This window comes from bacterium (assembly GCA_030648955.1).
Classification (GTDB): Bacteria; Patescibacteriota; Minisyncoccia; order Phycocordibacterales; family JAUSHB01; genus JAUSHB01.
In genome coordinates this window covers 1-57,435 of the sequence record JAUSHB010000011.1, presented here as the reverse complement: position 1 = coordinate 57,435, position 57,435 = coordinate 1, and the positions used below count along the sequence as shown (strand labels likewise).

The window sequence follows — 57,435 nt, the reverse complement described above, 5'->3', positions numbered from 1 at the left end:
GACGAATGGGTACTGCTTCGCGCCCGTGCGAAGGACGCGGGCGTGAAGTTTGTTCCCGCAGTGATGTGGGCGAATGCAGATGCCATGGATGAAATTTTCCGCGACTCGGAAAAACGCAAGGCGCACATTAGTTCTATTATTAAAGAAGTTTTTGGGAACGGTGCAGACGGTATTGATATTGATTACGAAGGCAAATATGCGCGCACGCGACCCTACTTCTCACTGTTTCTCAAAGACCTTAAGGAGGCGATCGGATACAACAAATGGATCACCTGCACCATCGAAGCGCGCACGCCGCTTGACTCGCGTTACTCGTCCCCAGAATCAATTCCTAAAGATATTGAGTACGCAAACGACTTTACCGCAATCAATCAATATTGCGATAGTGTGCGTCTTATGACCTACGACCAAGGAAGGTACGATCTTAAATTGAATGATGCAAAAGGAGATCCCTATGTTCCGGTTGCAGACGCGGATTGGGTGGATAAAGTGGTGAAGCTGGCGCTCCAAGATATTAAAAAAGAAAAACTTGTGATTGGAGTCGCGACCTATGGGTACGAGCACGACATGTTTCCCGCGCAGAACGGAAGCGGGAAAATGCAATACTCACAACTCTGGTCGTTCAATCCGGGGTACGCAACGGGCATTGCGACAAAGCTTGGAATGCAACCCGTGCGAAACAACGCAGGTGAGCTCTTCTTGACCTTCCCGGCATCCCAATCGCCCGAGCCGCCTATTCCGCTTCCTAACGCAACTCGCGTGCTTTCATGGAGCGATGCGGAGTCTATTAAGCAGAAGGCAGAGCTTGCGGTGAAATATGGTTTGCGGGGAATTGCGATATTTAAAATTGACGGGGGTCAGGATCCGCTCCTCTGGGATGTGCTCACCAATTACAAATACAACGCAACGCGTGTGGCGAATAAAGCAGCAAGTGATGTAAACGCCCAAACTGCCCCATTGCCTCCGGCTTCTCAAATATGGAAGATGCCGACGCGTGACCTCAAGTTGGGCACGACAGGGGAAGACGTGCGCACGCTTCAGAAATTCTTGAATAGTATTGGATTTATTGTTTCAAAAACTGGTGCGGGTTCTTCGGGAAAAGAGACGACAAAATTTGGCGGAGCAACACAAGCAGCGCTTGTGAGTTTTCAAAAAGCAAAGAAGATTACTCCTACCGCAGGATACTACGGCGCAAAAACTCGTGCACTCATAAAATCACTCGGGTTATAAAAATAAATTAGAAAATGAAACCCCTCGAGACAATTTTTGTCTCGAGGGGTTACTGGTTGCGGAAAGAACTTATGGATAGTCGCGGCCCATCACATACCGGAACCAAACACGAATTTTAACGCCCTCCCAACTTGTTTTCCCAGCCGGCCAAAGTGCTTTCGGATTTGCAACAACATTCTCCATAATCTCTTGGAGAATTGGAGTGCTTGCAGGATGGTTGAACGTTGAGCACTTATCCCAGTCCGGTTTTGCTTTTGCCATTTCCATACAGCAAGGACTATGCGCTCTCGTAAGCGCGCAGGCGTTGCCGTAATTCTCCACAAAAACACCATTACCACCAATGAAACCGTAAAAGGGGCATGGTGGACCCGCATGGTGCGCTACCGGTTTTTCTTGGGCGGAAGAGTACTCATCTCTTATTATCCGCTTGCCAAGTAATAAGAACATACAATTCTCCTATTTATAATCTAGTATGAATACTATCCTAATGAGGTATATCGTCAATAGTTTTTTGGAAAATGAATCCCCCCGAGACAATTTTTGTCTCGGGGGGATGGAAGAACTTCAATCTTTCATAAACGATATAGTAAGTCCCGCATCTTGTAATCCACGGGCAATCGCGACGACCGCTTTTTGTTGATCTTCAGTGTACACAATGAGTTCTTGGTGTGACGCATTGTCTCGCACCGAGAGAAGAATATAAGAATTCTTTCTTCTTATTTTTACACGCTGATGACCACCTGCAGATCGAAGTCCTGCTTTAATGAACCCTGGTGTTACCTTAGTCACTTCCGATTGCTTTGCGGAGATATCGGCTACAGTACTCGCGAAGGGTATCACCGTAGTATGGCTTCCGCTAAATTTACCGCCTGACCGCGAATGTTTTGTGGACATGCAGTGTATCCTTTTAAGGTAATTATATCTTTTGCAATATTTTGGCAACGGTTTCAACATTCCAACATTCTGCAGAATGTTGGAATGTTGAAACATGTGGGCTATAATGAATCTGCCATGAAAACACCCAGACAACTTGAACGTTATTTTAAAGGGGTCGCTAACCATTGGCGCATCGCAATTTTGATTGCTGTCGAGAAAAACGAGGGGATTAGCGTTGAGGGAATTTCCGGCGAACTTGAAGCTAATTTTAAAACTATTTCCCAACATACGCGATCATTGGTTCACGCCGGTCTTTTGAATAAGACGTATCAAGGTCGTCAGGTAACCCATGCGCTTTCACCACACGGTAAATTGTTTCTCAAATTTATTAAAACATTCTAACATTCTGCAGAATGTTAGAATGTTACAACCGCTAAGCTAATAAGTATATGAAATACACCATGCGGGAAAAAGTGTGGGTCTATCCCGGGGTAGTAGGATGGCATTTTGTCAGCGTGAGTAAAAAAGAATCGCAAGAGATCAAAGAAAAATATGGGAAATATCATCGAGGATTTGGTTCACTGCCGGTCATGGTTACCATCGGCAAGACAAGCTGGAAAACATCTATCTTTCCCGATAGAATAAGCGGGACATATCTTTTACCGCTTAAAGTAAAAATACGGGAGAAAGAAGAAATACTCGCCGACGATATCATTACATTTTCTATCAAGGTGATGCCTAGCACGGTAAAATTATCCAAAAGTAGAAAATCTATGACAAAAAGAAAAAAGAAACTATAATGAACTGATGATTGGTATCATTATCCTAATAATCATTGTCGTCTCGCTGGTTTTGTATCTCACCGGTCTTCCATTTGAATTGGGGACCGGTTTTACTGAAATAAAAACAGTGGCGCGCAAAGGGGAGTATACTGTAAACGACAACCTTGAGACGAAAGAGATTAAAAACAATGACGATGAAGTTAGGCTACTAGAATAATATTTTGAAATATAGTTTTAAAAAATAATGCCGTGCGGTGGAGCCGCACGGCATAAAATAAAACAAGAACTCAACTACTTTAGATTTTTCAGATAAACAGACAAACGTCGGATTTTGCCGCTACTGGCAAGAAATACGTGGCACCGACATAATCCTTCACCTCGGGGATGAAGTCGTCCTTGCTGAAGCCAAATACATCGACAGTCATCTGGCAGGCGATCATTTTAACGCCGGCTTCAAGGCAAAGGTTACGGAGCTCGGGGATCGTAGCAACTCCCTTATTCTTGAAGGTTTTCTTCATCAGCACCGTGGCCACTTTTTCAAATCCAGGGACACTGGCCATCAGTAAGTTCGGCATCGGCCAGACAAAGCTCTGGAACCATTTTGGCCCAAACGGCATCTTCATGGGCATGGCGGGATTTCCCAGCGGGCTGACTTCGGCGTCGAGATCCTTTTTCAGAAGCAACAGACCGTAGAACGTGAAGAATATTGAAACATCCCAGTCGAGGGCGGCACCAGTAGAAGCGAGGATAAACGGCGGGTAAGCCCAGTCGAGCGTACCTTTGGTGGCGATGATCGCCATACTGGGTGTTTTGTTGGCTTCAATTTCTTCGAGTTTTTTGGGCAGGATTGTGTCGAGATGCTGACTTATCATCATCGCGAGATTCCCGTCCGGTTTGGGCATCGTAGTTGTTGACATATCTACCTCCAATAAAGTGAGTTGTAAAGAACTACTACACATCCTGCCCAATGTGAAACGTGAGGGCAGCTATGGATAACGATAGTATACCCAAAGAAGATTGTCAAATATTTTTATTACGACAAACCGTATTCTCATAAAATTGAGTTTTCTGCATACCCATGGTTCTATGTGGTATAATATAATATATATGTACAGGAACTGTTTTGTATAATCAACCATTACTATTACAACCATGTTTAATGAGTTTAAACAATTTTTACTACGAGGTAATGTTGTTGACTTGGCTGTTGGTGTCGTAGTTGGTGCTGCGTTTGGCACAATTGTGACAGCACTTGTGTCTGATCTCCTGACTCCACTTATAGCGGCAATCGTAAAGGTGCCAGACTTTAGCGGGCTTATCTTCACACTCAATGGAAGTAAGTTTATGTACGGGCATTTCATTAACGCGCTTATTTCTTTCATATTGGTTGCAGTTGCAATTTTTTTCTTTGTAATTAAGCCGATGAATTTGCTCATCACTCGGTCACACAAAGAACCTTCTCCCGATTCAACGACAAAGAAATGTAAAGAATGTTTAAGCAAGATTCCTGTGGCTGCCAAGCGTTGTTCGCACTGTACACACATAGCTGCTTGAGGGATGTGTTTGTCAATTCGGGGCTTTACGTGAGGACAGTATATGTGATTTCAACAAATAGTACCTTGCATGATGTCGAAGTTTTATTTGACAATATCATTCAGTGCGATATTGTAACTCTAGATTAAAATAGTATTTAAACAGACCACATTGCAAAGAATTTATTATTTGGAGGTTGTGTATGAGTTTAAAGGACAAAAATGCACAAGTACTACTTTTTAAAAAAGGTATTAATGCTCGAATAAAAAAACTTGTTAGTGAACGTCCCAGAGATTTAAAAAGGCTTGTTGATTGGGGTGTAACGATTCGAGCAAGATTATCCGAAATAAACAAATATAGAAAAGTACTCTCGGGGGAAGATTGCGGGGAAAATCATGTAAATTCGCTTGTTGACTACATTCAGGATGGAATTCAGTACCAATGTAAGGCATGCAATATTCCTAGCTCCGTATCCCTCAAATGCTCTTTTTATATTGCTAAATCGTTTTCCCTGTTTTTGATCAAAGGCAAAAACTATCTTGCTATAGGTGATTTTATCGCAAGCGATCTGGAACAAGGTTCAACCGAGCTCATGAGAAAAAATGCAAATGTTTGCTTTTTCATGCACGCCGTATTTAAAGGTGGCGAATCATTTCCAAACGTCAAATCGGATATCTATGAAGAAGTAGGAAAATCTTGGTATAAACTCCTTGCGAAAGAAAAAAATGATTCTGTTGATGGTCTTATGGATATATATTTCGGCAAACTATCTATAGCAGTAAGAAAGTTTATAGATAACGTGGAGCCCAAATAGGTATTTTAAATTTTTGTTAACAAACCGGTCAATATTTATTTGACCGGTTTCTTTTTTTGGACATGGGGTGTTCATGGTATAGTATGTTTTTGCATTCAAGCTACATGAAAAAAAATAAGAGAACAATTGGAGAACAATCGCTCGCACATCATCTCAAGATGGGTGGTAAATTGTCCGTGGTAAGTAAATCATCACTTCGGAGTTTGAAAGATTTAAGCATCGTATACACTCCGGGTGTTGCTGCTGTAAGTTTATTTTTGGCTAAAAATAAAGAGAAGGTGCGCGACTATACCATGAAGGGAAATAGTGTTGCAGTCATATCCGATGGTTCTGCAGTTCTGGGACTGGGCAATATTGGTCCAGAGGGGGCGCTCCCGGTAATGGAAGGAAAGTGCGTTCTCTTTAAAACATTTGCTGATATTGATGCGGTGCCAATTGTTCTCGCAACACAGAATACCGAAGAAATTATTGCTATAGTAAAAGCAATCGCGCCGGGATTTGGCGGCGTCAACCTTGAAGACATTTCTGCTCCGCGATGCTTTGAGATCGAAGAGCGTTTAAAACAAGAACTTACAATTCCTGTTATGCACGACGATCAGCACGGTACAGCGATCATTATTCTTGCCGGACTTTTAAATGCGCTTAAGGTGGTGAAGAAGAATATTAGTCACGTAAAGATTGTGGTGAGTGGGGCGGGTGCTGCGGGTATGGCAATTACAAAAATACTTATTGGTGAAGGAGTTAAACATATTCTTGTTGTCGATCGATCGGGTATTATTCACAAGGGACAAGCGGAGTTGGTCAAAGAAAAACGAATAATCGCGGAAATGACAAATTCACACGATAAACGAGGAAGCTTGGCGGATGCATTGGAAGGGAGCGATGTGTTTATTGGTGTCTCTGCGCCCGATCTGGTGACCAAGGAAATGGTGCAGACGATGGCAAGTAAGGCGATCGTCTTTGCGCTTGCAAACCCAACGCCGGAAATCATGCCTGATGTGGCGCTTTCGGGAGGGGCGTTTGTGGTCGCGACAGGGAGGAGTGATTTTCCCAATCAACTCAACAATGCTCAAGTGTTTCCGGGGGTTTTTCGCGGAGCGCTTGATAATCATGTAACTCTTATTACCGATGAAATGAAACGTAATGTAGCTCATGTCATTGCGGGGTTAGTATCGCGACCCAATGCTCATAACATAGTACCGAATATATTTGATAAAAGATTAGTTAAATCAATCGCGCGAGTTATTCGAGGATAATGTTCATTTATGCTGTATAATAGAAATGAAGCAAGTAATGGGTCGATTGCAAAAAAATATTCGATAAAAATTTTATATTAAAAAACATGGCAAAGGGAAGAGATAAACAGCGCAGAGAAAAGAAAAAGCCAAAAGGTTCCGGAAAAAAGAAATAGTTTAAAAAAACAGTCCCTTATAGGGACTGTTTTTTTAAAGAATGCGCATAGTGGGCATTAGTGTTAGTCATTACTTAGATGATTGAAGCGCATTGCGTGACCTGTCCATTCGCGAAGAAAATGAGGGGTGTCGTCATCGATATTCAATAAAAAATATTCCTTTCCTGTTTCATCGGTTCGAATGTCTGCAGAAAATTTTTCTTTGATCTTTTCTTCAGATAAGTTGGGAACAACTTTTCCCGAAAAGCCATTAAATTTTTGAGCGTCACCCAATATTTCCGAACCTATTTTAATGATCTGCACCGTAAATTTATTGCGTGTCAGTATTTTATAGAACTCAACGAACGTCATCGGGTAACCCCATGAATCAACAAGAAGGTTGGAGGACTTCGCAGCCACCTTTGGAGAGGCAACAAAAGTTTCTTTCCGTACAGCTATTTTTGGTTGAGCCATTTTTTTATTTGAATTTTCACTTGAACTCGCAGTATAGCAGATTTTTTATAGAATACCTAACTACGCTATGCTTGCGACCCCGGGTTTTTATGGTAGGGTAAGACTGGTATATAGCCACATAAAATAGGAGTTTGCTATGCGTATTGAAAGACGAAAAACTCTGTGGTACATAGAGGTTAATGGAGATACAAATGAAATAACGATGGAATATTTAGCAAGGACGTGTGATGCTACTTTGGATAAATTCGAACGCCACAAAGATTGCGCAGGAGTTCCACATAGTCTACTTAATGTGGAGCGTTCAGTCATCAACACTTTGGAGAAAAATAAGCGTAAATTTAAACTCCTCTATGTAATTTACAAAAAACAAAAAGGTAACACGTGTGTAAGGATATGGGGGTTTGAGGGAAAGAAAAAACTGCATTGTACAAAAAACTTCAAAAATGCAAAGGAGCGGGTAAGAAAAATACAATCAGAAAGAAAAAAGTAACGGAGGAATTAAAGCAACAGGGAGATTTATCTCCCTGTTTTTTCTAGCGATGTATTGAAAAAATATCTTAATCCTTATTGTCAGTGAGTATACTTTTAAGATCGTCGATCCTGATTGGTTTTGTCATGTGATAGTTAAAGCCTGATTTTTTTGCCTCAAATCTATCTCTGTCTTGCCCGTATCCCGTCAGGGCAATCAATGTAAGCGAATCACCAAACTCTTTTCGTAAAAGCTCCGCAACAACATAGCCGCTCATGTCTGGCAGACCGATATCGAGGATAATAATCTTGGGGTGAACGTTTCGAACAACCTCAAACGTTTCCTCGCCACTATAGGCGACCACTGCTTTGTACCCCGCATATTCAAGGAGCATTTTGAGTCCATCAGCTGCGTCTTTATTATCGTCAACAATAAGAATAGGAGACCGTACTTCTATTTTTTTTGATGGTATAAACGTAAAGTAAGGTTTTCTTCGCACACCTCGACGTTCTTTTGTGGGGGTTCCCATTTGCAATTGGATATTTTGAGAACCAGGCAAGGTCACAGTGAACTCACTTCCTTTCCCCAATCCCTCGCTCATTGCTTGTATGGTTCCGCCATGGAGCTCTACTAATCGTTTGGTAAGGACGAGACCGATACCAAGCCCAGTGCTTACCCGCGAATCCCTGGTGTAGTTTTTTTGAACAAAGGGTTCAAAAATTTTTTGTATCATATCGGGAGCAATCCCAACCCCATTATCTCGTATACGAATTATCACTTCTTCTTTTTCATCATTATGTGTAACCAAAAGTTCAATATGTCCTCCCATGGGGGTGTATTTTGCCGAATTATGAAGGATGTTGTTCAATATTTGCTCGATGCGAACCGGATCCACGGATATCCAAATGAGTTTCTTGGGCATAGAAATAGACAAGTGATGATTTCGGGAAACAAAAAAAGCATCAACGGTTTCTTGCGCGTGATTAATAATGGACAGCAACTCAACGGTCTCTTTTTCCAATTTAAATTTCCTACGAGAGATGCGAGAAATATCTAAGAGGTCATCAAGGAGGTGAACCATGGTACGAACATGGGTTTCAGATGTTTTAATGATTTGTAAAATATCAGGACGGTTGATTTCCGCAACTTTTATATTCATAAGTTCAAGAGAGGTGATCACTGGCGAGAGGGGATTTCGAAGCTCATGTGCAAGGATTGCCAAAAACTCGTTTTTAGCATTATCTTCGGAGCTGATTTTCTGTAATGCCTCACGAAGACGCTTAACATTTTCTCTCAACATGGCTGCTGTGTTTTTTTCTTCAGCTACAATCGAAGTGAAGGGTAGAAAAATTAACGCGATGAATGCTAAAAATATTTCTGTTGTAAAAAGCCTTGCAAGCATATCTGCTTGAGAAAATGTCCCGTAGTTTAATAAAACAGCCAATGATCCTATGCATGAGGTTATAAATATTGAAAGTGTAATACCCAATGGTCCCATACGTATTGCTGCCCACATAAGTGGCACAATAACGAGGTAAATTGTCGAGAAAGAGTCCAATTGTGTGAAAGGGGTCAAAAAGACCATAACATCAATGCCAACAAGAAGCGCAAAAAGCGAAGTTGTCTCCACGATCACTTCGATAGACGCAGTTCTCCAGGGGAGTGGTTTAGAGAGCCAGCATATGAGAAATGGGGTGATCGTGAGAGTTCCCAGCACTCCACTAAGCCACCAAGTAATCCATACCGATATGATTGTTGGCTGAGTAACTATCTCGGTAACCCACAAAGTACTTACTCCTATTGTTGCACCAATAATCGGTACAACAAGCGCAACCAAAAGAAAACCGATACTGTCACGCAAGCGCTCAAGTGAGTAATCAAGTTTAATATAACGACGTAGGATGTATACTCCCGCCAATGCCTCAAGGGTGTTTCCCAGCGAAATGGAAAGTACTATCGGCAATGTTCCGCCAATAAGAATATTTGCCATGAAAGCACCAATCATGATGCCGGGCCATAATTCGAATCCATAGAGAAGAAGCGCGGCAAGTGCAATTCCGCTTGGTAACCAAACAAGTGTGGAAAAACTGGAAATAGGATGGAAATTCAATCCTATTTTTGCAGTAACAAAATAAATGAGCGCTAGCGCCAATACTTTTACTATATAGAGAATACGATTGGTCATATGTGATACATGAATTGTATGGTAATTAAACGAGGGCTAAACTTCGTTTAATTTTGAATTAATTTCATCCGTTTCCGTCATAATTTGCTTGAGTGTTTTACGCAACTCCTCTCCGGACGTCTCACCCATGAGGGCAATTTCTACATCCGCTTGAATAATCGCGAGGATATTTCGTATATCATGCGCCAACGTTGAGCGTTCTTGCTTTCCTCGTGCTTCAGCAAGGAACAGCAACTCGTTAATTACTCGTCTTGCTTGATGTGACCATGCTATTATTGCGACACTACCGATCAATCCGAGCAACGTAAGCAAAAACAAAAAGGGTAGCGTCTCATATTTTACCGACAAGAAAAATAGTATCCCTCCTTCTGTTAAAAAAACAACAATTAGGGCAGAGCCAGCATATACGCATGCTCTTATTTGTTTCTGTGTCCGGAGAATGATGCTAGGAAACGTCTTTATTGAGTCGATAGCCGAATCCCCAGACGGTTTCGATGACAGGTTTATTTTTTCCATAGGTTAGTTTTTTCCGTAGATTTTTCACATGAACATCAACCACGTTGCTAAATGAATTGAAATCAAATCCCCAAATATGGTCCATGATTTGTTCCCGATTAAGGACCTGGTCGGGGTGTCGCATCATATATTCAAGGATGCTGAACTCTTTAAGGGTAAGAGAAATCTCCTTATTGTTACAATACACCTTTTTGGTATTAACATGAAGTACGATCGGACCAACCTGAAGCACTACCGGAAGTTGATTTTCGGGACGTCTTGTGAGTGCGCGAATTCTCGCGCTAAGTTCTTCTATTGAAAACGGCTTTACGAGATAATCATCAGCGCCGCTATCAAGCGCTCGTACTTTGTCTTCGGTATCCTGACGAGCGGTAAGCACCAGAATAGGTATTTTAATTCCAAGCCTTCGTACTTCAATACACACGTCAAAACCATCTTTTTCAGGAAGCATGAGGTCTAATACGATCACTTCATATATCGTACGGTATAAACTAATTCGTGTTACTGCCTTAAGGCCATCGGTCACAAGGTCAACCGCGAACCCTTTATTTTCAAGACCTTTCTTGAGACGGGCTGCTAATTTTTCGTCATCCTCAACAATTAAAATTCTCATAGGTGTGGTACTTATTGACTGTTGTTAATAGAGAACGTTCTTCGATCAAAAATTACGCATCTAAGTTTTAAAGAATTTTTGAGGTGCGATTGAGACCACATTCGCAAAAGATTTTTTTTAAAATTTAAATGCATTTTTAGTGCTGCACTTTTTACTTCCTTTATTGCTTATTTTTACTAGCACACAGTATCTCAAATAGGTGATGAGAAAAAGATGAAGAAACTTCATCTTTTTAATGATACCATGGTTATCTTTTTTTCATACGCACTTCATTATTTAGAGAATTATTTTAAATATAGCCTAGAAACAAAGGATATTATTCTGTTTATATGAATCCCATGGTATTCAAGATGTAGGCGTATTTATGAAGGGTCGTCATGTTTTCTCATGTTTTATTTTCTTCTTCCTCATGGATAGTAGCGCGTATATTTTCCCTTGATCGCGTTTTCTACAAAAACGTACTTCAACACTTCTTCATGGTCATTAGTATAACATCATGAATTGAAGATGATTTTTGTCTCTATCACTCTTTAATATATTTATTTTTTAATACAGATACATTTACGAATGTAATACCCATATGAAAAAGAAGAGCCATTCACAAGCAAAAAGAACCCCCAAAAAAGTTTCCAAAGAAACAGTCGCTGTTGTAGGTCTTGGATATGTTGGATTACCCCTTGCGCTTTTATGCGCACGAAAGGGATATCGTGTTATCGGCATTGATCATGATGCTCATAAAATCGAATTGCTTCATAAAAAAACATCACCGTTTATTGACGAAGGAATCACCAGGGAGCTTAAAAAGACTACTATGAAGTTTGACACCGAATCCGCACGAGTAGCAGAAGCAACGATCATTGTGATATGTGTTCCAACGCCGGTGTATGAAGATTACATGCCGAATCTTGAACCGCTCACGAGTGCTGGAAGAAGCATCGCCCCACACATGAAACGCGGGACGTTGGTCATCATTGAATCAACGGTCAATCCTGGTGTTTCCGAAGATATTATCATGCCTATTCTTGAAGAAGGGTCTGGATTTGCTTGTGGGGTTGAGTTTGAAATTTCACATTGTCCGGAGCGGATTAACCCCGGAGATACTGTGTGGAATGTGGAGTCAATTCCCCGTGTTGTTGGTAGTTCCACTGAACGTGGGCTTGCGCAGACCGTAAGATTTTATGAATCAATTTTGAGTGCTCGCGTCAAACCAATGGGTTCACTTAAAGAAGCGGAGGCGGTAAAAGTAGTAGAAAATTCTTTTCGTGACGTAAATATTGCATTTGTAAACGAACTTGCGATGTCATTTAGAAAAATGGGCATCGATGTCATGAACGTCATTAATGGTGCTGCAACAAAACCGTTTTCATTTATGCCACATTTTCCGGGATGCGGGGTTGGTGGCCACTGTATTCCCGTTGATCCGTACTATCTTATCAATTGTGGAAAAGAAAACGGCTTCAATCATCAGTTTTTATCAATGGCGCGCCGTATCAATAACCATATGCCGATGTTTACCGTAGAAATCACCGAAGAAGCTCTTCGTGCCAAAGGATTTGTGATCCGCGGTTCAAAGGTCGCAGTACTGGGTATGTCGTACAAACCAGGTGTTGATGATGTCCGAGAAAGTCCCTCACACAAAATTATTGAAGCGCTTAAGGCAAAAGGTGCTCATCCCGTGTCGTATGATCCGTATGCCATTAGATCTTCCGATGTAAAAAATTTGAATGAAGCACTTTCGGGGGCAACGGCGGTTATCGTGGCAACTGCTCACAAAGAGTTTGTGCAAGAACTTAGTCCGCGCCGTCTCGAGGAGCACGGTGTTTCGGTTATTGTCGATGGCAGAAATTGTCTCAGTAAAGAAAAATTTCTCATGTCAAACGTTCTCTATGCCGGTATTGGAAGGTGAGTGTATTTCTTTTGCAATTACACGGTTCACGTTTTGCATATACCACATAGGGTATAAAAATAACAACGGATCATTGACTGGATTATTTGAGATTTAAAGACAAAATAAAAAACTAATTATTAATATAAATTTTGATCATTATGAAAGTAGCATCAATCACGCAAGAAAACATAGAATCGCAGAGCATTCCTCCCAACGAGGCTATCTTTCAAAAGATTCACACGCCCGGCAAGATAACAAAGAAACGCGACATACATATATGGGCAATATTCTTTTTCCTGATTTATGTGGTTATTTTGATCAAATTTGTCACCATTAAACAGTTGGATAACAACATCTTATTTGCCGGCTATAGTATTGCAGTGTCGCTCTATATCATATCGCGTTTTGCTCTGGCGTATTTTTACAACCCCAAACCGCTTGATTTTGAAGGTGTTGACGAATATGAGCCGACTATCTCATTTGGTGTGCCCGCTAAAAACGAAGGAGAGAATATCAAAGAAACAATCCTTCGTATTGCCGCTTCGGATTATCCCAAAAATAAATTCGATATCATCGCGGTCAATGACGGTTCAACCGACAATACACTCCTAGAAATGTATGCGGCAAAAGAAGAGGCTCGGACAATGGGGATTCATGTAGAGGTTATTGATTGGCAAGACAATCGTGGAAAACGTGAAGGAATGGCCGAGTGTGTCAAACGTTCATCAAAAGAACTTATTTTCTTTATCGATTCTGATAGTTTTGTTGAGCCCGATGCGGCCAGAAAAGTAGTTAAGTATTTCAGTCATCCTAAGATTGGCGCTGTTGCTGGACATGCGTATGTTGCTAATGCAGAAACAAATATACTCACCAAGATGCAGGCAGTTCGCTACTATGTTGCATTTAAGGCGTACAAAGCAGCAGAAGCACTTTTTGGTGCGGTAACATGCTGTTCTGGATGCTGTTCGGCATATCGTCGGTCATATCTTTTACCCTTTCTCAATGCATGGGAAAACCAACGTTTTCTTGGTGTGAAATGCACCTATGGCGATGATCGGAGTCTCACCAACTATATGCTTTATTACGGGTATGATGCAATTTTTGCTCCTGATGTTATCGCACACACATTTGTTCCTGATACATTTGGGGTCTTTATGCGACAGCAGTTACGCTGGAAAAAATCATGGACTCGCGAAAGCCTTGTCGCGGGGACTTTTATGTGGCGTAAAAATATTATTATGAGTATTTCATTTTATCTCGGTGTTATTTTGCCACTTCTCGCTCCTATTATTGTTGCGCGGGCTTTTATTTGGTATCCGATCATGAGAGATCGATTACCTATATATTATGTGCTCGGGCTTGTTCTCATGGCCGTTATTTACGGGCTTTATTACTACGTTTATACCAAAGATCGAAAGTGGATTTATGGTGTTGCATTTGCGACATTCTATACGCTCGTGATGATTTGGCAGTTACCATACGCCATTTTAAAAATTCGCGATGCAAAATGGGGAACACGGTAAGATCCCAAAGCGCTTCGCATGAGTATTTTTACTTACTAAATCATCATTGCCAACACCATGTATTTCACACACAAAAAGATATTTAATAAAAAGCTTACTATATTTGCCATGGTCTGCTTGGTGTATGGCATTGCTGTTTTTGGTTTTCAGGCTTATACATATTCAGCGCCATACTACAAAGCGTATTATTTTAAATCACATATGTTTGTGTTTGCGCAAACTCTTGAAAACACGGCTTCCGTGGTCGGTTCTGTTTTTGAGACACACGGAGCATCCTCTATGTCTGAATCGGGAACACGTTCAAGTGATTTTGCCGAATCAGTACCCGTACTTATGTATCACGGAATTTTAAACACGACGGATGGTTCCAACATTGATCTCGACACATTTATTGACCAGATGACTACACTTAAGAATGCTGGTTATCAAACAGTCACAATCGATGATTTTTATTCATTTTTAAAAGGAGAGAAAAAACTTCCCAATAAGTCATTTCTTCTTACGTTTGACGATGGACGAAAGGACACATACTATCCCGTTGACCCGATTCTCCGAGCGCTTCATTTCAATGCCGTCATGTTTGCTATCGAAAAATTCTCATTACTCGACGCCAATAATTATTATTTGACAAAAAGTGAGCTCCAAGCAATGGAGAAAAGCGGAAGGTGGGAAATAGAATCACATACGCGTACCCATCGTAACCTTGAAACAGTTCCACAAAGTGAACTTGGAAACGAGATTGTCGGATCCAAGGAAGGTCTTGAGGGACTCTTAGGAAAGTCAATCATCGCCTTTGCTTTTCCCTTTGGGGAACTAGGACAAGAATCAACTAATATATCACAGCGATCAGTCATGAGTATTGCTGAAAAAGCATACGCCATGTCGTTCTTTCAGTTTTTTACCACTAAACGTTTTACGCAAAACTATCCGGTTCCGTCTCAAAACGGACATTATCTCGTAAAGCGTATTAGTGTCTTACCAGAATGGTCTGGTAAAAATCTTCTTTCCACAATACATCAAGGTGAAGCAAAGCCTATCCCGTTTAATCCAAAATTAACCAATGATGACGGGTGGATTAACACTCTGTGGGGTGAAATGGCATTTGAGAACAGTCATCTCATGGTGCGGGCGAATCCGGGGGGTACGGGAAGTGTAATTATTCTTGACGGTTCACACGAGTGGAAGGATTATCAATTTAGTACCAATCTTCTTTGGCATGGCGGTAGCAATCTGTATCTTTGGGCGCGATATCAAGACGATGAAAATTATGCTGCATGCAATTTTGGAAATGACCTTGTCCACGTTGAAGAGACGGTGGGGGGAGTAACGAATGTTATAAAAGGGAATGAGGTCACTAATGAAAATCTTCTGAAGCAAAATAGTTTTATTGCATCAATTCGTGTGTATGGGAGAACCGTGGAATGTCTTATTAATGGACATGTTCTTGCAAAAACCGAATTCCTAGATGAGCACCTTTCTCGTGGTGGAATTGGGATTAAAGTATGGGATCACGTGAATGGAACAAGCGCATTAGAGGTTACCCGTGTGCTCGTTGAGTCCATTGCTTTTTCTAGCACAAGTACAGTCAAAACAACATCGAGAGCGATCGAGAAGTAATAAGCATATTTTTTATAAACGTTATGAATAGCCTTAGACATAGAACATCAATCATTACAGGAAGTTTTTTGATCCTTAGTGTGTTTATTACATATGTGGTTGTACAAACTATCACTAATAATAAAAATATAACCCTTGCCGATAGTACATCATCAACATGCCAATCATTCCCCTTAGAACTTTCTCTTGAAGAAGCGGAGAGTATGAATGCGAGCAGTGATGTATGCTGGTGGGTTGATTCAGGCGCGTCGTTTTCGGTACATAACGGAATTGGGCAAACGCACATGGGTCCGATCTATCACGGTTCTCGGTGGAGACAGTTATATGCCTTGTCTGATCCTATTGATACCGAAAATGGGTCATATCCGCAAAACATTTTCAGGCTCATCAATAAGGTTCCACGCCAAGACTTTTATGGAGAATTTTATTTCAACATCAAATCATATCAGACAAGTAAATCCCCTGAGCGAAATGGATCAAATGGAGTCTTATTTCTCGGGCGTTATGTAAATGCAGATAATTTGTATTATGCGGGCGTGCGTGTTGATGGAACGGCGGTCATAAAACGAAAACTTAATGGACTATATGAAACGCTCGGGACGGTAACGCTTGATAATGGGACGGATTACGATCGCACAAAGAATCCAAACGTATTGCCTATAGGTGAGTGGATCGGTCTCTCGATGAATATTAAAAACGAGACTGATGCAAGGGTGATGATCCAATTGGGTATTTATCGTCATAATACATGGCAGACGGTACTTACCGTGATCGATGATCCAAGTCGACTTCCGAACGGTGTGATGCTCACACACGCGGGGAATATCGGTATCCGCACCGATTTTATGGACGTAGAGTTTAAAAATTACAAGATAACCACCCTATAATTATGGCAAAAACAGAACAATACAGAAAGATAATCTCTTTGGTTATATTCACACTTGGTGGAGCATTCTTGTTTGCACTTCCTGTCCACGCGCAAACTGTTGGGCCAAACTTAATTGGGAATCCATCGTTTAAATCTTCTCCCATATCTCCGACCGGATGGAGTAAGGGTGGATATGGAAACAATACGCGCGTGTTTTCATATCCTGTCACCGGATACGATGATGCGTATGCGGCAAAAGTAAGCATTACCACTTACACGGGGGGAGATGCTAAATGGTTTTTTGGTGATGTGGCGGTTCAAAGCGGGCACACATATCAATTTTCTGATTATTTCCAGTCAAATGTTCCCAGTATTATTACTGCTCGGTACGCACTTTCAGGAGGCGGTTATATGTATAAAGACATTTTATTATTAAGTCCAAATTCGGCGTATCAAAATGCAACCATTAAATTTATTGTTCCTCAAAACGCTGTTTCGCTGACCATCTTTCATCTCATCAATCAAGTGGGGGTGCTCACGACGGACGATTATTCATTGAATGAAATAACTCCTCCTCTGCCAACAGGACCGCCCAATTTGATATTGAATCCCGATCTTGAAAGTAGTGATGTACCAAATAAGCCTGCCTATTGGAACAGTGGTTCGTGGGGAAGCAGTACGCGCACTTTCACCTATCCTGTTCCCGGAGTTTCGGGGAGTCGCGCGGCACAGGTAGCGATCACAAACTACACCAGTGGAGATGCTAAGTGGTATTTTACCCCGCGTGCGCTTTCACCGGGAGTGTATGTATATTCTGATCAATATATTTCAACGGCAACCAGTAAGCTTACTGTCCAATATCAGTATACCGATGGAACTTTTTTCTACGTAGATTTAAAAATACTTCCTCCAACCAACGTGTTTACCGCCGCATCCGCTCAATTAAGTGTCCCTGCAAATGTGAGCACGGTTACCGTTTTTCATTTGATCGCGGAGGTTGGTACACTGACCATTGATAATACGTCACTTCAGTTACTGTCGACCCCGAAGGGAATTTTCACCACAGGTGCAGTGTCTTTGACATTTGACGACGGCACGCTCTCTCAATACGAGAACGCGATTCCAAAACTGAATAGCTCCGGACTTAAGGGGGTGTTCTATATTGTGAGTCAAAGACTTTCTAATTATGGATATCCCGGATTTATGAGTATTGCTCAAGTAATTGATATATACAACAACGGACATGAGATCGGTGCGCATACACGAACGCATGCGCACCTGCCAAGCCTAACATTAGCGCAACAACAAAGTGAGATACAGGGTTCACGCCAGGATCTTCTTGCGTTCAATGTGGGTCCCATACTTTCATTTGCATATCCGTACGGTGAACATAATGATGCAGTCGTTGGGATTGTTAAAAATGCCGGACTTGCTAATGCACGGGGAACCGGCAAATATTATGCACAACAAACAGAAAATCCCTTTACGCTTCCACGAATGGGCGTTGAAGTAAATACTACTGTAGCAGATGTCAAAACATGGATCGATACCGCTCTTGCAAATAAAGAATGGCTTATCTTGGGATTTCATCAAATTGATACGAGTGGGGAGCAATACAGTACAACCCCGGACACGTTTAATCAAATTATTGATTATTTAATCCAAAAAAACGCACCCGTAATCACCATAGAACAAGGGGTAAAAGATTTACTCTAGTAGATATTTTTATATACTCTTAAAAACACTACAGTGCTTATTACTGCGCGATGTTTTTGCAATTTTCTGTATTAGGCAGGTTGGTCTCATTTTAATCTGTGGACAACTTACAAGTAACTTCATCTTTTCTTTATGAAAATGTAGTTAAGGTTTCAAAGTTATTTTGCCCATGTTCATGAAGATGTGTATTGTGCATGAAAATGCATGATTTTTTTCTTGCGACCAAAAATTAATACTGATACACTTTTTTTGTTCTCATGCACTGTCGATGTGGGAATATTATCAAAACGCTCAGTATAGCTCAAATAAAACTACGCGAAATTTCTACGATATTAGTTGAGCCTGGACGAGACCATAAAAAAAAGAAATGAACAATAATTATTATCCAGGCGTAACGCATGCATCGGATAGATTAACAAAAAACAAACCATATACTACATCAAGCATCACCACTTCTTCTATAGCGGCGGAGACAGAAATAACCACGCGAATGCGTAACATGGTACTTTGGGCAGTGTTTCTTGCCGGCATCACAGCACTTTTTCTTGGTGGGATACCAAAAATATCTTTTGCTGTGATGAGTAAGTCGGTCACGCTACCATTTTCATATGATTTTCATGTGGATGGAACGCTTAATGAAACTACAGATCAGATATCGAGCTCTAGTCCATATTGGTGGGTTGCATCCGGCGGCAGTCTCATTATTTCAAGCGGAACTGGAAAAACAACTTCAGGTAATCTTCCGGCAAGTAATCCAATGAATAAGCTCTATGCGATGAAAAATCCCGTGGCAACCGACCTTGGTATTCACCCGCAAAATGTTTTCCAAATGTTTCTGCGCCAGCAGGAACTCAACCCCTCCGTCCAGGTCTACGTAAAAGAAAATAAGGATAATCTTTCTAACACACAGAACCGCCATCCATGGAACGGTGTATCGCTCCTCGCGCGCTATGTTAATGACAACACGTATTATTACGCCGGTATTCGTTCTGATGGGGGAGTTGTCATAAAGAAAAAAGTGAATGGCGTGTATCAGACGCTCGCATATAAAAAAATATTTAGCGGCACCTATGATGCAACTAAAAATCCTAACCTTATTCCTAAAGGCACATGGATTGGGTTACGCATGGATGTATCAACCAGCGCCGCGGGCAACCCAAAGCTCTCACTGTACGTTGACCAAGGAAACGCCGGCGTATGGCAATTGGCAACAGAAGCAATCGATGACCCGAGTATATACGGAGCTCCGATCACGGCGACCGGGCTTGTGGGTATCCAAAGTGATTTTGCAGATACAGAGTTTGATAATTTCAAACTCACAACAACCACACTTGTGTTGGGAATAAGTGCCCAATTACCTGCAGTGCCTACGATTGCAACCACAACCACACCAACTACCTCGCCAGTCATTTCTACAAGCAATACTCGAGTACTCTTTGCTGATGCATTCAGTCAATATGCAGACAGACTACTCACGAATGAATACGCTTACTGGAATCCGACAAATGCATCAAGTGTAAAATCAAGTGTTTGGGAAATGACGAGCGGTTCACTCTTTGCCCAAGGGGGAGCTGGTTGGACTGGTGTACCTAACACGGTCGCTCCAAACGCTCTCTCGACTAGTGGGAATAATTCCGCGGTCTTTCGACTTACTACAAAGCGGGCGGATTTCGGAAATACTGTGGTTGAATTCGATCTGTTGAACCAGGGGCTCGTATCAACGGGGAACACGCCGGCGGTTGATTGGGATGGCGTACACGTGTTTTTGCGCTACCAGAGTGAGGAAAGTCTGTATTATGCATCGGTAAATCGGCGCGACAATACGGTTGCAATTAAGAAGAAAGTACCGGGCGGAACATCTAACGGCGGAACATATTACAATTTGAGTACATTCAATGCGCACCCGGTGTCGTATGGAACATGGCAACATGTGAAAGCGACTGTAAAAAACAACACGGACGGATCGGTCACCATTGAATTATTCGAAAATGGCAAGCTCCTTGCGCGCGCGATCGATAATGGCTCGATCGGCGGCGCCCCCATTAGGAATCCGGGCAAGGTCGGTATCCGTGGCGATAATGCGAATATCAAGTTCAAGAACTTCACGGTTACGGCACTATAAAGATAAGGAACTATCGATTCATGTACGTTCCGCAAAAACAACATCATGCATGATGTTGTTTTTGCGGAGTGGTTTGGAGTAGACTGCTACGTATATCTACTCTTATGGATATATTTTAGCAACACCCCCTATGTCCACTTATATCGGCTTGAATAATGTGCTTCGATTTCATCGGCCTCTCGTGATGTGATTTCAAATAGATCAAATGGATAAAACTCATTCCCCGACTGGTTCACTGGAGCTTTGTTTCCTCCATATTCTTTGCCATTACTATGTGTTGGTTGTTTATATTGCATAATAGTTATCGTTAGTTTTAAATAAATAAGGGCTCATAATTTAAAGGATTTCCAACAGTGTGTTTATGTATTTATTTTTTATATTGATTACTACTGATAACATATTCGACCTTTCGACCCACTGACATACACGCTCACGCTTATACAGCTGGTGTTATACAATGTTTGCCCAGGATAACAATTCCATGGTGAAAAAATTATTAAGATATTGAATATATAACCTCATAAGTATATTTATTAAGAAATTCAAGACGCTACACCCTGTTTTAGTGCGCGATTGAGCACAATATCATACATATCTCGGTGAATAATCCACGGATTTAAACAAAAAACATGCCGTTTCTTTCTCTTTTAAAAGCCGTGAAAATCACTCTTTTTTAGATTTCACAAAATCTTCATCTAGTATTCATGGCAAATTAGGTATACTATTCACTATATTATGAAAACAGAAAAGGATAGAAGAATACCTGATCCCCTTAATGACCCTAATGATGGACATATTCTTAGTCGAGCAATCATAGACACGATTCATGAGCCATTGATCATCCTTGATAAAGACTTGCAAGTAATTACCGCTAGTCGCTCATTCTATGATACCTATGGGGGAGATCATGAAAAAACATACTGTCAATTGTTTTATAAAATCAACAATGGCCAGTGGGATATTCCTAAATTCAAAGAGCTTTTAGAAAAAATCATCCCCGAACATGCGATAATCGAAGAATATGAGATTGAACATAATTTTCCAACCCTTGGCACGCGTACCTTATCAATAAATGCCCGCGAAGTACACTACCAAAACAGACGGAAGAAGATTCTCATTTCAATTTTTGATATAACCAGACAGCGAATCATCGAATCCGAGAAAGAAAAACTTATCATCCAAAAAGATCTCCTCCTTAAAGAAATGCGCCATCGTGTCGCCAACAGTCTTCAGTTAATTGCGAGCATCCTTCTGATTAAGGCAGGAATCGTGGAATCCGAAGAAACACGGCTACACTTACAAGATGCCCACGAACGTATTATGTCGATTGCAACGGTTCAGCATCAGCTTGATCCAACAGATTTTGGGGCGGAAATACCTGTCGCCGCATATTTAGAAGCTCTGTGTGGAAGTCTTGCGCGATCTATGATCGGCGGGCGGAAACCGATATCACTAGAAGTAAGAGCTACACCGGGTACGGTGACATCAGAAGTAGCGATAAGCCTTGGTCTTGTTACCACAGAACTTGTCATCAATGCAATAAAACATGCTTTCCCCAATAATCGCATGGGTAAGATTCTTGTTATGTACGAGGCGCTGGAATCGATGTGGACCCTTAGTGTTACCGACAACGGTATTGGGCAACCCAAAAATAAGACGAGCGACCAAAATGGATTGGGCACAAGTATTATCACCGCATTGGCCGACCAGCGGCACAACTACATCATTTACTTATGCTGGCACATCAACTAAGGTTTAATTTGACCCACGACGAATAGTTACTATAATAGTAAGATATGAGCATCAGTAGAAACCTCATCGCTCTTATTGTTCTTATCGCCACACTTACTCTTGTTGCGTATGTACTTTCCCCGCGCTCGGCGTCATTGCCTACTCCAACAGAACATGCCACCTCGACAGCTGGAAATCCGATTCCAGAAGTGCCAGACGCACCCACAGAACCATCCGAAGTCACTATCACCGCAAAGGAGAACAAACCTGCAAGCGGAATTGGGGTTACCATTGCGCCCATTGAGGTGCTAGAGGATAGTAGATGTCCTGTTGGCGAGAATATCCGATGCATCCAGGCAGGAACGGTGCGTGTACGAACAAAGGTCACCAACATAAATGGAGAACGAATTTTAGTCTTTACCATTGGCATGCCCGTTGCTTCTAAAACAGAAACCATAGAACTCATAGAAGTTTTGCCCGCTGCACGCGCAGAAGTGCCTATTCTCCCAAATGAATATCGTTTTGTCTTTAAGGTTGTCAAGCAATAAGAAAGTAGGGACGGTGGCGTATCGCACAATGAAATCAAGAACCATCAAGAAAATATTTAGAGCAAAGCCAGCACTCGAAGGAGCGGGGGTGCATTTGAGGCGTGGATTTGGGTATCATGAAGTGCCGACATTTGACCCCTTTCTTTTATTTGATGATTTCAGTTCTTCTAACGCAACCGATTATATGCCTGGGTTTCCTTGGCACCCACATCGTGGGATAGAAACAGTTACCTACATTCTCTCGGGAGAAGTGGAACATCAGGACAGTATGGGCAACAAAGGAAGTATTAAAAAAGGCGATGTGCAGTGGATGACCGCGGGAAGCGGGATCATTCATCAGGAAATGCCACGGGAACACAAGGGGGGAATCAAGGGGTTTCAGTTGTGGGTGAATCTTCCGCAAGAGCACAAAATGATGGCGCCTCGGTATCAAGAAATAGTAGGGAAAACTATTCCCTTGGTGGAAAGAGGTGGCATAACAGTAAAAGTGATAGCGGGAGAATATCAGGGAACGACCGGACCCGTGTCAGACTTGATGGTAAATCCGACATATCTAGATGTGTCGCTTCCCAGGGGTGAAAAATTTTCTTATCATGTGCCGGAAGATTATACAGCGCTTTTATATATTATCGAGGGGGACATTTCTATTGGTGATAAATCAGCAGAGGCCGTACCCGCAGGAAATATTATTTTAACCGAAAGCGGTGAAAATATTTTCTGTACAGCAAAAACTGTTGATTCACAATTTCTTCTTATCGCAGGAAAGCCCATCGGGGAATCAGTCGCATGGTACGGCCCGATTGTTATGAATACAGAAGATGAGATTAAGTTGGCACTCGAAGAATATCAGAATGGAACGTTTGTGAAAACATAAAATACGCGAGGTGCAATATTTCGTCTTTACAGCATAGGGACAGTTCTCATTAGAAAAAAATAACCAAAATAAAAAGGGCAGGAGATTAAAATTTCCCCTGCCCTGGCTTATAATAAGCCAATGTTATTTCTTCTGCTCCACGCGCTCTTGCCGTTCAATTGCCGCAATACCGTCACTTTGCCCATGGCGTGCACGAACGCAGTCCTTTTTTCTTTGCGTTTTTCCGGGTCGCATCACGCCTTCTTTTTTCGCCAGATTTTTTAAAAAATCTGCCTGGCGAGTATAAATATCCACGAGCTTAACAGCGAATTCCTCGGGAAGTTCTTTTGGGAAAGCATTTTTGAGTGCGGTATGCACGTCATCAAGCACCCCCCATCCTCTCCACGATGTAAAACCGAGTATTCGTTTGGCGATCCAAACCCGATCTTGCTCCTCGCGAGCCTTTGCGAGATCGTTTATAAGCTGACGAATCTCACCCTCGATGATCTTGGTTGCCTCACGAGGCTGCTTAGCAGCAAACATGGTGCTAGCCGCTAACTCGCTTTGATTGGCGCGCAATTTTCTTGTCCCACGGATGAATGCGAGGTTTTCAGCCACGAATCTTGCTGCCACTCGAGCATCATCCATTTCTTTTCGTGCGTGATCTCGTTCTTGCCGTGCGTTGTTCAGTTGATCACTTTTCTTTATTCCGAACCGAGCAGCTGTTACTGCGCTCATGGTATATTCTCCTTAACCTGTTAGGTCGAAAAACAGCATTGATTTTTTACATAGTCTATTGAAAATAACAACTTGATTCCGATATTAACGATAGCACAACCATAGGGTTTGTCAAATATAATCGCTTATCCGAGGTAGTACAACGTAGAACCCATCGCAAGAAACATTGCAATATAGTACCCTGCGTTTACGAAGAAAAGTTTTTGTGCCTGCATGCTCCAAAAGGGTTTATCAACAGTATAAAGCATATCCGAGAACTTGGTTGTAACAATAAAACCAAATGCAAGAAGTATGCTAATCTGGAGGATCTCAAGGAGAGTTAACGCACCAGTAAGTGTGATGAATACAGCTAGAACAAATGCAATGGTAGTCGTAACCATAAAGGTATACACCATAAGACTAAACATGTATTTTTTTGTTTTATGTTTTTGGGGTTTACTAAAATCTTCCGGTGTCTTACCCTGTCCCTCAAGCCACGGTTTCATAAAAAGAATGGGGGAGTACCAAGCCATGCCAATCACATAACCAACAATCGCCGCAACAAATATTCCTACGGGGTTTAGTATTTCAAACATGCAATAATTATATCACGTGATATAATGTAAGCGAGTAACATTGTGCATAACTGAAATCGAGTGCCATCAATTTATATACAAAGAGTATACGTGTAGTTAAATAAAATAAAATGAAAGGCTATATCACTAATATAGAACAAGCCACCCAAGACAACACCGACTATCGGCGTGTTTTATATACATCAAAAAATAGTCAGCTCGTGTTGATGTGCATCATGCCAGGTGATGAGATTGGCGAAGAAGTTCATCATCTCGATCAGTTTATTCGATTCGAAGAAGGGGAGGCAAAGGTTGTGCTTGATGGTGTAGAACATTCAGTAAAAGAGGACTACGCAGTGGTAATACCGCAAGGAACAGTGCATAATGTCGTCAATAGTGGAAATATTCCCCTTAAACTTTATTCTATATATTCACCACCGGAACATAAAGACGGAACAATTCACACAACGAAGGCATCCGAACAAGAAGAACATTTTGATGGAATAGCAACTGAATAAATATAATGGTATGAATTTTTCAACTAAAACAATATATATTTTTGTAATTATCACAGGACTCCTGCTTATTGTCGGTATCGGGGTTTATTATTCCAAGCAACCAAGTATTCCTGGAAAATTTGATACATTTGCTCAATGTTTGCAAGAGAAAGGTGCGGTATTTTATGGTGCATTTTGGTGCCCGCATTGTCAAAATCAAAAAGCGATGTTTGGCAAATCAGTGAAATTTTTGCCCTATGTGGAATGTTCGACTCCCGATGGCCAAAGCCAGCTTGAGGTTTGCAATGAAAAAGAAATTAAAAGTTACCCCACATGGATTTTTGCTGACGAAAGTAGACTTGATGGTGAAATTCCCCTCGAAAAACTTGCTGAAAAAACGGGGTGTGTTCTGCCTCAATGATACATAGCACCACATGACCGCGCTTGCGCAACAATTGAATTTTCTTCTCGCCATCGGAACAATTGCGATTCAGGTCGCTACCGTCGTTCTTGTGGCACTCTTACTTCTTGAACGTTACAGACAAAAAACATTTCGAGTTTTGACGCTTGTCGGTGCCTATGGCATTCAGTCGGTTTTTTTTATATCACTCGTTTCAGTTGGGATCAGTCTTTTTTATTCTGAAATCCTCGGTTTCGTTCCGTGCGGGTTGTGCTGGTTTCAAAGAATATTTCTGTATCCGCAAGTGATTCTTGCAGGAATGGCGTGGTATAAAAAAGACAACAAAATTGCCGATTATTTAATTGCCCTTTCGGGAACAGGTGCGCTCGTTGCGCTTTATCAACATTATTTGCAAATGGGTGGGAGTGCATTTGTTCCATGCCCTGCATCTGGTGCCGACTGCGCTCAAAGATTTCTTTTTGAATTCGGATATATTACATTTCCCTTGATGTCATTTACGATATTTGTTCTCATTATGGCGTTGATGGCAGTTATGAAGACACGGAACTAAATTAAAAAGTTAATCACACCCCCGCTTTTCACAGGTAGTTAATTTAGGATATAATAAAAATTGAAAGTACGTGCGGAAACTTGCAAGTTATATTATTAATTATCCTTATTCATATATGGAACCAGTAAATCAAATACCCCCTCAAACACCCCAGTTACCAGAAGAAGGGAATAGCATGAAGTGGATAGTAGCTATCGGCGTAGGTGTTGTTCTGGTAGCTATCCTTGGGTGGATGTTCATGCAGAAAGAAACACCAACCCCAACCCCACAAAAAACTGCACCAGTTGTGGAAATACAAGTTCCTGTAACATCTGATACGCCACCAACCACAGGAAATATAGACGACATTATAAGCTCTCTTGAAAATGCAGAAGCCGCAGAAGCGCTTGTTGCAAACGCGGGAGATAATGATATTTCACTCGTCACATCGGATGCCGATGCGGTAAGCGGGATGAATACACTTTACAATGACAATGAATTTTAAATTACACGTTCGTACAGGAGTTGCAATAGCACTTCTTTCTGCCCTCTTGTTCCCCGCCGCGGTTTTTGCGCAAGGAACAACGACTCCACGAGGCACAAATGTATGCGCGCGCATTGATGAGTTTTCTCTAAAAATGACGGAACGTCTTGCGAATCAAGAGACTATGTATCAAACACGCGTAGCTGATCGAACGACAAAACTCTTGGGACGTCGTCTCGAACGAGAACAGCAACTTGTTGAACATCGTACGAAGTGGGACACGAATCGTGATGCAAGTCTTGCAAAACTTGATACGCGCGCAATGACTGATGCACAAAAAACGGCGGTCGCAGCATTTAAAACTGCAGTTACAAACGCGATATCTCTCCGACGCACAGTGGTGGACAACGCAGTAAGCGCTTTCAAAACCGGGCTTGATCAGGCGATTGCAAGCAGAAAATCAGGAATGGATACTGCGACCGCAACATTTAAATCTTCTGTTACGACGGCTCTTGAAAAAGCAACATCAAATTGTGCTTCCGGTGTAACTGCAAAAATTTTGCGCGATACGCTCGCAGCAGATCTCAAGGCGGCACGCAACAAACTTCAAGGTGATATAAAGACGGCGGAAAAAGTGAGTACAACTCTTGAAACACTTCGCATGACACGCAAGACGGCTGTTGAAAAAGCTCACGCAGACTTTAAGGTGACTATCGAGAAATTGAAAGCGGACCTAAAGATTGTGTTTGGACAAGCTACAACAACACCACAATAACAAATATTATTATAGTTAAAAAACCACCGAGATTTATTTCGGTGGTTTTTTGATTGACAAAGAAACTTTTCTTATTTATTGTATATCATATATACAAAAACTTGATGTTCGACTAAAGATATGAACGTATGAATTTTTCTGCTATAAAAAAAATACTCGCACCCTTACTATTAACAGCCTTTCTGTTTATTGGGCTTTTTGGGTTATCCCATATTGCTATGAGTATGAATAATCTTGGACAAGATATGGGGTGTCTCTACATGGACATTGCTTCCTTGTGCACCATGAATCCATTCCAACATATCGCCGTATGGCAGAATGTATTTGTTGCCTCATTTCCCAAAGAGATTTTTTCTTTAATTGCATTTACATTGCTCATTGTTCTTTTTGCTTTTACTTCATGGAGTTTCCGGCGTAGCAGTAAGACAGCACTTTTCGTTACGCGTGTCTGGCAGTTCATCTCTCGGGTGTTTGTCGTAAGGAGCCCATTGCAAGAAGCTTTTTCAAACGGCATTCTTCATCCGAAAATTTTCTAACAAAGATTACACTTTCTGTCTGTTTGCGTGTAACACCTATCTGTGTGCGGGCACGTACAGGCAGACCTGCCTATCACGTTGTATCTAGTAGAGGCAGGCGCGAGTATCTAATCGCGTATTTGTTTTACCATCGCCAAACATTTTCAGTATGAATTTGTTTGAGAACAAAATAGTATATGATTCGCATAATTAAAAACATTCTTCGACATCCCGCATATATAGCCATCTCTCTTGGAGTTGCATTTACTGCATTTGCGTTTGTCATGTGGCTTCCTAATATATCGTTTATCTCAAGTGTGTTTGAAAATATGAATGTTTCGTGGAGCGACAAAATAATATTCCTCTTTATACTCCTCGAATCCATTACAACGAACTTCACTGTTCTTGGTGCGTTCTCAACCGTGCTCATCGCCCTTTTATTCGGAATACAAATCGCGCTTACGGCATATCTACTGATAGAGCGGTCGTTTATTGTGGCAGGCAAAAGCACTGTCGCAAGTGCCACGGGAGTGGGTATGGGGCTTTTGGGTATTGGGTGCTCTGCGTGTGGCTCGCTTATCCTCACCGCGATTCTTCCCGCAATTGGCGTGTCTGGTGTTCTTGCACTTTTACCGCTTGGTGGTGCGGAATTCAGCCTTTTGGGAGTCCTTATGATTGCATTATCAGTATTTTTTACCGCGCGGTACATAATGCGTCCCGCGGTATGTAATCCAAAATCATGAAAAAATTAAATATTTCAGTTCTTATTATTCTTGGGGTCATTGCGTTACTTTTTGGGAGTTCTTGGTTTTCCCGCAGTCTCGGAGAAAAAACGGGAAACAGTATCGTATCGCGAAACGGTCTTCATCGCCACGCAACGCTTGCCATATATATTGATGAGGCAAAACAAAATCTTTCACCAGGTATCGGGCTTGGCGCTACGCACCAGCCGATGCATACCCATGATCCTGACAATGTGGTTCATATGGAAATGGAAGGAACGGTGAGGCAGAACGATCTTGCTCTTGGACAATTCTTGCGCATCTGGGGAAAATCCTTTGATAGCTTCGGAACGCTAGAACGCATGACGGTGAACGGCAAGGAGACAACCGCAGGAGAAAGCTACATCATGGAAAATGGAGATACCGTTGAATTGCGCTACCGTTCGAATGCAAATCCTGCCGTCCTTGGGACGAGCACCTCTTCCGCACGGCTTCAATGAACACACAGGAAAACGACGTGGATGCAATAGGGCGACACGATAGCCCGTAATATGCGTAATATAATTGCGTTACTTAATTAAAAAAATATTATGAAAAAAAATCAACTTGTTATGCTTGTAATCTTTGCAGTCGCAGTGGTTCTTATCATTCTCTTCGCGAATAGAACAGTACCTGTAAATTCAAAAAACAGCCCAAATATTCTTATTGATTCGGCAAATGGTGCAGGAGCACTTGTTGCCGTCGAGCCGTTTTACGACCTTGGCACTATCTCTATGTCGGCAGGCAAGGTCTCGCAGATATTCAAAATAATAAATAGCGGGGAATCTCCTGCGCAGGTCAAAAAAATATACACATCGTGCATGTGTACAACCGCGACTCTTACCACAAAGGAAGGCATGGCGGGACCATTTGGGATGCCGGGACACGAAGCAATTCCAACCATTTCCCAAACTATCGCTCCCAACGAAGAAGCAAGCATTGAAGCGATATTTGACCCTGCTGCACATGGACCACAAGGGGTCGGGAGAGTTCGACGGACCATCTATATCGAAACAGATGCCCAAAAAGATCCTCTAGAACTTACCTTTGAAGCAACCGTAACACCTTAAATTTAATCTTAACCTTTAAACATATGACGCAAAAAAATATAGTAATAACAATTGGCATTGTGGCGCTTTTGGTGCTACTCGCTGTTAATCTCCCCAAAAATCAAACTGCCCCAGCAGAACCTGTGGCGGGGAATGAAACAGTTCCCGCACGCGTACATGGACCGCACCTCACCCTTACTCCGGAAGAATATGATTTCGGGAAAATCCGCCAAAGTGGTGGCACGGTTTCAAAAACATTTGATGTATTCAATAATGGAAGCGAAGATGTTACCATCAATGAAGTTCTTGCCTCATGTAGTTGTACCACCGCAACGGTAGATAAAAAAATATTACGACCCGGGGAGGAGGGAACACTTACGATAGTATTCGATCCTAATTTTCACTACGAAGACGATGGAAAATTTTTTAGGACGGCTACCATCAAGTCAAATGCACACGGAAAAGCACCTGAAGCAAAAATCTTTGTCGAAGTGGACTACGATCTCGGTAAGGACGCATTAAAGTTTAAGGGAAATACGGATTAGTAAATTAATTACACCTTAAGTTATGTCTAAAACAATTATCCAAACAGTCACCAAGGGAATCGCAGCGGCAATCACAATGCTTGCCGTATTCTTTCTCGTGGTCACGTTTATTTCCGGCTGGGAATTCACCTTGAGCCAATTTTACGCGTATTGGTATTTCATTCTGGGTTTGGCAGTCGGATTCGGCATTCAGATCGGTCTTTACAGTTACCTCAAGCAAGCGGTGGCACATGGCAACGGGCCTAAGGCAGTCGTCGCTATCTCCGGAACAACTTCGACTGCAGCCATGATCTCTTGTTGCGCGCATTATCTTGCAAACATTCTTCCCGTGCTAGGTATCACTGGATTCGTAAGCATTATTGGCCAATACCAGACAGAACTTTTCTGGGTTGGTATCATCTTTAATGTTGGCGGAATTGCTTATATCGCGCAAAAAATTGTCGAGTTTAATCGTCACATGAAACAGATGCAAAAATCATAAATCATGCATGAGGTAAAAAGTTATACATTACGGTTGGTTAACAATTAATTTAATTCAAAAATATGAAACTATCAAAAGCAATGCATATTATAAGCGTTGTTGTGGGGTTAACTGGAGTTACTACATTTGCGGGCGCAATTTTAGGTGGGTCTGATAATCTTGTGTTTGGTATTACAAAAGTGGATGCACTGCTCTGCGCTGGAATTCTTATTCTTATTGCAATTTGGCTTGCGATTGGAACGATTCACCACATGATGCTTGAGAAACAGGGAGAAATTATTTAATTGTCATGGACCACTCACTACATGACCACACGAACCGGGAGTCAAGCACAAGAGATTCTCTCGGGGTTTCTTACGCCTGTCCGATGCATCCCAAAATTGTTTCTGACAAGCCAGGAATATGTTCGGCGTGTGGGATGAATCTGGTGCCAAGAATGCAAAAAATAAAAACAGTTAATGGCGATGGACACAATAAACACGAAGGGCATTCCACAAGTATCTTTAAGGTTAAGTTCTGGGTAAGTCTTATTTTGTCTATCCCAATTGTCGCTTATTCCGACATCGCGCAGAAACTTCTTAATTGGGAAGCTCCGCAGTTTTTTGGTTCGGAGTATCTACCGTTTATTCTCTCCTCAATCATTTTCTTTTATGGCGGATGGATATTTATCGCGTCCGCATATCGGGAACTCAAAGCGCACTTGCCGGGAATGATGACCTTGATTTCGCTTGCGATTACTACGGCGTATGTGTATAGCGTCGCCGTTGTGTTCATTGGGGAAGGCGAGACACTTTTTTGGGAGCTCGCGACGCTCATCACCATCATGCTTTTGGGACACTGGCTTGAGATGCGTGCCGTTTCGGGAGCGCGGGGTGCTCTTCAAGAACTATCAAAACTCTTGCCGGACCAAGCAGAGGTTGTGCGAGACGGGAAGGTGGAGACGATCGCACTCTCGGAATTGAGGAAGGGCGATCTGATGCTGGTAAAACCGGGCGGCAGAATTCCTGCGGATGGCGTCGTGAAAGATGGAGTCTCGGACGTGAACGAATCCATTGCGACCGGCGAATCAAAACCTGTGCCAAAAAAAGAAGGCGATGCGGTGATCGCTGGCACGACGCTTAGCGACGGTTCTCTCCAAGTGACGGTGACGAAGATTGGCGCCGAAACATTTTTGGCCGGCGTGATGCGCCTTGTCGCGGAGGCGCAAAGTTCAAAGTCACGGCTCCAGATGCTCTCCGACCGCGCGGCGTATTATCTCACCATCATCGCGGTGGTTACTGGTGGCATCACATTTGCAACGTGGCTTGCGCTCTCTGACGTCGCATTTGCCATTAATCGTATGGTCGCGGTGCTTGTCATTGCTTGCCCGCACGCGCTTGGGCTCGCAATACCGCTCGTTGCATCCATTTCAACAACGAAAGCAGCGCGGAATGGATTTCTCGTCAAACAACGCCTTGCACTTGAAGCCGCGCGCAACATCGATGTCGTTTTATTTGACAAAACAGGAACACTTACTCGCGGGGAGTTTGGGATTGACGCGCTTATCCCCGTGACGGAAGGGAATGAAGCCGAAATTCTGCAATACGCCGCCTCGGTGAATAGTCTCTCCGAGCATCCGCTTGCAAGGGCGATGGTGGAAGAAGCGAAAAAGAAAAACATCGCGCTTCTGTCGGTGAAGAATTTTGAAAGGATACCAGGGAAGGGTGCTCAAGCCCTAGTCAATGGCGTGGAAACAATCATCGGAAGTACGTCGCTTTCGGAGGAGCGCAACGCGGCGCTTCAGGGTAATATCAAAGAAAAAGTTCGCGTGCTAGAGAGCCAAGGTAAAACAATAAATGTTGTCATACGGGATGGCAAAGCGCTCGGCGCGATTGCGCTTGCTGATGTCATACGCGAGGAGTCACGCGAAGCGATCAACAGTCTTCGCGCGATGGGAATCAAGACTGCTATGATCACGGGTGATTCGGAAGACGTGGCAAAATGGGTTGCGGAAGAACTTGGCATCGACGAATATTTTGCTCGCGTACTTCCGGAGCAGAAGTCGGAGAAGGTGAAGCTTTTGCAGTCTCGTGGTTTGAAGGTGGCCATGGTTGGTGACGGCGTGAATGACGCACCGGCACTTACTCAAGCTGATGTCGGTATTGCCATTGGAGCAGGGACGAATGTGGCAATCGAATCGGCGGGAATTATTCTTGTGAGAAATGACCCCCGTGATATTCCAAAGATCATTCGGCTCTCAAAGATCACATACGCAAAAATGATTCAAAATCTTTTTTGGGCAACAGGGTATAATGTGATTGCAATTCCGCTTGCGGCTGGTGTTTTGGCATTTAAAGGTATACTCTTAGAGCCAGCGATTGCGGCGGTGTTCATGTCTTTGAGTACTGTTATTGTGGCTTTCAATGCAGTACTCTTACGAAGACAGCCCTTGTAATTACGGTAACCAAGGAGTACGATAGTATAAATAGCGTGAATAGTATGAAATATTGTATAGCACTCATAGTAATTCTAGGGATTATCGGAATAGGCATTTTCGGTTTTTTTGCAATGAAACACAGCGCAGATGGCGTAATGAGCAGTAATTGCCCAATTGCGTCGCTCCCTATTTCTGTTTGCTCTTCAGGCGCTTTGTCTGCGCTCTCGCATTCTCTTTCAATGTATCAGGCGTTTACTAATGGTATTGTTTCTTCGATTGTCACACAAGTATTGGCGGTTGTCTTTCTTCTGGTTGTATTGACGTATATATTAAGAATACACCTCACCCCGCAACTGTTTATCTTGTCTCGCAATTTTACCGCGAAACTGTACCGACCGCAGGCACTTACTCGCTGGTTGTCTCTTTTGGTAAATAGTCCATCTCTGAATTAAGGCGAAAGAATAACGGTCACAACCCGACAGTTTTTCTTTTGCCTTCTTAAGCCGCCTCAAGCGCGCTTTTTTGTTGTTTTTAGAAAATTAATTAACTACTGAAAAAATATGAATGATATTATTAAAAAAATTATTACTCGTCTATCGGGTGATAAAAAAATGGCAGGAATGGTATTCGCGGTTCTCGCACTCACTGTTTTTGGTACGGCGTTTGCCAGCAAGAATGTGTTTAATCAGCGCGCGATGCAGGCATCGGTCGCGTTAAGTATGGAAGATTCCGACGACTCATCCAAGATGCGTGGTGTTGCAACCGTAGGCGCTGAAATTGCAACAGGTACTGAATCGCCAGGAAGTTCGTGGTCCGGGGAGATTGTTTCACTTGGGAATATTCCCATACAACCACAGCGCGAGGGGACAATTGTTGAATGGAGGGTAAAAATCGGTCAGTGGGTAAACGAAGGTCAGACGCTCGGTAAACTTTCTCCGCCACCAGCAACACCAGAGCTCATATCTATGCTTGCAGACAAAGCAGAGCTCTTGGCTCGCGCCCGAGCGCAAGCAACAACTACAGAAATCTTTACTGAAAAAACAATAGAGCAACTCAAAACACTTTCGAGTTCTTTTGAAAAGGAGGCAAGCGGGGTGCAAATCAAAAATACCGTGAGTGCGCAAAAGCAAAACGTTCGTGTTTTTATTGACCAGATTTTGTTCAAGCATGGGAGTGTTGCGAGTAATGCCACAACTCCTTCCTCGTTCCGATTTGGCAGTCTCAATAGGCAATATGGACAACTTGATCAATCAAATCAAAATGCATACGAACTTGCTTTTATGAGGCTCGCCAAAGAGTTGAATAATCCAGATGTATTTCCGTTTGATTCTGCTCGGGAATACCTTGCGGTGGCGGTTCGTCTCGCGAACACGACACAGGAGAGCTCCGAGATCACTGATATTCGAACAATGATGCGTGAAGATCAGGAAAAATTTCTCACGATGCTCGCGGAGATCACGACAACAGAGATCGAGTATAAAACTATGTGGAGAGAAATTAATGAAAAAATTGCAGACAATGAACGATTACGCGCAATGTCACGTGCAGAGGTCAAAGCTGCAGAGGCCTCTTACGCAACCGTTGAACGGAGTATTAATGGAGGCCTCTTTATTCCTGCTCCGCGCTCGGGCGTAATTTCAACTATCACTAAAAAGGTGGGGGAATTCGTAGGTCCGGGTATGCCCGTTGCTTCGCTTAATACTGGTAATATCGGCGAGCGGTTTGTACGCTTCAGTATTCCAAGTAATGTAAAACTTCCAAAAATTGGCTCGACATTATCTGTTGTGCGACCAGGTTTTTCGCAGGATATTCAAAACGTTAAAGTATTTGGCATCGGCACGTCGCTTGACACTACTGGTGCATATATGGCTGACGCGACATTTTTGACGCCAGTGGATTGGCCAGTCAATGCATCGGTGCGAGTTATTGCTCCACAAAGCTCACGTGATCCCATTATTGAAATTTCATCAGTGTGGTGGAGTGAAGAGGGCGTACCACATGTGTGGGGCGTATCAGAAGGGGGGAGAATCTTTGCAAAAAAGATAATTATTGGTCGTACGCTCGGCGCCTCAATCGAAGTGTATGAGGGGCTTAAAAATGGTGATCGCTATATCATAAGCCCTACCGCAGATATTTACGAGGGCGTACTACTTGATGACACCATAAAAGATCCCGTATCAAAAGATGGCGCCGCAACGTTCCCTGCTAAGTCGGGCGGGCATGAAAATATGCCGGGGATGTAATCCAAAATATATGTTTAACAAAATCATTTCTTGGTCCCTTGGAAATAAAATCACCGTGCTTGTCATAGCTGGAATTACGACCATCGCAGGGTTGTGGAGTATTGCTACCATGAAAGTGGATATTCTTCCCGATATCAACAAGCCAACAGTCACGATCTTTGCGGAAAGTCCAGGTATGGCGGCCGAAGAAGTCGAACGACTCATTCTTAATCCTATTGAAGCAGTAATTGCCGGGGCTCCTGGTGTCGAAAGAATACGAAGTAATGCATCATTTGCACAAGCAACAGTTAATATGGAATTTGCTTGGGGGAGTGATACATTGCGCAATAGACAGGTAGTGCAAGAACGCTTGGCGCAAGCAATATTGCCTTTCGGCGTAAAGCCAATTCTCGGTCCGTCAACATCTCTATTGGGGGAGATTATGTGGATCGGGATAAGCTCATCTGATTCTAAAATAACCCCGATGGAACTTCGGACTCTTGCAAATTGGACCATTCGCCCCGCATTACTTAAAACGGAAGGTGTGGCAAATGTTTTGGTGATGGGTGGTGATGTTCGCGAGTGGCAGATTAATATCAATGCCGAACGCATGCGCCGTTATGGGATAATGCTTGATGACATCCGTAAAAATGTAGAAAATGCTCTCGTAAATAAAAGCGGAGGTCTTCTTACGGAGGGGGGAAAAGAATATTCTATCCGTATCCTTATTGCACCAACCGAAGCCGCTGATTTACGGGACATTTCTATCGGTCAGAATCCGATGGACGAAAGCCCCGTTCGTCTTGGTGATATTGCGGCGGTTATTGAGGGACCGAGTATTATTCGCGGAAGCGGAGCAATTGATGGCAAGTCCGGTGTTATATTACGAATCATTAGACAGCCAGATGCGCAGACTCTCACGGTTACCGATGCAATAGATACAACATTCAGATCACTTTCCGCAAGCCTTCCTTCCGGAGTAGAACTTCACCCGAATCTTTTTCGACAGGAGAATTTTATTCGTGCAGGCTTGAAGAATGTTGAAGGAGCTCTTCGTGATGGCACAATACTGGTCATCTTAGTTCTCGTTATCTTCCTTATGAACGGAAGAGTGACTATTATTACATTGGCTGCAATTCCCCTATCTATTCTGATTACCGCGATTGTATTTAAGGTATTTGGCTTCTCGATAAATGTAATGACTTTGGGTGGTGTCGCAGTTGCGGTGGGTGAACTCGTTGATGATGCGATTGTTGGCGTTGAAAATGTTTTTCGCCGCTTGCGCTTGTGGATATCTTCCGACAAAAAAGAAGATTATGAAGGCGTCATCTTGTCCGCTTCAACAGAGGTTCGTAATTCAATTGTCTACGCGACCATTCTTGTTGCGGTGGTGTTTATCCCGATATTCTTTATGCCGGGTATTGAAGGACGACTTCTCGTGGCTCTCGGGGCTGCATATCTTGTTTCTATTGTTGCGTCTATGGTAGTGTCGCTTACGGTGACACCTGTACTCTCCGCACTCCTACTTAACGACAAATCGCTTGCCGGGCACGAGAAAGAGACAAAGATTGTACAAAAAATCAAAGAACGCATAACGCCGTGGATCTATTGGTGTATCACCAATGTGAAAATAATTGGAAGTATCACGGTAATAGCCCTCTTTCTCACGGTCGGAATGTATTTCTTTGCCGGTAAGGAAGGAATTCCACCATTTAATGAAGGGTCGATGGTGGTCATGCTCTTTTTGCCACCCGGTACGGCGCTTTCCACAACGAATGAATATGTGATAAAGCTTGAAAATGCCCTGCTTCAAGTAAAAGGAGTGCGCCAAGTGAGCAATATTGCCGGACGAGCATCTGCTGATCCTCACGGAGGAAGTGCTAACTCAAGTGAGGTGCAGATCGCGCTCAAGCCTGGATTTGAGGGCGAGCGCACGAGAATCTTCGTGGACATTCAGGCAGTGCTTGGTAGATTCGGTGATGCTGACTTTAGTCTGGGACAGCCAATCACGCATCGTGTGGAGATGCTTCTCTCGGGCGTGCGAGCACCTATCGTGGTAAAAGTTTTTGGCGATGATCCGATAAAAATGGAGAATGCCGCCAAACAAGTTCTCGCCGAGCTTAAAAAACAAAAAGGAATTGAAAATCCCCGTATTCAACAAAATACTGTTGTCCCGGAATTTCGTATTTATGTTGATAGAAATCGCCTGGCAGAATACGGCCTATCTTCTGGTGAGGTTGCCCGTGATATTGAGATGGGGCTTATGGGGGATACATTAGGACAAGTTCGTCTCGGGGCCGCATCAGTCGATGTTGTCGTGCGTTATGATGCGGAGTCAAAAGGAACGATGGCATCTTTGCGTGATCTCGCCCTCCCCTTTGTGGGAGCGAAATCATTGGGAAGTGTCGGGGATATTCGGGTTGAGGGCGGCCTCAATAGTCAGGATCATGAAGGAGGAAAACGGGTGCTGGTAGTCTCTGCCAATTACCAAGGTACTGATGTGGTGGGAGCGGTAGGGGGAGCAAAAGCCGCACTTCTATCGCAAAAACTCCCAATAGGGGTGACACTTTCCTTTGAAGGAAATTACAAAAGTCAAAAAGAAAGTTCTCGCCAATTAGCCCTAGTATTTATTGTGGGGATAGCGATGATTTTCGGTGTGCTCTATCATGCGTTTAAGTCGATACCGATTGTGCTTTTGGTAATGACTAATATTCCAACAGTTTTAATTGGTGGAATGATTGGCGTGTGGCTAACGGGCGGATCGGTGAATCTTGCGCATCTCGTCGGATTTATTTCGCTTGCCGGAATTGTTTCTCGAAATGGCATTATGCTCATTGGTCGCAGTTTGTCTCTTGTGCAAAAGGAAGGTTTACCATTTATTCCAGAGACAATTGTGAAAGCAACACTTGACCGCGTTGTCCCAGTCCTGATGACATCACTCGTGACAGCACTTGCTCTTATCCCACTTATTATTTCGGGTGGTGATCCAGGTAAGGAGATGCTCAATCCATTAGCGGTTGTAATATTTGGCGGGCTGATTTCTTCCACGATCATTTCGCTTTTCCTAACGCCTGCATTATTCTATCGTTTCGGAAAAAAAACGGTATTACAAGAAAAGGAAATGGTGTCATCGGGATTCTGATGTCATAACTAATTAATCAAATTAATAAAAAATAATATGAATAACAATACAAATTTGGTCCTTGGAATAGTAATCGCTCTCATTATTGGTGCCAGTGCTGGATATTCATTTGGGAAGAGTCCGACTGATAATGGAGATAAAACAAAGGAGTTGCAAGACTCGGTTGTGATGATGAACGACCAAGCGGCCACCATTCAAAAGATGGCGGAAATGATGAAATCGAGTGGTATAATAATGCAAGAATTGGGATCAAAGTATAAAGAGGAAGGGATAATTATGAAAGGAAAGGATTTGGAAATAATGGGAGATGAATCTATGGCAGAGGTTATGGGCGCATCGGAAGTTCATAGCTCTATGAAACAAATGGAAATGTAGTTGGATAGGGAAATTGGAGGGAATGGAGGGGTAATTATAGTTCTAATATTCTAATAATATTTCAGTGCCGGAAGAGATAAACTCCCAGAACCGACTATCGCTACTTTCTTATCAATAGTAAGATCTTGAGAAGATCCACTAATACTTTTCATCACCAGAGCAGTGCTTATTGCGAGGTATAATGTAAGTGTGTAATAAAATCAGTGCAACTGTTATACTTTAAAAATCTTACTTAATATTTTGTTATGGCATTTTCTGAACATACCAAGCGTTCAATCATCAAAGCACTCACATTTCGTGCAATTATTCTTGTGTCGGACGGAATTATTATATTTCTGATCACGCATCGCTATGATGTAACACTTATCGCGATTTCGTTCTTTGGTATTATGCATACGGTATTCTATTTTTTCCATGAACGCGTCTGGAATAAGATCCGTTGGGGAAAAAGTACCCTTTAGCCACCTCGGTAAAAAGAATGCTGGCGTCGGGCCATTCTTTGTGGGATACTATATGTTATTAATATAACTCACAGCTAAAACTATATGAAAAAATATATTGCACTGTTTGCATTCCTCATTATGATTCCTCTTGGCGCCGCTTCTGCTCAAGGGATGATGGCGGAACAAAGCGCTACAGGTGCTGATGATCATACTGCAAAAGAAGAAGCAGAAGGGAAGGAAGTCTGGGGCAAACTTCAAGCAGGGACCACGGTGTGCACATCGCTTTCAGATGAACAGCTCGGAGCGCTTGGCGAATATTTTATGGGGCAAATGACGGGAAATGCGCATGTATCAATGAATCAGAGAATAACACAGATGATGGGCGAAGAAGGTGAAGAGGCGATGCACGTTGTGCTCGGCAAGCGTCTTTCTGGGTGTGATACAAGCGCAGCATTTCCTACAGGATCTGAAAATTTCATGATGCCTATGATGGGAGGATGGTCTACCGCATGGATGGATCAAGATGGGTCGTCTCCCTTTGGTAAAAATTCAAAAAACAATATGATGAACTTTGGATTTGGACATTGGGGCTGGTTTGGCGGAGTGTTCATGATCCTCTGGTGGGTTTTGATAATCGCTGGCATTGTTCTTCTGGTGCGACATTTTGGACATGGCAAAGAAGGAAGCTGTTTCAAGAAAAGCGTGCTTGATACCTTGAAGGAACGATACGCAAAAGGGGAGATTGATAAGAGTGAATACGAGTCTAAAAAGAAAGATCTTGGTTAAATTTTAACGCTAGAGAATATTCACACAAAGCAAGCCCCACCTAGGTGGGGCTTGCTTTGTGCTTACATACATCTTATTATTATGCGTAATACATATTACTAGTCAGATTTTATTAACATGAATCTACAAAACAATAAAGTCAGCCTTATTCTCGTTGGCGTCATAATTATCTTAATAGGATATTATGTTTTTGAAAAATCATCAGTGAACAACAATGACGCAATTTTTACTCCAGAAGCAACCACATCGTCAACAACGGTTACGACAACAAATACTTCAACGGAAACTAAAATCGTACCAAAAACTCCGACAGTGTCAAAACCAAGTCCTCAACCAAAACCAGTTGTTCAAACAATGACCAAAGACGGTCTCTATGTCATTTATTACACGAACGGGGGATTTTCGCCAACAACTCTTCAAATCAAAAAGGGAAAAGGTGTCAGATTTATAAATAATTCCGATAAAGCTATGCGCATTTTTGCTGATCTGCAAGAAGACAAAACATACAGTGCCCTCAATCAAAGTAAAACAGTTGGAAGAGGAGTTACGTATGATTTTGTTTTTAACGAAGCTGGCAATTGGGCATATCACAACGAAAACAATAAAAGTGATCGAGGTACGGTGGTTGTAGTTGAGCAGTAATTGATATATTTATTTTGATGAATACAAGGAAACAAAAAAGCACCTTAGAGGTGCTTTTTTGCTAATTCAGTAAGCTCGAGAATATGATTTTCTTTTTCTTGTTCAAGTTTCTTCCAGAATGCTTTACAGTCTGCGCAGTTATCTGAATCTTTTTCATACTCATCCTTGATTCGCCAAAGGCTTTTATTTTCTTCGGTGAGTTGAAGAAGGATATTGTAAGAGTGATTATTAAGCATAACGTTGTAAGTTTATTAATATTTAATTTCGACCGATGGTGTTACTATTGTATACTATCATAGTATGAGAAAAAACAGCGCGATATTCAGTGAGTGTGTATTAAAAATCGTCTCTGCTATTCCTCGTGGAAGTACGCTTACGTACAAAGAAGTTGCCACACGAGCAGGGTCTCCACGCGCCTGTCGTGCTGTCGGGAACATCATAAGTAAAAATTATAATCCACGCATTCCTTGTCACCGTGTAATCTACTCAAACGGGAATCTGGGGGGTTACAATAGGGGAAGTGCGATGAAACTCTTACTTTTAAAACAAGAAGGCGTAACGTTAACTATCACTCGTAAAAATAAGATTCACTAAAATACTATATAAAAAGGCTCAAAATTGCCCTTTTCAGATTTTAGATGGAATAATTTTTAAAAAAATAGGCTGTAAGCAAAAATAATTTCAACCGCAACAATTCAATCTGTGGATAAATAACTTGTTCACATCTCTACACCGAGAAGTGAATGGTGTATACTATATTCCATGTAGATTGGCATCACTCTTCTTTTTAAGTTATCTAAGTACATTTATTGAATACAATAATAACGCGCAATGAACATAAAGGTATTAATGTTTGGGTGGGAATTTCCTCCGTATAACAGCGGTGGACTTGGGACCGCTTGTTACGGTCTTTCCAAAGCACTTACGCAAAGTCGTGTACATATTACGTTTGTATTACCTAAAAAATTTAACGTACACTCATCAGATATCAAAATTTTATTTGCAGATGAACACGCGATAAAAATTCAGGAAGTAAACTCACTCCTATATCCGTATGTAACTTCCGAAGAATATGTGCTTGACCGCGAGCATATTAAAAACGATATTTACGGCAGGACACTTCTTGAAGAGGTTGAACGTTATGCGCGATCCGCTCGAAGAATCGCAAAAAAAGAAAAATTTGATATTATTCATGCGCACGACTGGCTTTCATTTCTTGCTGGTATTGAAGCAAAAAAAGTAAGTGGAAAACCTTTGATTGTTCATGTACATGCAACGGAGTTTGATCGCACGGGGGGACAGAGAGTAAATCAAAATGTGTACGAAATAGAGCGACGCGGACTTAATTTTGCGGATAAAATTATTGCGGTGAGTAATATGACGAAACAAAAAATTGTAGAGCATTATGGAATTAATCCAAATAAGATAGAGGTGGTACATAATGGTGTTGACGAAAACGATTGGAAAAAAGATCTCCGTCACATAGTCACACACTTTAGAGAGATGAATAAAAAAATTGTTCTCTACGCGGGAAGAATTACAATTCAAAAAGGCCCCGAATATTTTATACGTGCAGCAAAAAGAGTTCTCGAATATTGTCCTAGCGCCATATTTATTATGGCAGGATCTGGTGATATGGAACATCAAATAATGACAGAAGCCGCCTACCTGGGTATTTCTGACAAGATAATATTTACAGGATTCCTTCGTGGGGATGAATTATCTGCTATTTATCAAGCAGCAGATTTATATGTTATGCCCTCTGTATCTGAACCATTTGGCATTATTCCGCTTGAAGTTATATTGAGTGGCACACCAGTGCTTATATCAAAACAGTGTGGTGTTTCGGAAGTGCTTATCCATGCTCTCAAGAGTGATTTTTGGGATACTGAAGATATGGCGGACAAGATTGTGAGTGTTCTCAATCATGGTTCACTGAAAGATACCCTGCGCGATAATGGTAAGCATGAAGCAAGTAAGGTGACATGGAGAGAGTCCGCACGCAAGTGTATTAATCTTTACAAACAAATTCTGTCGAATCAACAATTTGCTGTATAATATATAACAAATGCAAAATTACAGTGCAAAATTTAAAAACAAAGAAACAAAGGAGCCGTCTTATCTTTTTGTTTCTGCTTTGTCATTTTTAATTTTGATTTTTTAATTTTAAATTTAATTTCATGCCCTCAGTTTGTTTTTATTTTCAAGTTCATCAACCTTACCGGATAAAACATTTTCGTGTTTTTGACATTGGTCATGACGACGCGTACTTCAACGACAATTCCGAGAACGATCTCAATAATCGTCGCATTCTTGAAAAAGTTGCTCGCAAATCATACTTGCCGGCAAATCGTACAATACTTGAACTCATTAAAAAACATCCTAATTTCAAGGTGAGTTATTCTCTTTCAGGTGTTCTTATGGAGCAACTAGAGAAATTTTCTCCAGAAACTCTGGAATCTTTCCAAGATCTTGCGGAAACGGGGAATGTAGAATTTTTAAGTGAAACATACTACCACTCTCTTTCTTTTTTGTACTCGCCGGAAGAGTTTCGTACGCAAGTAAAAATGCATAAAGATAAAATAATGGAGCACTTTGGACAAAAACCTAAGGTGTTTCGAAATACAGAGCTCATTTACAACAATAGTCTAGCGGTTGAAATAGAAAAAATGGGCTACAAGGGTATTTTGGCTGAAGGAGCAGATCATATTATGGGTTGGAGAAGTCCTAATTTTCTCTATCGTCCCAAGGGTACCAAAAATCTTTCTGTCTTGCTCAAAAATTACCGCTTGTCTGATGATATCGCATTTCGATTTTCATCTCGTGATTGGAAAGATTATCCTCTTACTGCGCCAAAGTTTTCGCAGTGGGTATCAGCAGTCAATGGAAATGGCAATCTCGTAAATCTTTTTATGGATTATGAAACGTTTGGAGAACATCAATGGGAAGATACTGGCATTTTTGAATTCTTGAGACATCTCCCGGGTGAAATTTTAAAACATCCAGACAATGATTTTGTCACACCATCGGAGGCAATCGATCGATATAACCCCGTTTCCGAACTCGATGTCCATAATTTTATTTCCTGGGCAGACATTGAACGAGATCTCTCTGCATGGCTTTCAAATCCAATCCAAAACGACGCAATTCGCAAGCTTTATGATCTAGAAAAAACAGTTCTCGGGTCAAATAATAAAGCATTAATCGATACCTGGAGAAAGATGCAGACCTCCGACCATTTTTATTATATGTGCACAAAATGGTTTGCTGATGGCGATGTTCATAAATATTTTAACCCCTACAGTTCTCCCTATGAAGCATTCATATCGTTCATGAATGCATTAGGGGATCTCAGGCTTCGTATACCCCATAAGAATAAAGAGAAAGCAACGGCACCATAAATATATCATCATGTATCAGGACATGCATTTAATAGAATTTATAAAATCACTATGGTAATAATAAAGAAAAAAGTAAAAAAAGTAGTAGCTAAAAAAACGAGTATACAAATGCCGTCAAGAAAAAACAAAGGGAAAGAAAGTAAGCACATGGTCAATGCTTCAGAAGCACAATGCTTTTGGGTATACAATGGGCCGACACTCGCGAATCTTAAAGACTTAAGTAATGCTCTCAAAAAATTATCAAAGGATCAATTTAATTATCATGCGAACACAACAAAGAACGACTTTGCATCCTGGGTTGAATTTGTACTTATGGATCCGGAGTGTGCGCAAGGACTTAAGAAATGCAAAAATAAAGCTTCTGCACATGCGTGCACCATTAAGGCACTAAAAAAATATAAGTGAAATAATGAGTATGGCGATTTTAATAGTCGTTCCACCTCTTAAAAATCTATCATGCCCAAATCTCTTGTATTAGGTAACGGGAACCTCCTCATCACTTTTGACAAATATGCACAAGTGAATGACTTTTATTTTCCTTATGTTGGACTTGAAAATCATACGGGAGGGCACTATGAACATCGTCTGGGAGTATGGATTGATGGAGAACTCAACTGGATGGGTCATCCTCATTGGAGCACTTCCATTTCATCACATCGTAATGCGTTGATGGGGCAGACGAAGGCAATTAATAAAGCACTCGGCGTCGAGCTTAACATATCAGATGTCGTGTATAATGAAAAAGATATATTTTTACGCAAAGTGAAGGTCACCAACAAGGGAATATCACGAAAAGAGATCAAGGTTTACTTTAATCACGAATTTGAGATTTATGAGTCACATCGAGGCGACACTGCTTATTATGATCCAATCAATAACGCCGTCATTCACTATAATGGCCGACGAGTTTTTTTGATCAGCGGAAGGGTTGATGGAAAACCATTCGACGATTTCAATACGGGTATTTTTAAAATTGAGGGAAGGGAGGGTTCATTTAAGGACGCGGAAGATGGTTTATTGTCGAAAAATCCTATCGAGCACGGACCTTCAGATTCCGTACTTGGTTTTTATATGACATTAGATCCAGAAGAAGAACGTACGCTCTATTATTGGATTGCAGCAGCGGAGTCAATAAAAGATGCTGTCGCGCTTAATAATTACACATTATTAAAATCCCCAGAACATCTCTTGCGTACAACTTCTGATTTTTGGTCGGCATGGGTCAATCGATATAATTTTTCTTTTTACGGACTTGAGGAAGGGGCGGTGGATCTTTTCAAAAAATCGTTGTTTATTATTCGCGCACATACTGACAATCGTGGCGCAATTCTCGCCTCGGGGGACTACTCAATGCTTAACAACGGACGAGATACCTATAGTTACATGTGGCCAAGAGACGCATCATATTCTGCAATCGCGCTCGATAGTGCGGGTGACCAAAATGTATCAAAACGATTTTTTGAATTTTGTAATTCAGTTATTACTGATAGTGGATATTTTATGCATAAATATCGTCCCGATAAATCCCTCGGGAGTTCATGGCATCCATGGATACGGAATGGAAAAATCGAGCTTCCTATACAAGAAGACCAGACCGCATTGGTGATATACGCTCTTTGGAAACATTACGAAGTATCAAAAGATTTAGAATTTATTGAGGAAGTTTATAATTCGCTTATAAAAAAAGCAGCAGATTTTATGGTTCAGTATCGTGATCCATATATTAAATTACCAAAACCAAGCTATGACTTATGGGAAGAGAAGTTTGGAACTTCAACATACACATCGTGTGCAGTATATGGAGGTCTTATTGCGGCAGCCAATTTTTCTGCAGTTTTGGGTAAACACAAAAGCGAAAAAGTTTATCGTGATACAGCGGAAGAAATCAAAGAAGCAATATTTAAATATCTCTACAACCCCAATGAAGAGATATTTTATAAAATGATTACCCCAGATAATGTAGCACTAGAAACTGATAAAACCATTGATATGAGCAGTGCGTTCGGCCTTTTTGCATTTGGTGTATTGCCCCCGGATGACGAACGACTGGTTAAATTTATAAGTAAAATTGAGGAACGACTTGCATGCAAAACATTTGTTGGAGGAATAGCGCGATATGAAAATGATCGGTATTATCGGATCTCCAATACAATTCCCGGTAACCCCTGGTTCATAACAAGCCTCTGGCTTGCTCAATATTATATTGCAAAAGCAAAAAATGCGTCTGATTTTGATGTTGTAAAAAAATGGATTAATTGGGTCGTTGAATATTCCTTGCCTTCAGGGGTTCTTTCAGAGCAACTAGACACATTTACTGGTGAGCAAATATCCGCAGCGCCACTTACGTGGAGTCAGGCGGAATATGTCATTACCATCATTAAATATTTAGACAAGCTCGAAAGCATGGGAATCTGCATTAAGTGTAATCCGGTAGTAAGGTCGTAGACCCTAGAATGGAGAAATTAGATCGCAAGAATAAAAAACTAACCAACGTATCAACTAATAAACTAAGTTATGTACATTCTTTTCGACATTGGCGGGACGAATATGAGGATCGCAGCAACGCGCGATGAAGAGTCTTTTGGCGAGCCGATTGTTATTCCAACGCCAAAAATGTTTGAAGAGGGGATGGAGTTGTTTGCACATCATGCGCACGCACTTGCTCAAGGTGATAAAATTGACGGAGTTGTGGGTGGTATAGCGGGAACACTTACACAAGACAGAGGAACGATGATAGCAAGTCCTAATCTCCCTGGTTGGGCTGGGAATCCACTTCGTGGAAAACTTCAAGATCTTTTAAGCGCTCCCGTGTACATAGAAAATGATTCTGCGATGGTTGGGCTTGGTGAAGCGGTATATGGAGCAGGAAGAGGGTATGGTATTGTGGCATATATCACGATAAGCACTGGCGTTGGGGGGGCAAGAATTATCAACGGAGAAATTGACGAGTCTGCAAATGGATTTGAACCAGGGCATCAAATTGTCGACCCTGATAATTCAATGTGCCCCGAATGTGAGGGCAATGATTTGGAGAGCTATATTTCGGGAACTTCGATAACAAAAAGGTATGGTGTAAAACCATATGAGATTACCGACCCTCTCGTTTGGGACAAGCTGGCTAGATTCCTTGCGTACGGACTCAATAACACGATTGCGTATTGGTCTCCACACGTCATTGTCCTTGGCGGTTCAATGATGAAAAAGATAGGCATCCCTATTGATGCAGTCAAGAAGCATCTTCGTGAAATTTTTCGCATCATGCCTGATGTTTCGAAAATTGAAAAAGCAACTCTCGGTGATTTTGGGGGGCTATGGGGCGCGCTTGCGTATATCAAGAATTTAAAAAAATAAAGGCAGGGGATAAAAATCCGCTGCCTTTTAAATACAGAACACTATATTTTATGTAACCTTAGAAAGAGGGATATCACTGTCTCCTCGGGCGAACACATATGCTGGAGTTGTATCTGCGCGGGAGATTTTTCCCCACCATGGGTACGCATTTCGTAACTCGTACTCGAAGGAGAGAAACACCTCCCGTACCTCGTGGTTAACACTTGGCTTACTCCGTTGCCAATTGCAAAACTCCATCTGCCGAAGATTTCCTGTCATATAGAAGGGGACCATATTACCCAACACCAGTGGATATTGCATGATCGCTCGCATTGTTTTCCGATCATTTTCTCGGTGAGTCTTTGCGGCATAAAGAAGCCTTGTTTCAATGCTTCCATTTTTGAGGTGGATGTGATTGAACGCCTCAATAAGAACTTGTGGCGCAGGCTTCGTGTAGGTGTAAAAACCATTGAATGCAGAGACAAGGCCACGTTTGTGAGCACATAATCCCATCCGCTGCAGGTCTCTCCACCCACGAAACGACATTCCACCATAGAAACCAACAGAAACCGTCTCAAATTCACGCGGCAATTTATCGTACTCACCACGCGGGTTAAGAGACAGGATCCTTATCACCTCTTCGATGGACTTCGATTTCCACAACTCTTCTTGGAGAGTAAGTACACTCATAAGCGCTTTCTCTGTATATGCGAGAGAAGGTATTACCGAGAAAGACGCTTGTGTTCCATTCACTGGCGAAAGGTAATTCCACATGGCTTCCTGCCATGGCGTCGTCTCAAGGTGGCGCAAGAATTGATTTGCTCCGACCTTATTTGCTTCAGCAATAATTGCCTCGGCAATGGCATTTGTTTCAGGAAGCATGTCCATCCACAAATGTTGAATGAGCGTTACCAGTGATTCACCGCTGAAACTTCCTCCGAGTGACGTTAAGGTCGAACAGGGAAGAATATTTCCAAGCAAATCGCAGGTCTCTCCGATTACACCCTGCTTGAGTTTATCCACTGGAATAATATTTTGGTATTGCTTCGCTAAAAACTGCGGAAGCGGTCCATTCCATGCGTCACCCTCGAGACTTTTATAAACTTCGAAGCATCTTTTTGATTCTTCGGAAACCTCGTCGCAAAAATCAGGATGTACGCCAAGGATTCGAAGCTCGTTTTCAACCGGGTAGAGATCCTTCCCAGACATATCAACATATCGCGTGGAGAGTTCGATATACCCGGCACCGGGACGAGTCCACTCGATGGATTTTGCTGCAAGGATAGATATCCCTTCAAAGCAAATGTGAAGCGTCGCCGTTCTCGCAATAGAGTTATGGCCATATTTATCGAGCCATGTAGAGAGAAATTTCCTGAGTTTTTCGGCAGATGCAAACAGTGCAAGAAATTTCGGGTCGACATGGATACTCCTTAAGAAGCTATTAAACAGCTCCGATGTCTCTGTCGAGTGCGTGATAAATTGATCAAGCGACTTGATATCACGTTCCTTGAGGAAATTCTCCACGTTATCGCCAAACTGCTCGGTGCATTCACGAGTGAAGCTTCCAAGAATTTGCGGTAAGAAGCTATCGATAAAAATTCCTCGGAGTCCACGCGGATTTTTGATCCGCGAATACATTGCAAGAAGCACCGCGATCATACTTTCCGGAAGGGTGTGTATAAAGAACACGCGCCCGAAGAGGTTGGTGAAAAATTTCGACAAAACATGTACTTCCGTATTACTAAAATGATACAGAAGATCCGAAGAAATAAAGCTGCGTGCATGCTGGTTCAACTCCAAAGATAGCGGGCTATTGTTCATTTAATCATCCTCTTATGTAAGGTTGTAAGGTACAAATCTAAAGCTTCTCAAAAACTATCACAACCGAACTGTTTGTCAAAGCTCGGATTCTCGGGTATTCTTTGGAAACGCATATGTCTCCACTTAAATTCAAAATTGAGAAAAAGCTCAAAAACGGACTTGGCAGAGCGGGAGTTTTAACAACCCCGCACGGAGATATACAAACCCCCGCCTTTGTCACTGTTGGTACCAAAGCAACGGTAAAATCACTTTCACCGGAACAAGTGAAAAACCTTGGCGCGCAAGTTGTTCTGGCGAATACCTACCATCTCTATCTTGAGCCGGGGGACAAGACCATTAGAGAAGCAGGGGGGATTCATAAATTTATGAATTGGGGTGGTCCAACCATGACTGACTCCGGAGGATTTCAAGCTTTTTCGCTCGGAATAGCTTTTGGGAAAGGTGTCAGTAAAATTTTAAAAGGAGGGGAAGAAAATTCTAAACATTCCAACATTCTGCAGAATGTTGGAATGTTAAACCATGTGGAAGAAGTAGGAACATTAGCAAAAATAGATGAGCATGGAGTGACCTTCAAGTCATATATTGATGGTAGTGAGCATAAATTCACTCCAGAACGTTCAATCGAAATACAGCATAATATCGGAGCCGATATGATTTTTGCATTTGATGAATGCACATCACCGCATGCGACGCACGCGTATCAAAAAGAAGCGATGGATCGCACGCACCGCTGGGCACAAAGAAGTCTCGATGTACATAAAGTAAACAATGAGGCAAGTAAAAGACAGGGACTCCTCGGAATTGTTCAAGGAGGTAGATTCCAAGATTTGCGAGAGAAAAGTGCAGAAACTATTGCTAAAATGGATTTTGACGGATTCGGCATTGGAGGATCATTCACTAAAGAAGACATGAATACTGCTGTCGGTTGGGTGAATAAAATTCTTCCCGAAAATAAGCCGCGACATTTGCTCGGAATAGGGGAGCCAGCCGATCTGTTTGGGGGAGTTGAGAATGGGGCTGACCTTTTTGATTGCGTTGCGCCAACGCGCATTGCGCGGAATGGTTCGCTGTATACAAGTAACGGAAGAATTAATATTTTCAATACTCAATTTAGAAATGATTTTACGCCAATCGATAATAGTTGTGCTTGCTACACCTGTACAAATTATACGCGTGCATACGTAGCGCATCTTTTCAGGAGCAAGGAAATGTTTGCGGCAACTCTTGCGTCAATTCATAATCTCTATTTCACCATCAAACTCGTAGATAAAATCCGTCAATCAATTCTTGATGGGAATTTTGAGAAATTTAAAGACACCTTTTTTACTAGTTATTACACAAATAAAAACGCGACAGACGGGTAGAGACCCTAACTGTCGCGTTTAAAACATATCACGGCGTGGAATATCTATCCTCTTTACGATAGCACTATCATTTATTTCGTTAAACATCTGCAAGTATGCTTCAAGGGCGAGCATTTTTTCAATTGATACTGGAACCACCCCCAATACTACCAGTTGAATATTAGTTATTACCTTATCAGTAAACACAAAAACCTGATTCCCATACTTATAGGGTAGAAATTGCAGTGGGTCTTTTTTAGCCATTGATTTATACCAGTCAAGAAACTTACGAGTTTCGCATAACTCCATATTGCTTACCTCATGTTATATTATCAAATCCGTGATTAGGTTATCACAAGTATAAGTAATTTAAAAGCGGGACAATCGTCCCGCTTTATAAATCTAACTATTTTTGTCTGCAAGAGTATCTATGTAGACTTTCATTACAAAATTATTTATTGCATCAATATATTTCTCTTCAAGATCATGGTTGTCGGGTCGATCAGGGTTACATGAGAGCGATCCGAATTGAGTTATTGGTTCAGTAGGAACAGTATGTGTCATGCAGTATCTATGCTTCCACTTAATTCTTCCGGAACCAATCAAAATAAAATCACCGAAACAGCTGTTTCTAAATTGTTCAACGATCTCGCCATGAGTAGGTTTGTTGTAAATATCCGCTTTCCATATGCATACAAATATTTTTGTTTTACTTTCAAAGATCAGAAACTTTCCCTCAATAAGTGAGCAGGAATAATGCCCCTTATTGAGATTTTTCGCATGAAACGTATCCTTGTAAAGAAATTGATACGTTGACAAGCTTTTGCCGGTCGTACCTATAAATTCATAGTCAACCATACATCCTCCTTCCTTGTGGATTATCACTCTTATCTCAACCTACCATGTTTACAAAAAAAGTAAAAGGCAGGATGTTCCTGCCTTTTTAAAAGGGTACTTTTTTGTTAAAAGATGAAACTTCTAATGATTTTTGAAATATTCGGGATGAATCGATATTCGTCTTGTGCGCATATTTTGATATGCAACGGCGTGACAAAGTATTTTTTGCCCTCCCACAATTTTTATACGGGGTTTAATCCATGTGAATATTGGCCTATGTATGTCATAAGGTTGCACGGCCGGAGTTTGCATCCCCGACAACTTGTCTAGTATTATGGATACTACCCCCGAAATCATCAGCGATATTTCTTTCATGAAAAGTTCTCCTAAAAAAGATAAAAAACTCCTTGCCCACAATACCTTAAGGTGTATAATCCGTCAATCTGACTTAGAGGGTTTTGTGACCACGTAATATATTTCTATGGGTAAATTTAAACTAGAGAGTAATTTTTCTCCGGCGGGCGACCAACCCAAGGCAATTAAAGAACTCGTTGACGGTCTTAAAAAAAATCTGCGCCATCAGACTCTTTTGGGTGTGACAGGATCGGGTAAAACATTTACTGTCGCAAATGTGATCGAGAAAATACAAAAACCAACCCTAGTCATCGCGCACAACAAAACACTTACTGCTCAACTCGCGCAAGAATATAAAGAATTTTTCCCTAATAATGCCGTGCATTATTTTGTTTCTTACTATGACTACTATCAGCCGGAAGCATATATGCCCATTACCGACACATACATAGAAAAAGACGCTCAAATCAATGAAGAAATTGATCGTTTGCGACATGCTTCAACACAAGCCCTCCTCACGCGAAACGACGTCATTATCGTCGCATCCGTATCATGTATCTATGGTATTGGTTCACCGAAAGAATATGCGAAACAGCATATTATATTCACAATCGGTGACAAATTAGCACGGCGGGCACTTTTAGAACGACTGATCACTATTCATTTTGAGCGCACTAACGCAGATCTTACTCCTGGAACATTTCGCGCATTTGGAAATAAAATTGAGATCATGCCTGTTTCTGAAAAAGTGCTCTATGCAATAACCTTGGAAAGTGATTGCATCGAATCAATTCATAAAATTGATTCGATATCCCAAGTTATCATAGAAGAACTTTCGACGGCGTATTTATTTCCCGCAAAACACTTCGTAACACCCGAAGATCAAAAAAAGGTTGCGCTTAAAACAATAAAACTTGAACTCGCGGGGCAACTTAAAAAATTTGAGAAAGAGGGGAAACTTTTGGAAACACAGCGTTTGAAACGAAGGACAACCTACGACCTCGCCATGATCAGAGAAGTGGGGTATTGCAATGGCATCGAAAATTACTCGCGGCATTTTTCTGGCAAAGCACCAGGAGAACCGCCTGACACACTGCTTTCGTATTTTCCCCACAAAAAAGACGGGACCCCGGATTTTCTCACGATTATCGATGAATCACACGTGTCTATTCCGCAAATTCGCGGTATGCAGGCGGGAGATGCATCGAGAAAACAAACACTTATTGACCATGGTTTTAGACTTCCATCAGCGCGAGACAACCGTCCGTTAACGTTTGATGAATTTAATGCACGTGTCGGACAAGTTATTTTTACTTCTGCAACACCGAGTAACTATGAGCGAGAGGCGAGCAGTCAAGTCGTTGAACAAGTCGTAAGACCTACGGGACTTATTGACCCGGAAGTGATCGTGCGAAAAGTTTCTGCAGACAAGAATTATTCCGGGCAAATTCAAGATTTCATTAGTGAAACAAAAAAGGTAATTGAAAGGGGTGAGCGGGTAATCGCCACGACACTTACTAAAAAAATGGCAGAAGATTTAAGCACATATCTTAAAGAGCAAGGAGTAAAAGCCGAGTATCTTCATAGTGATATTAAAACAATTGATCGTATTAAGATACTTTCCGAATTTCGTCGAGGAACCTTTGATTGTATCGTCGGCGTCAATCTTTTACGAGAAGGACTGGATCTGCCCGAAGTCTCATTCATTGGAATTTTAGATGCTGATAAAGAAGGATTTTTACGCTCAGAAACTTCTCTCATACAAATTATCGGTAGAGCGGCAAGAAATGTTGCAGGAAGAGTCATCCTCTATGCAGATACGATTACTGGGTCAATCGAGCGTGCTATGGGAGAAACAAACCGCAGGCGTGTGGTGCAAATTGCGTATAATAAAAAACATGGCATTACGCCAAAAACTATCATTAAAAAAATTCACGATATTACCGACCAGCTTGAGAGTGACCACCAAAAAGCAGTGAGTGCTAATATACAAATTGATGCAATGGTCTTTGCAAAAAATCCACAAAAACTCATCAAACTAAAAGAAAAGGAAATAGGTAGTGCGGTTAAGGAGCTTGATTTCGAGACGGCTGCGATACTACGTGATGAAATTAAGGAACTTAAGGAAAAACTGGCAAAGAACATACAATAATAGATGCTGTGCATTGAGTAAGGTCGCAATAAATTTACTGTTTGTTGCGTAAGTAGCAAAAGAAAATCCCCCAACTTATTGTTAGTATTATTAGAACTTAAAAACCAGAGCGACTGTAGTGAGACCAATATCTGTCTCGCCAGTCTTCTCTTCGTCGCCGATGTTTTGGAAAAATTCATGCTCGAGACGAACACTGAACGTTTTAGTTACCGCCACCTGGGCGCCTAAGCCCAAAAATGGATGCGTTTTAGCAACGCGTTCACTGTCGCTCCACTGTTCGTCGCCCAAATTACTGCTGTAGCTTTCGTTGGTATCAGCTGTCGAATGAAAGATACCGCCCTTGACGATTAATGAAATGATATCACCTACCGGGATAAATCCGACCGCAGAAACGCCAAATCCTTTTGCTCTGAAATCGGCATCCGCTTGAGAATGTAATGCGCCCATTGATGCCAAGAGGTAGAGCGTTGATTCTCCAAAATCAACATATTCGCCCTCAATGGCAAAATTGGGATTTATCAGATACCCAATAAATAATTTTTTGCCGGTATCCTTTTGGTCGACATCAAGTGTTACGGTAACGCCGAGAGACTGCAGATCTTGTTGCGCGCGTCTTGCATCGCTTGTGTCGAGGTCTGTGGAACTTCGTCCAAACCCAATTCCGCCATACAATCCTTCGGCGTAGGCGTACTGCATGGGTATCAGACAAAACATGGCGAGTAGGGCGAATGCCGCCTGCATTTTTTTCATGAGTAATTCCTCAATGGTTAGGATGTTTAAAATGTAATGTACTACTTGAAGACGGTTTCTGTTAATATATTTTTTCGATATATATCCCCTTTATCTAAATTGAATCTGGCAGTACCTTATCAAAATATATTAATTGAGTCAAATTTTATAAAAAAACCGCCTCGATTTTCATCGAGGCGGCGCGGACAATTAGTCCTTAATGTGCTAATTGAATTGAATTTGAAATGAGACTATGGATTATTTTCCCCCGAAGCTAGGTTATAGTAGGTTTTCATGTTGGTGAAATCACCGATTTTAATTATTGTACCCCCCTTGTCTGGCTTCATTGGTGCAAAAAGGTAATATTTTCCACCTAACATAGTATCGGGAAATACAAAACCGTCACCACCGCCCATTGTTACCCCAACTCCAAAAAGATTGACTCCACTAAGACGGCTTCCGCTTCCACTTGCCGCTATTCCCGAAGTGCCGTTTCGAACTCCAACAACACTAACCATGTGAATGGGAACCATCAAAATGTATTTTCCAGATTTCCCACTCTTCTGATCGAAGGTGATGTCTGTGTCCGAAACTTTTATTTTGAAGTGCTTATAAGCTGCTATCCCCGCATCACGATCGATTGTGCCAAAATCAGCACTGTATGCTGAATTTGGATCACCCGATACTTGTACGGTACCAAGACATTCAACGGTTAATTCCCCCATACTAAGATACTTCATGGCTCCATCTGCTTCGTTTCGTGTCTCATCGTTACCATAAAAAACATTAGCAAGAACATATGTTGTTTTTGAGGCACCGTTTTCAGTAATATTTGGAGAGCTTGTATCTGAAAATATAGACTCACAGCCGCCGGTCAATTTCATGTAATCCTTGAAGTCAGCAACATTGATCGGCGTTGCCTGAATTCCCGGAAACAATTCTGGCGGCGTACCTGGTACGCCTGGAGCAATGAGTGTTTGGGGAACAGCCTTAGTCGCCTCGATCGTATTTGCTACCGATATTTCACTGGAAGCGTTGGGATTTGCATTAACAGTAGGGCTGTTATTTACCACAGGATTCGCAATTGCTTTTGCGCTACCTCCGTTGTTATTTCCACCATTAACCGTAACAGAAAGATCATTATTCAATGTTTGCTTCTGGCTCTGTTTCTGGTTTTGGTTTGCTTTCGCAGATGCTTTCGCACTTGCTTCGGCTTCCGCATTTGAGGAAGTAATAGTTGTTGGTCCTTTTTTGCCATAACTACGACCCTTGTCGTAATCATTGCCGGCGAATGTTGAGGAAGCAAAGACCATCAAAATTACTGCAACAAACAAATTAAAACTAAAACTTTTTTCCATGATAAGAACTCCTTTAAGTTGAGAATTTGATTTCATCGTTACTGATTGTCGACGTTACTGATTTTTCTTGCATTCGGATTTTCATAGATACCCAAAATAATTGGGCCTCTGGTTCTTACTTCTTGTTTCCGCTGTTCATCTGTCGCTTGAATGTGTTGGTGTTGAATTGGTTTAACTGTCGCTACAATAATCTTGTTCAAGATCGGATTACCATATTTCCGCACCCATTTCGCTTCATTGTTTTCGTCGATAACAACTACCTCGTCTTTTTTCAGAATGCATTTAACTTCTTTGTCGGACCCAGTTCCCATACGTACGAGCACGTCATCTTCGAGAGAATATTCGCGCTCGAGAGCGCTAAGCTCACGATGTAAGTCCACAGGGTCGGCGCCGATGTTGCAATACGATACCATATTTGTCGCGTGTACCTTTTTTGCCGTTTGAAGTTTAATGTCTTTCCTTACTTTAAGTTTCTGCCCGGGATAAATTAAATCCGGATTTTGAAGATCATTGTCTTTTGCGATAGTCTCCCACTTTTTAGCAGAAAGAATAGACAGAATGTCGCCCTTTTTAACCACATACTCATTGTATGTAGGCTCGTTGGTTGACGGGGGAATTTCTTGCACAACGGGTGTAGATGTTGTTGCCTCTGCTGCGAATGTAATTTCAGGATTTTGATTTGAGTTATGATTAACCGAAATAATTCCAATCAATACAACGAGGAGCAGAGCCATTGCAATCCCAACTTTTGTCATACGATATCTCCTTGTTTCAATATTCAATTATCAAAAAATCAACCTTACTCTGATGCGGAGTCTACATATTTTTCTCGAATTGTCAACCCCTTCGTAATGGTTCAATAGCTTGGCACCACTTGGTGGAATATCATCAAGGGTATGTATACAAACAACAAAAATATGCCGAGGGTTAGAAGAGAAGCGGTTAGATTAGTATATCGTGGTTGGAGCGCGAGGAAGGTCGGTCGAT

At 41.9% G+C, this 57,435-nt stretch carries 61 protein-coding genes and 1 pseudogene (1 of these 62 only partly in view); 45 read left to right on the top strand and 17 right to left on the bottom strand.

Going from position 1 to position 57,435, the window contains the following annotated elements; all coding sequences use genetic code 11:
* Positions 1-1,230 carry the 3' portion of a glycosyl hydrolase family 18 protein gene (locus Q7S11_02570; GenBank protein ID MDO8572635.1) on the top strand. It extends 294 nt beyond the left edge of the window, so only the last 1,230 of its 1,524 coding nucleotides appear in the window; its start codon lies off the left edge, out of view; the stop codon is at positions 1,228-1,230.
* A gap of 69 nt (positions 1,231-1,299) precedes the next feature.
* Here Q7S11_02570 and Q7S11_02565 read toward each other — a convergent pair whose 3' ends face one another.
* On the bottom strand, positions 1,300-1,677 hold the full coding sequence (locus tag Q7S11_02565) for a hypothetical protein (GenBank protein MDO8572634.1): 378 nt from the start codon (positions 1,675-1,677) through the stop codon (positions 1,300-1,302).
* Positions 1,678-1,794: 117 nt separating this feature from the next.
* The gene (locus tag Q7S11_02560; GenBank protein MDO8572633.1) at positions 1,795-2,124 is read right to left on the bottom strand and encodes a DUF2103 domain-containing protein; all 330 of its coding nucleotides are present in this window, start codon (positions 2,122-2,124) and stop codon (positions 1,795-1,797) included.
* Between the two features lie 117 nt (positions 2,125-2,241).
* Here Q7S11_02560 and Q7S11_02555 point away from each other — a divergent pair, with 117 nt between their 5' ends.
* The 3 genes and pseudogenes from Q7S11_02555 to Q7S11_02545 all read left to right on the top strand — a co-directional run bounded on the left by Q7S11_02555 (position 2,242) and on the right by Q7S11_02545 (position 3,105).
* Positions 2,242-2,508 carry a winged helix-turn-helix domain-containing protein gene (locus Q7S11_02555; GenBank protein ID MDO8572632.1) on the top strand — a complete coding sequence of 89 codons (267 nt, stop codon included), beginning with the start codon at positions 2,242-2,244 and terminating at the stop codon, positions 2,506-2,508.
* Positions 2,509-2,555: 47 nt separating this feature from the next.
* A pseudogene (locus tag Q7S11_02550) lies at positions 2,556-2,840 on the top strand (DUF1905 domain-containing protein).
* Between the two features lie 73 nt (positions 2,841-2,913).
* Positions 2,914-3,105, top strand: coding sequence for a hypothetical protein (locus Q7S11_02545; GenBank protein ID MDO8572631.1), 192 nt, complete (start codon positions 2,914-2,916; stop codon positions 3,103-3,105).
* Between the two features lie 88 nt (positions 3,106-3,193).
* Here Q7S11_02545 and Q7S11_02540 read toward each other — a convergent pair whose 3' ends face one another.
* Complete coding sequence (locus Q7S11_02540; protein MDO8572630.1) at positions 3,194-3,688, bottom strand: DsrE/DsrF/DrsH-like family protein; 495 nt, start codon at positions 3,686-3,688, stop codon at positions 3,194-3,196.
* 352 nt (positions 3,689-4,040) lie between these two features.
* Between Q7S11_02540 and mscL the strand changes: the two genes are divergently transcribed.
* The 3 genes from mscL to Q7S11_02525 all read left to right on the top strand — a co-directional run bounded on the left by mscL (position 4,041) and on the right by Q7S11_02525 (position 6,491).
* The gene (gene mscL / locus Q7S11_02535; GenBank protein ID MDO8572629.1) at positions 4,041-4,442 is read left to right on the top strand and encodes a large conductance mechanosensitive channel protein MscL; all 402 of its coding nucleotides are present in this window, start codon (positions 4,041-4,043) and stop codon (positions 4,440-4,442) included.
* A 181-nt stretch (positions 4,443-4,623) separates the two neighbouring features.
* Positions 4,624-5,235 carry a hypothetical protein gene (locus Q7S11_02530; protein MDO8572628.1) on the top strand — a complete coding sequence of 204 codons (612 nt, stop codon included), beginning with the start codon at positions 4,624-4,626 and terminating at the stop codon, positions 5,233-5,235.
* Between the two features lie 104 nt (positions 5,236-5,339).
* Positions 5,340-6,491: an NADP-dependent malic enzyme gene (locus tag Q7S11_02525; protein ID MDO8572627.1), complete on the top strand. Its 1,152-nt coding sequence runs from the start codon at positions 5,340-5,342 to the stop codon at positions 6,489-6,491.
* A 218-nt stretch (positions 6,492-6,709) separates the two neighbouring features.
* On the opposite strand, the gene Q7S11_02520 is transcribed toward Q7S11_02525, so the two are convergent.
* Positions 6,710-7,099, bottom strand: coding sequence for a hypothetical protein (locus Q7S11_02520; GenBank protein MDO8572626.1), 390 nt, complete (start codon positions 7,097-7,099; stop codon positions 6,710-6,712).
* A gap of 136 nt (positions 7,100-7,235) precedes the next feature.
* Between Q7S11_02520 and Q7S11_02515 the strand changes: the two genes are divergently transcribed.
* Complete coding sequence (locus Q7S11_02515; protein ID MDO8572625.1) at positions 7,236-7,589, top strand: hypothetical protein; 354 nt, start codon at positions 7,236-7,238, stop codon at positions 7,587-7,589.
* A 67-nt stretch (positions 7,590-7,656) separates the two neighbouring features.
* Here Q7S11_02515 and Q7S11_02510 read toward each other — a convergent pair whose 3' ends face one another.
* From Q7S11_02510 to Q7S11_02500, 3 genes are all read right to left on the bottom strand, one after another.
* The gene (locus tag Q7S11_02510; protein ID MDO8572624.1) at positions 7,657-9,753 is read right to left on the bottom strand and encodes an MASE1 domain-containing protein; all 2,097 of its coding nucleotides are present in this window, start codon (positions 9,751-9,753) and stop codon (positions 7,657-7,659) included.
* A gap of 36 nt (positions 9,754-9,789) precedes the next feature.
* The gene (locus Q7S11_02505; protein ID MDO8572623.1) at positions 9,790-10,101 is read right to left on the bottom strand and encodes a hypothetical protein; all 312 of its coding nucleotides are present in this window, start codon (positions 10,099-10,101) and stop codon (positions 9,790-9,792) included.
* 97 nt (positions 10,102-10,198) lie between these two features.
* Complete coding sequence (locus Q7S11_02500; protein ID MDO8572622.1) at positions 10,199-10,882, bottom strand: response regulator transcription factor; 684 nt, start codon at positions 10,880-10,882, stop codon at positions 10,199-10,201.
* Between the two features lie 580 nt (positions 10,883-11,462).
* Between Q7S11_02500 and Q7S11_02495 the strand changes: the two genes are divergently transcribed.
* The 6 genes from Q7S11_02495 to Q7S11_02470 all read left to right on the top strand — a co-directional run bounded on the left by Q7S11_02495 (position 11,463) and on the right by Q7S11_02470 (position 20,616).
* Positions 11,463-12,788, top strand: coding sequence for a nucleotide sugar dehydrogenase (locus Q7S11_02495; protein MDO8572621.1), 1,326 nt, complete (start codon positions 11,463-11,465; stop codon positions 12,786-12,788).
* Between the two features lie 140 nt (positions 12,789-12,928).
* The gene (locus Q7S11_02490; GenBank protein MDO8572620.1) at positions 12,929-14,293 is read left to right on the top strand and encodes a glycosyltransferase; all 1,365 of its coding nucleotides are present in this window, start codon (positions 12,929-12,931) and stop codon (positions 14,291-14,293) included.
* Positions 14,294-14,401: 108 nt separating this feature from the next.
* Positions 14,402-15,910 (top strand): polysaccharide deacetylase family protein, encoded by a 1,509-nt coding sequence (locus tag Q7S11_02485; GenBank protein MDO8572619.1) that lies wholly within the window; start codon positions 14,402-14,404, stop codon positions 15,908-15,910.
* A 23-nt stretch (positions 15,911-15,933) separates the two neighbouring features.
* Positions 15,934-16,797: a hypothetical protein gene (locus tag Q7S11_02480; protein MDO8572618.1), complete on the top strand. Its 864-nt coding sequence runs from the start codon at positions 15,934-15,936 to the stop codon at positions 16,795-16,797.
* Between the two features lie 2 nt (positions 16,798-16,799).
* A complete protein-coding gene (locus Q7S11_02475; GenBank protein MDO8572617.1) occupies positions 16,800-18,494 on the top strand; it encodes a polysaccharide deacetylase family protein in 1,695 nt (564 codons plus the stop codon).
* A 367-nt stretch (positions 18,495-18,861) separates the two neighbouring features.
* A complete protein-coding gene (locus Q7S11_02470) occupies positions 18,862-20,616 on the top strand; it encodes a hypothetical protein (protein MDO8572616.1) in 1,755 nt (584 codons plus the stop codon).
* A gap of 128 nt (positions 20,617-20,744) precedes the next feature.
* Here Q7S11_02470 and Q7S11_02465 read toward each other — a convergent pair whose 3' ends face one another.
* Positions 20,745-20,912, bottom strand: a complete 168-nt coding sequence (locus tag Q7S11_02465; protein MDO8572615.1) for a hypothetical protein — start codon at positions 20,910-20,912, stop codon at positions 20,745-20,747.
* Between the two features lie 439 nt (positions 20,913-21,351).
* Between Q7S11_02465 and Q7S11_02460 the strand changes: the two genes are divergently transcribed.
* The 3 genes from Q7S11_02460 to Q7S11_02450 are packed head-to-tail and all read left to right on the top strand — an operon-like array spanning position 21,352 to position 23,769.
* The gene (locus tag Q7S11_02460) at positions 21,352-22,368 is read left to right on the top strand and encodes a sensor histidine kinase (GenBank protein MDO8572614.1); all 1,017 of its coding nucleotides are present in this window, start codon (positions 21,352-21,354) and stop codon (positions 22,366-22,368) included.
* A gap of 44 nt (positions 22,369-22,412) precedes the next feature.
* Complete coding sequence (locus Q7S11_02455) at positions 22,413-22,895, top strand: hypothetical protein (protein ID MDO8572613.1); 483 nt, start codon at positions 22,413-22,415, stop codon at positions 22,893-22,895.
* 28 nt (positions 22,896-22,923) lie between these two features.
* Complete coding sequence (locus tag Q7S11_02450) at positions 22,924-23,769, top strand: pirin family protein (GenBank protein MDO8572612.1); 846 nt, start codon at positions 22,924-22,926, stop codon at positions 23,767-23,769.
* A 123-nt stretch (positions 23,770-23,892) separates the two neighbouring features.
* Here Q7S11_02450 and Q7S11_02445 read toward each other — a convergent pair whose 3' ends face one another.
* A complete protein-coding gene (locus Q7S11_02445; protein ID MDO8572611.1) occupies positions 23,893-24,486 on the bottom strand; it encodes a hypothetical protein in 594 nt (197 codons plus the stop codon).
* Between the two features lie 125 nt (positions 24,487-24,611).
* Positions 24,612-25,061, bottom strand: a complete 450-nt coding sequence (locus Q7S11_02440) for a DUF1761 domain-containing protein (protein MDO8572610.1) — start codon at positions 25,059-25,061, stop codon at positions 24,612-24,614.
* A gap of 110 nt (positions 25,062-25,171) precedes the next feature.
* Between Q7S11_02440 and Q7S11_02435 the strand changes: the two genes are divergently transcribed.
* From Q7S11_02435 to Q7S11_02340, 20 genes are all read left to right on the top strand, one after another.
* The gene (locus Q7S11_02435) at positions 25,172-25,558 is read left to right on the top strand and encodes a cupin domain-containing protein (GenBank protein ID MDO8572609.1); all 387 of its coding nucleotides are present in this window, start codon (positions 25,172-25,174) and stop codon (positions 25,556-25,558) included.
* Between the two features lie 10 nt (positions 25,559-25,568).
* Positions 25,569-25,958: a thioredoxin domain-containing protein gene (locus Q7S11_02430; protein ID MDO8572608.1), complete on the top strand. Its 390-nt coding sequence runs from the start codon at positions 25,569-25,571 to the stop codon at positions 25,956-25,958.
* Positions 25,959-25,971: 13 nt separating this feature from the next.
* Positions 25,972-26,508 carry a disulfide bond formation protein B gene (locus Q7S11_02425; GenBank protein ID MDO8572607.1) on the top strand — a complete coding sequence of 179 codons (537 nt, stop codon included), beginning with the start codon at positions 25,972-25,974 and terminating at the stop codon, positions 26,506-26,508.
* Between the two features lie 115 nt (positions 26,509-26,623).
* Positions 26,624-26,992, top strand: a complete 369-nt coding sequence (locus Q7S11_02420; protein ID MDO8572606.1) for a hypothetical protein — start codon at positions 26,624-26,626, stop codon at positions 26,990-26,992.
* Positions 26,982-27,746 (top strand): hypothetical protein, encoded by a 765-nt coding sequence (locus Q7S11_02415; protein ID MDO8572605.1) that lies wholly within the window; start codon positions 26,982-26,984, stop codon positions 27,744-27,746. The genes Q7S11_02420 and Q7S11_02415 overlap by 11 nt, the downstream gene beginning before the upstream one ends.
* Positions 27,747-27,970: 224 nt before the next feature.
* On the top strand, positions 27,971-28,282 hold the full coding sequence (locus Q7S11_02410; protein MDO8572604.1) for a hypothetical protein: 312 nt from the start codon (positions 27,971-27,973) through the stop codon (positions 28,280-28,282).
* A gap of 176 nt (positions 28,283-28,458) precedes the next feature.
* Positions 28,459-29,004, top strand: coding sequence for a hypothetical protein (locus tag Q7S11_02405; GenBank protein MDO8572603.1), 546 nt, complete (start codon positions 28,459-28,461; stop codon positions 29,002-29,004).
* Positions 29,001-29,483: a hypothetical protein gene (locus Q7S11_02400; protein MDO8572602.1), complete on the top strand. Its 483-nt coding sequence runs from the start codon at positions 29,001-29,003 to the stop codon at positions 29,481-29,483. The genes Q7S11_02405 and Q7S11_02400 overlap by 4 nt, the downstream gene beginning before the upstream one ends.
* Before the next feature lie 90 nt (positions 29,484-29,573).
* Positions 29,574-30,092 carry a DUF1573 domain-containing protein gene (locus tag Q7S11_02395; protein ID MDO8572601.1) on the top strand — a complete coding sequence of 173 codons (519 nt, stop codon included), beginning with the start codon at positions 29,574-29,576 and terminating at the stop codon, positions 30,090-30,092.
* Between the two features lie 23 nt (positions 30,093-30,115).
* A complete protein-coding gene (locus Q7S11_02390) occupies positions 30,116-30,616 on the top strand; it encodes a DUF1573 domain-containing protein (protein ID MDO8572600.1) in 501 nt (166 codons plus the stop codon).
* A gap of 22 nt (positions 30,617-30,638) precedes the next feature.
* Positions 30,639-31,097, top strand: a complete 459-nt coding sequence (locus Q7S11_02385; GenBank protein MDO8572599.1) for a hypothetical protein — start codon at positions 30,639-30,641, stop codon at positions 31,095-31,097.
* A 62-nt stretch (positions 31,098-31,159) separates the two neighbouring features.
* Positions 31,160-31,381, top strand: coding sequence for a hypothetical protein (locus Q7S11_02380; GenBank protein ID MDO8572598.1), 222 nt, complete (start codon positions 31,160-31,162; stop codon positions 31,379-31,381).
* A 5-nt stretch (positions 31,382-31,386) separates the two neighbouring features.
* Complete coding sequence (locus Q7S11_02375; GenBank protein ID MDO8572597.1) at positions 31,387-33,531, top strand: heavy metal translocating P-type ATPase; 2,145 nt, start codon at positions 31,387-31,389, stop codon at positions 33,529-33,531.
* Positions 33,532-33,575: 44 nt separating this feature from the next.
* Positions 33,576-33,965 (top strand): hypothetical protein, encoded by a 390-nt coding sequence (locus Q7S11_02370; GenBank protein MDO8572596.1) that lies wholly within the window; start codon positions 33,576-33,578, stop codon positions 33,963-33,965.
* A 108-nt stretch (positions 33,966-34,073) separates the two neighbouring features.
* The gene (locus tag Q7S11_02365) at positions 34,074-35,756 is read left to right on the top strand and encodes a hypothetical protein (GenBank protein ID MDO8572595.1); all 1,683 of its coding nucleotides are present in this window, start codon (positions 34,074-34,076) and stop codon (positions 35,754-35,756) included.
* A gap of 10 nt (positions 35,757-35,766) precedes the next feature.
* On the top strand, positions 35,767-38,877 hold the full coding sequence (locus Q7S11_02360; GenBank protein ID MDO8572594.1) for an efflux RND transporter permease subunit: 3,111 nt from the start codon (positions 35,767-35,769) through the stop codon (positions 38,875-38,877).
* A gap of 36 nt (positions 38,878-38,913) precedes the next feature.
* The gene (locus Q7S11_02355) at positions 38,914-39,252 is read left to right on the top strand and encodes a hypothetical protein (GenBank protein ID MDO8572593.1); all 339 of its coding nucleotides are present in this window, start codon (positions 38,914-38,916) and stop codon (positions 39,250-39,252) included.
* Between the two features lie 245 nt (positions 39,253-39,497).
* Positions 39,498-39,713 carry a DUF2061 domain-containing protein gene (locus tag Q7S11_02350; GenBank protein MDO8572592.1) on the top strand — a complete coding sequence of 72 codons (216 nt, stop codon included), beginning with the start codon at positions 39,498-39,500 and terminating at the stop codon, positions 39,711-39,713.
* An 84-nt stretch (positions 39,714-39,797) separates the two neighbouring features.
* Entirely contained in the window at positions 39,798-40,481 is a 684-nt protein-coding gene (locus tag Q7S11_02345; protein MDO8572591.1) for an SHOCT domain-containing protein, read from the top strand.
* 117 nt (positions 40,482-40,598) lie between these two features.
* The gene (locus Q7S11_02340) at positions 40,599-41,123 is read left to right on the top strand and encodes a cupredoxin domain-containing protein (GenBank protein ID MDO8572590.1); all 525 of its coding nucleotides are present in this window, start codon (positions 40,599-40,601) and stop codon (positions 41,121-41,123) included.
* Between the two features lie 44 nt (positions 41,124-41,167).
* Here the strand turns inward: Q7S11_02340 and Q7S11_02335 are convergent, their stop codons facing one another.
* A complete protein-coding gene (locus tag Q7S11_02335) occupies positions 41,168-41,359 on the bottom strand; it encodes a hypothetical protein (protein MDO8572589.1) in 192 nt (63 codons plus the stop codon).
* Positions 41,360-41,423: 64 nt separating this feature from the next.
* Here Q7S11_02335 and Q7S11_02330 point away from each other — a divergent pair, with 64 nt between their 5' ends.
* The 6 genes from Q7S11_02330 (at position 41,424) to Q7S11_02305 (ending at position 47,875) form a co-directional block, all read left to right on the top strand.
* Positions 41,424-41,717 carry an MGMT family protein gene (locus Q7S11_02330; GenBank protein ID MDO8572588.1) on the top strand — a complete coding sequence of 98 codons (294 nt, stop codon included), beginning with the start codon at positions 41,424-41,426 and terminating at the stop codon, positions 41,715-41,717.
* Positions 41,718-41,954: 237 nt separating this feature from the next.
* Complete coding sequence (locus Q7S11_02325) at positions 41,955-43,181, top strand: glycosyltransferase family 4 protein (protein ID MDO8572587.1); 1,227 nt, start codon at positions 41,955-41,957, stop codon at positions 43,179-43,181.
* A 122-nt stretch (positions 43,182-43,303) separates the two neighbouring features.
* Entirely contained in the window at positions 43,304-44,524 is a 1,221-nt protein-coding gene (locus Q7S11_02320; GenBank protein ID MDO8572586.1) for a glycoside hydrolase family 57 protein, read from the top strand.
* Between the two features lie 51 nt (positions 44,525-44,575).
* Positions 44,576-44,929, top strand: coding sequence for a hypothetical protein (locus Q7S11_02315; protein MDO8572585.1), 354 nt, complete (start codon positions 44,576-44,578; stop codon positions 44,927-44,929).
* 51 nt (positions 44,930-44,980) lie between these two features.
* The gene (locus tag Q7S11_02310) at positions 44,981-46,969 is read left to right on the top strand and encodes a glycoside hydrolase family 15 protein (protein ID MDO8572584.1); all 1,989 of its coding nucleotides are present in this window, start codon (positions 44,981-44,983) and stop codon (positions 46,967-46,969) included.
* Between the two features lie 69 nt (positions 46,970-47,038).
* A complete protein-coding gene (locus Q7S11_02305; protein MDO8572583.1) occupies positions 47,039-47,875 on the top strand; it encodes an ROK family protein in 837 nt (278 codons plus the stop codon).
* Between the two features lie 48 nt (positions 47,876-47,923).
* Here the strand turns inward: Q7S11_02305 and Q7S11_02300 are convergent, their stop codons facing one another.
* On the bottom strand, positions 47,924-49,513 hold the full coding sequence (locus Q7S11_02300; GenBank protein MDO8572582.1) for an FAD-dependent thymidylate synthase: 1,590 nt from the start codon (positions 49,511-49,513) through the stop codon (positions 47,924-47,926).
* A 275-nt stretch (positions 49,514-49,788) separates the two neighbouring features.
* On the opposite strand from Q7S11_02300, the gene tgt reads away from it, so the two are divergent.
* Positions 49,789-51,039, top strand: a complete 1,251-nt coding sequence (tgt, locus tag Q7S11_02295; protein MDO8572581.1) for a tRNA guanosine(34) transglycosylase Tgt — start codon at positions 49,789-49,791, stop codon at positions 51,037-51,039.
* 18 nt (positions 51,040-51,057) lie between these two features.
* Here tgt and Q7S11_02290 read toward each other — a convergent pair whose 3' ends face one another.
* Together Q7S11_02290 and Q7S11_02285 are read right to left on the bottom strand one after the other, a co-directional pair.
* Positions 51,058-51,282, bottom strand: coding sequence for a hypothetical protein (locus Q7S11_02290; GenBank protein MDO8572580.1), 225 nt, complete (start codon positions 51,280-51,282; stop codon positions 51,058-51,060).
* Between the two features lie 138 nt (positions 51,283-51,420).
* Positions 51,421-51,876, bottom strand: a complete 456-nt coding sequence (locus Q7S11_02285) for a hypothetical protein (GenBank protein MDO8572579.1) — start codon at positions 51,874-51,876, stop codon at positions 51,421-51,423.
* A 460-nt stretch (positions 51,877-52,336) separates the two neighbouring features.
* On the opposite strand from Q7S11_02285, the gene uvrB reads away from it, so the two are divergent.
* Positions 52,337-54,361 (top strand): excinuclease ABC subunit UvrB, encoded by a 2,025-nt coding sequence (gene uvrB / locus Q7S11_02280; GenBank protein MDO8572578.1) that lies wholly within the window; start codon positions 52,337-52,339, stop codon positions 54,359-54,361.
* A 90-nt stretch (positions 54,362-54,451) separates the two neighbouring features.
* On the opposite strand, the gene Q7S11_02275 is transcribed toward uvrB, so the two are convergent.
* From Q7S11_02275 to Q7S11_02265, 3 genes are all read right to left on the bottom strand, one after another.
* Positions 54,452-55,111 (bottom strand): outer membrane beta-barrel protein, encoded by a 660-nt coding sequence (locus Q7S11_02275; protein MDO8572577.1) that lies wholly within the window; start codon positions 55,109-55,111, stop codon positions 54,452-54,454.
* 230 nt (positions 55,112-55,341) lie between these two features.
* On the bottom strand, positions 55,342-56,448 hold the full coding sequence (locus tag Q7S11_02270; protein ID MDO8572576.1) for a hypothetical protein: 1,107 nt from the start codon (positions 56,446-56,448) through the stop codon (positions 55,342-55,344).
* A 38-nt stretch (positions 56,449-56,486) separates the two neighbouring features.
* Positions 56,487-57,203 (bottom strand): LysM peptidoglycan-binding domain-containing protein, encoded by a 717-nt coding sequence (locus Q7S11_02265; protein MDO8572575.1) that lies wholly within the window; start codon positions 57,201-57,203, stop codon positions 56,487-56,489.
* Positions 57,204-57,435: the final 232 nt, after the last annotated feature.

Coding starts and splice junctions, on each gene's coding strand:
- Q7S11_02420 (MDO8572606.1), top strand. CDS start 26,624: ATGGAACCAGTAAATCAAATACCCCCTCAAACACCCCAGTTACCAGAA.
- Q7S11_02565 (MDO8572634.1), bottom strand. CDS start 1,677: ATGTTCTTATTACTTGGCAAGCGGATAATAAGAGATGAGTACTCTTCC.
- Q7S11_02500 (MDO8572622.1), bottom strand. CDS start 10,882: ATGAGAATTTTAATTGTTGAGGATGACGAAAAATTAGCAGCCCGTCTC.
- uvrB (MDO8572578.1), top strand. CDS start 52,337: ATGGGTAAATTTAAACTAGAGAGTAATTTTTCTCCGGCGGGCGACCAA.
- Q7S11_02485 (MDO8572619.1), top strand. CDS start 14,402: ATGGTCTGCTTGGTGTATGGCATTGCTGTTTTTGGTTTTCAGGCTTAT.
- Q7S11_02450 (MDO8572612.1), top strand. CDS start 22,924: ATGAAATCAAGAACCATCAAGAAAATATTTAGAGCAAAGCCAGCACTC.
- Q7S11_02495 (MDO8572621.1), top strand. CDS start 11,463: ATGAAAAAGAAGAGCCATTCACAAGCAAAAAGAACCCCCAAAAAAGTT.
- Q7S11_02350 (MDO8572592.1), top strand. CDS start 39,498: ATGGCATTTTCTGAACATACCAAGCGTTCAATCATCAAAGCACTCACA.
- Q7S11_02395 (MDO8572601.1), top strand. CDS start 29,574: ATGAAAAAAAATCAACTTGTTATGCTTGTAATCTTTGCAGTCGCAGTG.
- Q7S11_02380 (MDO8572598.1), top strand. CDS start 31,160: ATGAAACTATCAAAAGCAATGCATATTATAAGCGTTGTTGTGGGGTTA.
- mscL (MDO8572629.1), top strand. CDS start 4,041: ATGTTTAATGAGTTTAAACAATTTTTACTACGAGGTAATGTTGTTGAC.
- Q7S11_02555 (MDO8572632.1), top strand. CDS start 2,242: ATGAAAACACCCAGACAACTTGAACGTTATTTTAAAGGGGTCGCTAAC.
- Q7S11_02340 (MDO8572590.1), top strand. CDS start 40,599: ATGAATCTACAAAACAATAAAGTCAGCCTTATTCTCGTTGGCGTCATA.
- Q7S11_02365 (MDO8572595.1), top strand. CDS start 34,074: ATGAATGATATTATTAAAAAAATTATTACTCGTCTATCGGGTGATAAA.
- Q7S11_02540 (MDO8572630.1), bottom strand. CDS start 3,688: ATGGCGATCATCGCCACCAAAGGTACGCTCGACTGGGCTTACCCGCCG.
- Q7S11_02330 (MDO8572588.1), top strand. CDS start 41,424: ATGAGAAAAAACAGCGCGATATTCAGTGAGTGTGTATTAAAAATCGTC.
- Q7S11_02475 (MDO8572617.1), top strand. CDS start 16,800: ATGGCAAAAACAGAACAATACAGAAAGATAATCTCTTTGGTTATATTC.
- Q7S11_02440 (MDO8572610.1), bottom strand. CDS start 25,061: ATGTTTGAAATACTAAACCCCGTAGGAATATTTGTTGCGGCGATTGTT.
- Q7S11_02275 (MDO8572577.1), bottom strand. CDS start 55,111: ATGAAAAAAATGCAGGCGGCATTCGCCCTACTCGCCATGTTTTGTCTG.
- tgt (MDO8572581.1), top strand. CDS start 49,789: ATGTCTCCACTTAAATTCAAAATTGAGAAAAAGCTCAAAAACGGACTT.
- Q7S11_02520 (MDO8572626.1), bottom strand. CDS start 7,099: ATGGCTCAACCAAAAATAGCTGTACGGAAAGAAACTTTTGTTGCCTCT.
- Q7S11_02530 (MDO8572628.1), top strand. CDS start 4,624: ATGAGTTTAAAGGACAAAAATGCACAAGTACTACTTTTTAAAAAAGGT.
- Q7S11_02315 (MDO8572585.1), top strand. CDS start 44,576: ATGGTAATAATAAAGAAAAAAGTAAAAAAAGTAGTAGCTAAAAAAACG.
- Q7S11_02385 (MDO8572599.1), top strand. CDS start 30,639: ATGTCTAAAACAATTATCCAAACAGTCACCAAGGGAATCGCAGCGGCA.
- Q7S11_02415 (MDO8572605.1), top strand. CDS start 26,982: ATGAATTTTAAATTACACGTTCGTACAGGAGTTGCAATAGCACTTCTT.
- Q7S11_02285 (MDO8572579.1), bottom strand. CDS start 51,876: ATGGTTGACTATGAATTTATAGGTACGACCGGCAAAAGCTTGTCAACG.
- Q7S11_02545 (MDO8572631.1), top strand. CDS start 2,914: ATGATTGGTATCATTATCCTAATAATCATTGTCGTCTCGCTGGTTTTG.
- Q7S11_02305 (MDO8572583.1), top strand. CDS start 47,039: ATGTACATTCTTTTCGACATTGGCGGGACGAATATGAGGATCGCAGCA.
- Q7S11_02310 (MDO8572584.1), top strand. CDS start 44,981: ATGCCCAAATCTCTTGTATTAGGTAACGGGAACCTCCTCATCACTTTT.
- Q7S11_02290 (MDO8572580.1), bottom strand. CDS start 51,282: ATGGCTAAAAAAGACCCACTGCAATTTCTACCCTATAAGTATGGGAAT.
- Q7S11_02560 (MDO8572633.1), bottom strand. CDS start 2,124: ATGTCCACAAAACATTCGCGGTCAGGCGGTAAATTTAGCGGAAGCCAT.
- Q7S11_02360 (MDO8572594.1), top strand. CDS start 35,767: ATGTTTAACAAAATCATTTCTTGGTCCCTTGGAAATAAAATCACCGTG.
- Q7S11_02460 (MDO8572614.1), top strand. CDS start 21,352: ATGAAAACAGAAAAGGATAGAAGAATACCTGATCCCCTTAATGACCCT.
- Q7S11_02455 (MDO8572613.1), top strand. CDS start 22,413: ATGAGCATCAGTAGAAACCTCATCGCTCTTATTGTTCTTATCGCCACA.
- Q7S11_02270 (MDO8572576.1), bottom strand. CDS start 56,448: ATGGAAAAAAGTTTTAGTTTTAATTTGTTTGTTGCAGTAATTTTGATG.
- Q7S11_02510 (MDO8572624.1), bottom strand. CDS start 9,753: ATGACCAATCGTATTCTCTATATAGTAAAAGTATTGGCGCTAGCGCTC.
- Q7S11_02525 (MDO8572627.1), top strand. CDS start 5,340: ATGAAAAAAAATAAGAGAACAATTGGAGAACAATCGCTCGCACATCAT.
- Q7S11_02405 (MDO8572603.1), top strand. CDS start 28,459: ATGATTCGCATAATTAAAAACATTCTTCGACATCCCGCATATATAGCC.
- Q7S11_02465 (MDO8572615.1), bottom strand. CDS start 20,912: ATGCAATATAAACAACCAACACATAGTAATGGCAAAGAATATGGAGGA.
- Q7S11_02300 (MDO8572582.1), bottom strand. CDS start 49,513: ATGATCGCGGTGCTTCTTGCAATGTATTCGCGGATCAAAAATCCGCGT.
- Q7S11_02425 (MDO8572607.1), top strand. CDS start 25,972: ATGACCGCGCTTGCGCAACAATTGAATTTTCTTCTCGCCATCGGAACA.
- Q7S11_02320 (MDO8572586.1), top strand. CDS start 43,304: ATGCCCTCAGTTTGTTTTTATTTTCAAGTTCATCAACCTTACCGGATA.
- Q7S11_02335 (MDO8572589.1), bottom strand. CDS start 41,359: ATGCTTAATAATCACTCTTACAATATCCTTCTTCAACTCACCGAAGAA.
- Q7S11_02375 (MDO8572597.1), top strand. CDS start 31,387: ATGGACCACTCACTACATGACCACACGAACCGGGAGTCAAGCACAAGA.
- Q7S11_02370 (MDO8572596.1), top strand. CDS start 33,576: ATGAAATATTGTATAGCACTCATAGTAATTCTAGGGATTATCGGAATA.
- Q7S11_02445 (MDO8572611.1), bottom strand. CDS start 24,486: ATGAGCGCAGTAACAGCTGCTCGGTTCGGAATAAAGAAAAGTGATCAA.
- Q7S11_02470 (MDO8572616.1), top strand. CDS start 18,862: ATGAACAATAATTATTATCCAGGCGTAACGCATGCATCGGATAGATTA.
- Q7S11_02435 (MDO8572609.1), top strand. CDS start 25,172: ATGAAAGGCTATATCACTAATATAGAACAAGCCACCCAAGACAACACC.
- Q7S11_02265 (MDO8572575.1), bottom strand. CDS start 57,203: ATGACAAAAGTTGGGATTGCAATGGCTCTGCTCCTCGTTGTATTGATT.
- Q7S11_02410 (MDO8572604.1), top strand. CDS start 27,971: ATGAATAATCTTGGACAAGATATGGGGTGTCTCTACATGGACATTGCT.
- Q7S11_02390 (MDO8572600.1), top strand. CDS start 30,116: ATGACGCAAAAAAATATAGTAATAACAATTGGCATTGTGGCGCTTTTG.
- Q7S11_02355 (MDO8572593.1), top strand. CDS start 38,914: ATGAATAACAATACAAATTTGGTCCTTGGAATAGTAATCGCTCTCATT.
- Q7S11_02480 (MDO8572618.1), top strand. CDS start 15,934: ATGAATAGCCTTAGACATAGAACATCAATCATTACAGGAAGTTTTTTG.
- Q7S11_02325 (MDO8572587.1), top strand. CDS start 41,955: ATGAACATAAAGGTATTAATGTTTGGGTGGGAATTTCCTCCGTATAAC.
- Q7S11_02400 (MDO8572602.1), top strand. CDS start 29,001: ATGAAAAAATTAAATATTTCAGTTCTTATTATTCTTGGGGTCATTGCG.
- Q7S11_02430 (MDO8572608.1), top strand. CDS start 25,569: ATGAATTTTTCAACTAAAACAATATATATTTTTGTAATTATCACAGGA.
- Q7S11_02490 (MDO8572620.1), top strand. CDS start 12,929: ATGAAAGTAGCATCAATCACGCAAGAAAACATAGAATCGCAGAGCATT.
- Q7S11_02345 (MDO8572591.1), top strand. CDS start 39,798: ATGAAAAAATATATTGCACTGTTTGCATTCCTCATTATGATTCCTCTT.
- Q7S11_02515 (MDO8572625.1), top strand. CDS start 7,236: ATGCGTATTGAAAGACGAAAAACTCTGTGGTACATAGAGGTTAATGGA.